Origin of the sequence: Thermodesulfobacterium thermophilum DSM 1276 (assembly GCF_000421605.1) — a bacterium.
In the GTDB taxonomy this organism is placed as follows: Bacteria; Desulfobacterota; Thermodesulfobacteria; order Thermodesulfobacteriales; family Thermodesulfobacteriaceae; genus Thermodesulfobacterium; species Thermodesulfobacterium thermophilum.
Window position 1 is genome coordinate 57672 of the sequence record NZ_ATXI01000004.1, and the last position, 57671, is coordinate 115342.

The 57671-nt window shown below is 35.4% G+C and carries 54 protein-coding genes and 1 tRNA gene (2 of these 55 cut by a window edge); 12 read left to right on the plus strand and 43 right to left on the minus strand.

The window, feature by feature from the left end:
- The 3 genes in view from pabB to uvrC are tightly spaced (at most 36 nt apart) and all read left to right on the plus strand, a layout consistent with a single transcriptional unit that may run on beyond the window.
- Positions 1-166 carry the 3' end of an aminodeoxychorismate synthase component I gene (pabB, locus tag H529_RS09890; protein ID WP_022855015.1) on the plus strand. The gene continues 1610 nt to the left of window position 1, outside the view, so 166 of the gene's 1776 nt are visible here — the last part of the coding sequence; its start codon lies off the left edge, out of view; the stop codon is at positions 164-166.
- A 36-nt stretch (positions 167-202) separates the two neighbouring features.
- Positions 203-1339: a 3-isopropylmalate dehydrogenase gene (locus H529_RS0102635; RefSeq protein WP_022855016.1), complete on the plus strand. Its 1137-nt coding sequence runs from the start codon at positions 203-205 to the stop codon at positions 1337-1339.
- Between the two features lie 8 nt (positions 1340-1347).
- A complete protein-coding gene (gene uvrC, locus H529_RS0102640; protein ID WP_022855017.1) occupies positions 1348-3150 on the plus strand; it encodes an excinuclease ABC subunit UvrC in 1803 nt (600 codons plus the stop codon).
- Positions 3151-3222: 72 nt separating this feature from the next.
- On the opposite strand, the gene H529_RS0102645 is transcribed toward uvrC, so the two are convergent.
- The 7 genes from H529_RS0102645 to recN all read right to left on the minus strand — a co-directional run bounded on the left by H529_RS0102645 (position 3223) and on the right by recN (position 11288).
- Positions 3223-3993, minus strand: a complete 771-nt coding sequence (locus H529_RS0102645) for a sulfide-dependent adenosine diphosphate thiazole synthase (RefSeq protein ID WP_022855018.1) — start codon at positions 3991-3993, stop codon at positions 3223-3225.
- 97 nt (positions 3994-4090) lie between these two features.
- Positions 4091-5488, minus strand: coding sequence for a sigma-54-dependent transcriptional regulator (locus H529_RS0102650; RefSeq protein ID WP_022855019.1), 1398 nt, complete (start codon positions 5486-5488; stop codon positions 4091-4093).
- Positions 5478-6515: a sensor histidine kinase gene (locus H529_RS09895; protein WP_022855020.1), complete on the minus strand. Its 1038-nt coding sequence runs from the start codon at positions 6513-6515 to the stop codon at positions 5478-5480. The genes H529_RS0102650 and H529_RS09895 overlap by 11 nt, the downstream gene beginning before the upstream one ends.
- Positions 6515-7924: a UDP-N-acetylmuramate--L-alanine ligase gene (locus tag H529_RS09900; RefSeq protein WP_022855021.1), complete on the minus strand. Its 1410-nt coding sequence runs from the start codon at positions 7922-7924 to the stop codon at positions 6515-6517. The genes H529_RS09895 and H529_RS09900 overlap by 1 nt, the downstream gene beginning before the upstream one ends.
- Before the next feature lie 2 nt (positions 7925-7926).
- A complete protein-coding gene (locus tag H529_RS0102665; RefSeq protein ID WP_022855022.1) occupies positions 7927-8733 on the minus strand; it encodes an SAM hydrolase/SAM-dependent halogenase family protein in 807 nt (268 codons plus the stop codon).
- Entirely contained in the window at positions 8718-9647 is a 930-nt protein-coding gene (locus tag H529_RS09905) for a hypothetical protein (protein WP_022855023.1), read from the minus strand. Before H529_RS09905 ends, H529_RS0102665 begins: the two co-directional genes overlap by 16 nt.
- Positions 9648-11288: a DNA repair protein RecN gene (gene recN / locus H529_RS0102675; RefSeq protein ID WP_022855024.1), complete on the minus strand. Its 1641-nt coding sequence runs from the start codon at positions 11286-11288 to the stop codon at positions 9648-9650.
- A gap of 109 nt (positions 11289-11397) precedes the next feature.
- On the opposite strand from recN, the gene H529_RS0102680 reads away from it, so the two are divergent.
- Positions 11398-11483: transfer RNA gene (locus H529_RS0102680), tRNA-Leu, on the plus strand.
- Positions 11484-12524: 1041 nt separating this feature from the next.
- On the opposite strand, the gene trmB is transcribed toward H529_RS0102680, so the two are convergent.
- The 6 genes from trmB to H529_RS0102710 all read right to left on the minus strand — a co-directional run bounded on the left by trmB (position 12525) and on the right by H529_RS0102710 (position 21534).
- Complete coding sequence (gene trmB / locus H529_RS09910; protein WP_022855025.1) at positions 12525-13574, minus strand: tRNA (guanosine(46)-N7)-methyltransferase TrmB; 1050 nt, start codon at positions 13572-13574, stop codon at positions 12525-12527.
- Positions 13564-14976 carry an efflux transporter outer membrane subunit gene (locus tag H529_RS0102690; RefSeq protein ID WP_022855026.1) on the minus strand — a complete coding sequence of 471 codons (1413 nt, stop codon included), beginning with the start codon at positions 14974-14976 and terminating at the stop codon, positions 13564-13566. Before H529_RS0102690 ends, trmB begins: the two co-directional genes overlap by 11 nt.
- Positions 14973-18092, minus strand: a complete 3120-nt coding sequence (locus H529_RS0102695) for an efflux RND transporter permease subunit (RefSeq protein ID WP_022855027.1) — start codon at positions 18090-18092, stop codon at positions 14973-14975. The genes H529_RS0102690 and H529_RS0102695 overlap by 4 nt, the downstream gene beginning before the upstream one ends.
- Positions 18093-18094: 2 nt before the next feature.
- On the minus strand, positions 18095-19204 hold the full coding sequence (locus H529_RS0102700) for an efflux RND transporter periplasmic adaptor subunit (protein WP_028843009.1): 1110 nt from the start codon (positions 19202-19204) through the stop codon (positions 18095-18097).
- Positions 19205-19209: 5 nt separating this feature from the next.
- Positions 19210-19812 carry a TetR/AcrR family transcriptional regulator gene (locus H529_RS0102705; protein WP_022855029.1) on the minus strand — a complete coding sequence of 201 codons (603 nt, stop codon included), beginning with the start codon at positions 19810-19812 and terminating at the stop codon, positions 19210-19212.
- Between the two features lie 210 nt (positions 19813-20022).
- On the minus strand, positions 20023-21534 hold the full coding sequence (locus tag H529_RS0102710) for a flagellin N-terminal helical domain-containing protein (RefSeq protein ID WP_022855030.1): 1512 nt from the start codon (positions 21532-21534) through the stop codon (positions 20023-20025).
- A 165-nt stretch (positions 21535-21699) separates the two neighbouring features.
- Between H529_RS0102710 and H529_RS0102715 the strand changes: the two genes are divergently transcribed.
- From H529_RS0102715 to yajC, 4 genes are read left to right on the plus strand one after another with little or no spacing between them, the layout of a single operon-like run.
- A complete protein-coding gene (locus H529_RS0102715) occupies positions 21700-22368 on the plus strand; it encodes a hypothetical protein (RefSeq protein ID WP_022855031.1) in 669 nt (222 codons plus the stop codon).
- A gap of 20 nt (positions 22369-22388) precedes the next feature.
- A complete protein-coding gene (locus H529_RS0102720) occupies positions 22389-23573 on the plus strand; it encodes a pyridoxal phosphate-dependent aminotransferase (RefSeq protein WP_022855032.1) in 1185 nt (394 codons plus the stop codon).
- Between the two features lie 5 nt (positions 23574-23578).
- Entirely contained in the window at positions 23579-24724 is a 1146-nt protein-coding gene (gene tgt, locus H529_RS0102725; protein ID WP_022855033.1) for a tRNA guanosine(34) transglycosylase Tgt, read from the plus strand.
- Positions 24715-25047 (plus strand): preprotein translocase subunit YajC, encoded by a 333-nt coding sequence (yajC, locus tag H529_RS0102730; RefSeq protein WP_022855034.1) that lies wholly within the window; start codon positions 24715-24717, stop codon positions 25045-25047. Before tgt ends, yajC begins: the two co-directional genes overlap by 10 nt.
- A 2-nt stretch (positions 25048-25049) precedes the next feature.
- Here yajC and trmFO read toward each other — a convergent pair whose 3' ends face one another.
- The 10 genes from trmFO to H529_RS0102780 are packed head-to-tail and all read right to left on the minus strand — an operon-like array spanning position 25050 to position 35744.
- Entirely contained in the window at positions 25050-26360 is a 1311-nt protein-coding gene (gene trmFO / locus H529_RS0102735; protein WP_022855035.1) for a methylenetetrahydrofolate--tRNA-(uracil(54)-C(5))-methyltransferase (FADH(2)-oxidizing) TrmFO, read from the minus strand.
- Between the two features lie 10 nt (positions 26361-26370).
- Positions 26371-28299 (minus strand): secretin N-terminal domain-containing protein, encoded by a 1929-nt coding sequence (locus H529_RS0102740; protein ID WP_022855036.1) that lies wholly within the window; start codon positions 28297-28299, stop codon positions 26371-26373.
- A 3-nt stretch (positions 28300-28302) separates the two neighbouring features.
- The gene (locus tag H529_RS0102745; RefSeq protein ID WP_022855037.1) at positions 28303-28761 is read right to left on the minus strand and encodes a pilus assembly protein PilP; all 459 of its coding nucleotides are present in this window, start codon (positions 28759-28761) and stop codon (positions 28303-28305) included.
- Entirely contained in the window at positions 28758-29357 is a 600-nt protein-coding gene (locus tag H529_RS0102750) for a type IV pilus inner membrane component PilO (protein WP_022855038.1), read from the minus strand. The genes H529_RS0102745 and H529_RS0102750 overlap by 4 nt, the downstream gene beginning before the upstream one ends.
- A complete protein-coding gene (locus H529_RS0102755) occupies positions 29357-29899 on the minus strand; it encodes a PilN domain-containing protein (RefSeq protein WP_022855039.1) in 543 nt (180 codons plus the stop codon). Before H529_RS0102755 ends, H529_RS0102750 begins: the two co-directional genes overlap by 1 nt.
- Positions 29896-30957, minus strand: coding sequence for a pilus assembly protein PilM (pilM, locus tag H529_RS0102760; protein WP_022855040.1), 1062 nt, complete (start codon positions 30955-30957; stop codon positions 29896-29898). The genes H529_RS0102755 and pilM overlap by 4 nt, the downstream gene beginning before the upstream one ends.
- Positions 30958-30995: 38 nt before the next feature.
- Positions 30996-31658, minus strand: coding sequence for a hypothetical protein (locus H529_RS0102765; protein WP_022855041.1), 663 nt, complete (start codon positions 31656-31658; stop codon positions 30996-30998).
- Positions 31652-33655, minus strand: a complete 2004-nt coding sequence (locus tag H529_RS09915; RefSeq protein WP_022855042.1) for a dynamin family protein — start codon at positions 33653-33655, stop codon at positions 31652-31654. Before H529_RS09915 ends, H529_RS0102765 begins: the two co-directional genes overlap by 7 nt.
- A gap of 19 nt (positions 33656-33674) precedes the next feature.
- Entirely contained in the window at positions 33675-35330 is a 1656-nt protein-coding gene (locus tag H529_RS0102775) for a hypothetical protein (RefSeq protein ID WP_022855043.1), read from the minus strand.
- Between the two features lie 15 nt (positions 35331-35345).
- Positions 35346-35744, minus strand: coding sequence for a bacteriohemerythrin (locus H529_RS0102780; RefSeq protein WP_022855044.1), 399 nt, complete (start codon positions 35742-35744; stop codon positions 35346-35348).
- A 170-nt stretch (positions 35745-35914) separates the two neighbouring features.
- Between H529_RS0102780 and H529_RS0102785 the strand changes: the two genes are divergently transcribed.
- Positions 35915-37354, plus strand: coding sequence for a hypothetical protein (locus H529_RS0102785; RefSeq protein WP_022855045.1), 1440 nt, complete (start codon positions 35915-35917; stop codon positions 37352-37354).
- Between the two features lie 37 nt (positions 37355-37391).
- Positions 37392-37895: a pantetheine-phosphate adenylyltransferase gene (gene coaD, locus H529_RS0102790; protein WP_022855046.1), complete on the plus strand. Its 504-nt coding sequence runs from the start codon at positions 37392-37394 to the stop codon at positions 37893-37895.
- Between the two features lie 28 nt (positions 37896-37923).
- Here the strand turns inward: coaD and H529_RS0102795 are convergent, their stop codons facing one another.
- The 15 genes from H529_RS0102795 to rplU all read right to left on the minus strand — a co-directional run bounded on the left by H529_RS0102795 (position 37924) and on the right by rplU (position 51716).
- A complete protein-coding gene (locus tag H529_RS0102795; RefSeq protein ID WP_022855047.1) occupies positions 37924-38112 on the minus strand; it encodes a 4Fe-4S dicluster domain-containing protein in 189 nt (62 codons plus the stop codon).
- A gap of 13 nt (positions 38113-38125) precedes the next feature.
- On the minus strand, positions 38126-39529 hold the full coding sequence (locus H529_RS0102800; RefSeq protein WP_022855048.1) for a cobyrinic acid a,c-diamide synthase CobB: 1404 nt from the start codon (positions 39527-39529) through the stop codon (positions 38126-38128).
- A gap of 90 nt (positions 39530-39619) precedes the next feature.
- Positions 39620-40810: a sulfate reduction electron transfer complex DsrMKJOP subunit DsrP gene (gene dsrP, locus H529_RS0102805; RefSeq protein ID WP_022855049.1), complete on the minus strand. Its 1191-nt coding sequence runs from the start codon at positions 40808-40810 to the stop codon at positions 39620-39622.
- A 28-nt stretch (positions 40811-40838) separates the two neighbouring features.
- Positions 40839-41603, minus strand: coding sequence for a sulfate reduction electron transfer complex DsrMKJOP subunit DsrO (dsrO, locus tag H529_RS0102810; RefSeq protein WP_022855050.1), 765 nt, complete (start codon positions 41601-41603; stop codon positions 40839-40841).
- Positions 41594-41980, minus strand: a complete 387-nt coding sequence (dsrJ, locus tag H529_RS0102815; RefSeq protein WP_022855051.1) for a sulfate reduction electron transfer complex DsrMKJOP subunit DsrJ — start codon at positions 41978-41980, stop codon at positions 41594-41596. The genes dsrO and dsrJ overlap by 10 nt, the downstream gene beginning before the upstream one ends.
- Positions 41981-42002: 22 nt before the next feature.
- On the minus strand, positions 42003-43625 hold the full coding sequence (gene dsrK / locus H529_RS0102820) for a sulfate reduction electron transfer complex DsrMKJOP subunit DsrK (RefSeq protein ID WP_022855052.1): 1623 nt from the start codon (positions 43623-43625) through the stop codon (positions 42003-42005).
- A gap of 16 nt (positions 43626-43641) precedes the next feature.
- The gene (dsrM, locus tag H529_RS0102825; protein ID WP_022855053.1) at positions 43642-44697 is read right to left on the minus strand and encodes a sulfate reduction electron transfer complex DsrMKJOP subunit DsrM; all 1056 of its coding nucleotides are present in this window, start codon (positions 44695-44697) and stop codon (positions 43642-43644) included.
- A 15-nt stretch (positions 44698-44712) separates the two neighbouring features.
- Positions 44713-45270: an RsbRD N-terminal domain-containing protein gene (locus H529_RS0102830; protein WP_022855054.1), complete on the minus strand. Its 558-nt coding sequence runs from the start codon at positions 45268-45270 to the stop codon at positions 44713-44715.
- Between the two features lie 210 nt (positions 45271-45480).
- Positions 45481-46896, minus strand: a complete 1416-nt coding sequence (locus tag H529_RS0102835) for a DUF342 domain-containing protein (protein WP_022855055.1) — start codon at positions 46894-46896, stop codon at positions 45481-45483.
- On the minus strand, positions 46893-48260 hold the full coding sequence (gene tilS, locus H529_RS0102840; RefSeq protein ID WP_022855056.1) for a tRNA lysidine(34) synthetase TilS: 1368 nt from the start codon (positions 48258-48260) through the stop codon (positions 46893-46895). Before tilS ends, H529_RS0102835 begins: the two co-directional genes overlap by 4 nt.
- A complete protein-coding gene (locus H529_RS0102845) occupies positions 48250-49011 on the minus strand; it encodes a hypothetical protein (RefSeq protein ID WP_022855057.1) in 762 nt (253 codons plus the stop codon). Before H529_RS0102845 ends, tilS begins: the two co-directional genes overlap by 11 nt.
- 6 nt (positions 49012-49017) lie before the next feature.
- The gene (locus H529_RS0102850) at positions 49018-50436 is read right to left on the minus strand and encodes a FapA family protein (RefSeq protein ID WP_022855058.1); all 1419 of its coding nucleotides are present in this window, start codon (positions 50434-50436) and stop codon (positions 49018-49020) included.
- The gene (gene plsY / locus H529_RS0102855) at positions 50429-51040 is read right to left on the minus strand and encodes a glycerol-3-phosphate 1-O-acyltransferase PlsY (protein WP_022855059.1); all 612 of its coding nucleotides are present in this window, start codon (positions 51038-51040) and stop codon (positions 50429-50431) included. The genes H529_RS0102850 and plsY overlap by 8 nt, the downstream gene beginning before the upstream one ends.
- Positions 51041-51137: 97 nt before the next feature.
- Complete coding sequence (gene rpmA, locus H529_RS0102860) at positions 51138-51392, minus strand: 50S ribosomal protein L27 (protein ID WP_022855060.1); 255 nt, start codon at positions 51390-51392, stop codon at positions 51138-51140.
- 15 nt (positions 51393-51407) lie between these two features.
- Positions 51408-51716 (minus strand): 50S ribosomal protein L21, encoded by a 309-nt coding sequence (rplU, locus tag H529_RS0102865; protein ID WP_022855061.1) that lies wholly within the window; start codon positions 51714-51716, stop codon positions 51408-51410.
- Between the two features lie 290 nt (positions 51717-52006).
- Between rplU and H529_RS0102870 the strand changes: the two genes are divergently transcribed.
- A complete protein-coding gene (locus H529_RS0102870) occupies positions 52007-52636 on the plus strand; it encodes a CDP-alcohol phosphatidyltransferase family protein (RefSeq protein WP_022855062.1) in 630 nt (209 codons plus the stop codon).
- Positions 52629-53291 (plus strand): 2,5-diamino-6-(ribosylamino)-4(3H)-pyrimidinone 5'-phosphate reductase, encoded by a 663-nt coding sequence (locus tag H529_RS0102875; protein WP_022855063.1) that lies wholly within the window; start codon positions 52629-52631, stop codon positions 53289-53291. The genes H529_RS0102870 and H529_RS0102875 overlap by 8 nt, the downstream gene beginning before the upstream one ends.
- On the opposite strand, the gene H529_RS10950 is transcribed toward H529_RS0102875, so the two are convergent.
- The 5 genes from H529_RS10950 to H529_RS09930 form a co-directional block, all read right to left on the minus strand.
- Positions 53282-54157, minus strand: a complete 876-nt coding sequence (locus H529_RS10950) for an NAD(P)-dependent oxidoreductase (RefSeq protein WP_211209638.1) — start codon at positions 54155-54157, stop codon at positions 53282-53284. The two genes, H529_RS0102875 and H529_RS10950, sit on opposite strands and share 10 nt — an antisense overlap.
- Before the next feature lie 8 nt (positions 54158-54165).
- Positions 54166-54321 (minus strand): hypothetical protein, encoded by a 156-nt coding sequence (locus H529_RS11555; protein WP_155984461.1) that lies wholly within the window; start codon positions 54319-54321, stop codon positions 54166-54168.
- On the minus strand, positions 54318-55493 hold the full coding sequence (locus H529_RS09925) for an iron-containing alcohol dehydrogenase (protein WP_022855064.1): 1176 nt from the start codon (positions 55491-55493) through the stop codon (positions 54318-54320). The genes H529_RS11555 and H529_RS09925 overlap by 4 nt, the downstream gene beginning before the upstream one ends.
- 88 nt (positions 55494-55581) lie before the next feature.
- The gene (gene acs / locus H529_RS0102890; protein ID WP_022855065.1) at positions 55582-57558 is read right to left on the minus strand and encodes an acetate--CoA ligase; all 1977 of its coding nucleotides are present in this window, start codon (positions 57556-57558) and stop codon (positions 55582-55584) included.
- A gap of 49 nt (positions 57559-57607) precedes the next feature.
- Positions 57608-57671: the end of a CBS domain-containing protein gene (locus tag H529_RS09930; RefSeq protein WP_022855066.1), read on the minus strand. Its footprint extends 329 nt past the window's final position; the window shows 64 of its 393 coding nt (coding positions 330-393); its start codon lies off the right edge, out of view — the gene reads right to left on this strand; the stop codon is at positions 57608-57610.

The window sequence follows — 57671 nt, forward strand, 5'->3', positions numbered from 1 at the left end:
AAAATTAAAACTTCTTGATGGAGTACTTAGACAATTTTTGGTTAAAAGGAAAATAGCTTTAGAACAAGAACTCTCTCTTGAAACCCTAAAAAACTTTTCAGAAATTTATGTAGGGAATTCAGTGCGTGGACTTGGTAAAGTAGAAGATTGGTTTATACTAAAGTAAAATTATTCAAAAGCGCATAGTAAGGAGGGAGTTAAAATGGCTAAAAAAGGTGGAACTTGTAAAAGGAAAAAACGAGCTTCTCAAGAAGTACAAGAAGTAAAAAAGATTTACAAAATAGCCGTCATTCCTGGAGATGGAACAGGGCCTGAGGTCATAAGAGAAGGAATAAAAGTTTTAGAAGCTGCAGGCAGAAGGTTTAACCTAAAATTTGACTGGAACTTCTTTGACTGGGGAGGAGAAAGATATCTTAAAACCGGAGAGACTATCCCAGAGGGGGGTATTGAGGAGCTTAAAAAACATGATGCCATATACTTAGGAGCAATAGGGCATCCTGAGGTAAAACCTGGAATTCTTGAAAAAGAAATATTATTAAGGATCAGGTTTGAGCTTGACCAGTATGTTAACCTTAGGCCGATAAAACTTTATCCAGGGGTTTGGACTCCTATCAAAGATAAAGGTCCAGAAGACATAGATTTCGTGGTAGTTAGAGAAAACACAGAGGGACTTTATGCAGGAGGAGGTGGCTTTTTAAGAAAAGGGACTCCCTATGAAGTAGCTATACAGGAATCCATAAACACCAGATACGGTGTAGAAAGGTGCATCAGGTTTGCCTTTGAATACTGCAGAAAAAGAAATAAAAAGAAAAAGGTTACTTTAGTGGGAAAGACCAATGTTCTAACCTATGCCTTTGACCTGTGGTATAGAGTATTTCAAGAGGTAGGACAAGAATATCCTGACATAGAAAAAGACTATGCCCATGTCGATGCCACCTGTATGTGGTTTGTAAAAAATCCTGAATGGTTTGACGTAATCGTTACAGACAACATGTTTGGTGATATCATCACCGACCTTGGAGCCATGATACAAGGTGGCATGGGTATTGCTGCTGGAGGAAACATTAACCCCAACGGAGTTTCTATGTTTGAGCCCATCGGTGGTTCTGCCCCTAAATATACAGGAAAAAACGTAATTAACCCCTTGGCTGCCATTTGTGCAGGTATGATGATGTTAGAACACCTTGGAGAAGAAGAAGCGGCCAAAGCCATAGAAAATGCAGTTATTAAGGTGTGTAGGGACCATTTAAAAAGTATGGCTGCTGGACAGATGGGTTATTCTACTACTGAGGTTGGAGATTTAGTGGCTAAGTATACCGAAGAAGGAGTAGAACTTTAACATGAAAGATGTTAACGATAAACCTGAAAGAAATCCCGGAATCTCCAGGGGTTTATCTTTTTAAAGGTGAAAAAGGAGAGGTCCTTTACGTAGGAAAAGCTAAAAACCTAAAAAACAGGTTGTCTTACTATGTAAAAGGACCTCTTCTTTCTCCTAAAATTCAAAGGTTAGTAGAAACTGCCGAAGATTTAGAATACTTTCTTACTCAAACAGAAAAGGAAGCTCTTTTACTTGAAGCTAATTTTATCAAAAAATACCGCCCTAAATATAACGTCCTTTTAAAGGATGATAAAAATTATCCCCTTTTAAGGTTGGGTTTACAAGAAGAATATCCCTCTTTACAGATTGTTCGGAGGAGAAAAAAGGGAGATAAAGCCCTGTATTTTGGACCCTTTACCTCTACTCGTGGGCTAAGAGAGGTATTAAAGCTTCTTTCTAATATCTTTCCCCTAAGAAAATGCAGTCTCTCAGAAATGAAAAGGAGAAAAACTCCCTGTGTGTACTATCAAATCAAAAAATGTTTGGCTCCTTGTGTTAAACCTATTTCTAGGGAAGAATATCAAAAATTAGTAAACGGAGTGATAGAATTCTTTCAAGGGGGAGGGAAAAAGCTAGCTATAAAGATACGGGAAGAAATAGAAAGACTTGCCGAAAACTTAGAATTTGAAAGAGCAGCCTTTTTAAGAGATAGATTAAAAGACCTTGAAAACATCCTGGAAAAGCAAGCAGTAGTTTTTCAAGAAACGGCAGACTTGGACTTCTGGTTAAACCAAAAAACAGAAAACAAAGAATACTTTATCGTCCTTTTTATCAGACATGGTTATCTATATGGCTTTCAGACCTTTGAGGTTAAAACCCCTCTTGAAGGTTCAGCCCTAAAAGAGGTTTTAATCCAGTTTTATCTTGACGGAAAGATTATTCCTCCAGAAATTTATCTCCCGCAGGAAATAGAAGAGAAAGAAGACTTAGAAGAAGTCTTCACAGAAAGCACAGGACATAAAATAAAACTGTTGATACATCCTAACTCAGAAGAATTTATCGTTTTAAAGCAAATCGCCTTAAAAAACTTGCAAGAATATATCCTTTCAGAAAAAAGAAGAGAGAAACCCTGGTATGCAGGCCTTTCAGAAGAGATTAAAAAAGTTCTAAAGCTTTCTAAGGAACCTCAACGGGTAGAAGCCATCGACCTTTCGCAGTTTTATGGAGAAGCTAAGGTTGGTGCAACCGTATGTTTTTTTGAAGGAGAACCAGATAAAAGTTTTTATCGAAGGTATAATATCAAAGAAGCAGGTAGAGATGACTATTCGATGCTTTATGAAGTTTTATACAGAAGATTAAGACGAGGATTAGAAGAAGGAACCCTACCAGACTTATTCTTGATAGATGGAGGAAAAGGACATTTAGAAACTGCCTTAAGGGTACTCGAAGACCTTAACATAACAGACTTAGAAGTAAGGGCTGTAGCTAAAAACGAAAAGAGACAACCAGAAAAGATTTATATCCCTGGGAGAAAAAATCCTGTGTTTTTACCTAAGTATAAAGAGGTTTTTCATTTTATCGGAAGGGTAATGGAAGAAGCCCACAGGTTTGCCCAAACCTTTGCTGAAAAGAAAAAACGAGAACAAGATTTATCAGGCTATTTAGATAAAATCAAAGGGGTAGGACCTAAACGTAAAGAAATTCTCCTTTCTCATTTTAAAAATTTAGAAGAGTTAATACAAGCCCCTTTAGAAAAAATCGCCAAACTTCCTGGCTTTAACCTAAAAATAGCTAAAACCTTAAAAGAAAGCTTAACTCAACAATCAAATTGATAAAAACTTAGGGGGCATCGAACCCCCTATGTATATTTATCGTATATTTTGTATTTGTATCTCCTTGAAATTTTATGCTTTTTTAGAAAGGTCGGCTGCTATAACCTCTGCGATTTTTTTACCGCTCATAAGCATACCGCCAAAAATCGGTCCCATCCTTGGTAAACCAAAAATTTCACAAACAGCAATCCCTGTAACATATAGACCCTCTGCTACCTTCCCTGTATGTTCTACCACCAATCTTTCAGAGACTTCGCTCCAGTTTGACCTTTCTCCTTTGATAAAAATGTTTAGATCTGGGTTTTTCTCAGCAGCAATCTGGACTATTTCTGCCCCATGACCAGAGGCATCAACCAGAGCTTTTGAAGCAGTAAAAAGTGGGTCTACATGTAATCCTGCCATTTCTATAGCTGTCCATTTCCACAAAACCCCACAAACCTTAGGTGGATTATCTCTAACGATTACGTCTTCTACATAAACCCCAAGAAAACATTTGGCGCCTGCATCTAAAGCCCCTGTAGCCAGTTTAGCTATAAGTTCTGCAGGATCAACTACATATAAGCCTTTATCTGCTTTTTGACATTTTATCTTAAAATCTTCTACTATAGGTAATACCTCCTCCTGAACCACTATCTTAGGTATCATGTTACCTCCACCACCTATCCCCCCACCAAAAGACAACCTTTTTTCATAAACCGCTACCTTGTAGCCCTTTTCAGCTAAATATTTAGCACAAGTAAGACCTGAAGGCCCTGCCCCTACTATTAGTGCGTCTACCTCACTATACTCGTAAAGGTCCTCCATTCCATACTTTACAATAGCTCTCTGAATCTCAAGCTCCATAAATCTCCTCCCTATTTTAAAAATTTAAATAATAACTAAAATAGTTTAAAAATAAATATTTTTAAGGTTAAGAGAAATATTTCACATAACCAATGACCTAAAACAGTTGTTTATCATATCCCCATTTTTTAAGCTTAAGGGTTAGGGTTTTTCTGTCTATCCCTAATTTTTTAGCGGCTAAACTTTTGTTCCAGTTAAGCTGCTTAAGAACTTTAATTATATACTGCTTTTCTATCTCTTCTACAGGAACGATCTCTTCCCCATTTGAAGTAACCAATTCTTTTGTTAATTCTTCTGTCCTTTTTTCTTTAACCAGAGGCTCAAATTCTGCTAAAAGCAAATCTTTTTCTGTGATTTCCTCTTTGGTAGAAAAAATAACCAATCTTTCTATTAAGTTTTTAAGTTCCCTTATGTTTCCTGGCCAGTGATAATCCATAAAAAGCGATAAAACTTTAGGAGAGAAAATTTTCATAGGCTTTTTATATTTTTCACAAAAGTATTTTAAGAAATAGTTAGCCAAAAGTAATATATCTCCTTTTCGTTCCCTTAAAGGAGGCAAGTGAAGGTTTACCACGTTTAAACGATAGTAAAGGTCTTCTCTAAAAGTTCCCTTTTTAACCTCTTCTTTTAGGTCTTTGTTGGTTGCGGCTATGATTCTTACGTTGGCTTTTATCACCTTTAAACTACCTACAGGAGAAAATTCCTTTTCCTCTACCACTTTTAGAAGTTTGGCTTGAAGGTCTAAAGGAATATTGGCTATTTCGTCAAGAAAAAGCACTCCACCTTGAGCAAACTCTATTTTTCCTATCTTAGCTTGCTGAGCTCCGGTAAAAGCGCCTTTAGCATGTCCAAAAAGCTCACTTTCAAAAAGAGTTGGCACTACCGCCCCGCAGTCTACGCATACAAAAGGGCCCTTATAAACTAAATCCATTTCGTGAATTTTTTTGGCTAAAAGCCCTTTACCTGTACCTGACTCACCAGTAATAAGAACGGTGCAGTCGGTAGAAGCGATAATTTTAGCCTTTTCAAGAATTTGTTTTATCTTTGGGTCTTCTCCTACAAAGTTTATCTTTTCTTCTTTTTCTTTCAGGCTTAGTTTAAGATAAAGGTTTTCTAAGAGAAGCTTTTTTTTCTCTATAGCTTTTTCAACCGCTACCTTAGCCTGATAGACTGAAAAGGGCTTTTCTAAAAAATCAAAAGCCCCCATCTTGATAGCAGAAACAGCTGTCTCTATGTTACCATAGGCAGAAATAACGATAATCTGGCTTTCATAGTTTATCTCTAAAAACTCTTTTAAAAGGTCCAAACCATTTCCATCGGGAAGTTTTAGGTCCAAAAAAACTACATCGTATTCTTTCTTAGAAAAATGTTCCAGAGCTTCTTTCTTATTTTCAGCGTTATCTACCTGATAACCTTCTTTTTGAAAAAAGATAGACAATCCTTCTCTTATATCTATTTCATCGTCTACCACTAAAATCCTTCCTTTATATCGCATCTTCTCTCAAGGTCTCCCTGGTTGGTAAGGGAAAAAGGATCTCAAAACAAGCCCCTCCTTCTTTCAGGTTATAAACATTGATCCTACCTCCATGATTTTTAATGATACCATAACAAATAGAAAGGCCTAGACCTGTAGCCTCACCTTTTTCTTTAGTAGTAAAAAAGGGATCAAAAATAAAAGGCATAATTTCTGGAGGTATACCTGGACCGGTGTCTTTTACCTTTATGATAACCGTATCATATTTGACAGAGGTTTCTACAATAATTTCTCCCTTTCCTTTCATCGCCTGGGCTGCGTTGATAAAAAGATTAAAAAACACCTGTTCTATCTGCTTTTGACTAACATATACCTTAGGTAGGTTTTTTTGTAGTTTAAACGTAAAAGTTACGTTTTTAAACATAGGATACTCAGAAAGTAGTTCATACACTTTTTTAACACTAAGGTTTAAGTCTACCCATTCTCTCTTTTCTTCCTCTGGCCTACCAAAAGCTAAAAGTCCGTTGATAATGTTTCTACATCGTTCGGTCAGATTAATAATCCTATCGATCCAGGTTTGATAAGTAGGAACCTCTCCTATTTCCTCTTTTAACATGCTGGCATACAAAAGAATACCACTTAAAGGATTCTTAAGCTCATGAGAAATCTCTCCTGCCATCCTTCCTAAACTGGCAAGCCTTTCAGTATTAATCCAGTATGGGAACCTAAACCAGTCTTTTTCCTGAATAAATACGTGTATCGTATAGTTAGGATTGATAGGTAGGTTGAACAGGTAATAAAAGTTATTTTCAAAAGTAAAAAAAGTCAACCCAAACGTGTCAAAAACCGGACCAAAAAGTTCTTCTAAAAAGACTATTTCGTCATCTTTAAGAAGATAGATAAATTCTTTTAGAAATCTTGAATTGTAATAAACTACTTTGTGCTTAAACTCAAAATCTACTCTCTCACATTCAGACACAACGGTAGGATGTCTAATTTTTTCGATACTATCTTTGGTAAAAAATATAGAAACTTCTGCTAGAGTCATCAAGAGAGTTGGGCTAAAAAACCTTTTATTTCTCTTTCCATGTAAGCACTAGACATAAATATTACCAGCTTTTTTCCCAGATAGTTTAGCCATTCAAACCGTGGATAGGAGAAAAATTCCTCAGTAAGCTTAAAAGCCTTTTTACCTTTAAGTTTAATCTCTTCTACCATCCTATCAAGGTCTATTCTATCCTCTGAAGGAACGTTTTCTATACCTGCAGGTGTTTTAAGGTAAACCACATCTGCTATACTTAAACTTTCTACATAATCCTGTTGAAAAATTTTGCGCTTACTTGAGTTGGTCCTGGGTTCAAAAAATATTACAGTAAGCTCAGGCTTTATCGCTTTTTTAAGCTCACCTACAGTTAATCTTACAGCTGTAGGATGATGAGCAAAATCATCTACTACCACAAGGTCTTTATCCCTATAGATTATCTCTTGTCTTCTTTTTATCCCTGGGAAGGTTTTTAATCCCTCTTCTATGTCCTCGTTAAAAAGGTCTAACCCTTTTAGCAAGGCTATCACCCCTAAGGTGTTTAACACGTTATATTCTCCTACCAAGCTTACTTGAAAAGCCTCTTTTTTATAAGCCTGACTAAACTCAAAAATAGACATAAACCCTTGATTATCTAAAAAACTATCAACTTTAAGCAACCTAAAATCATTTGCCTCTCCTTTCCCATAACTGACGGCTTTAGCTTTAAGGTTTGCTTTGCTAACAACCTCATTAAGGTTTATATCATCCCCGTTATACACCAACAAACCATCTTCAGGTAAAAGCTCTATCATATCTATAAAAACCTTTTTTAAAGCCTCCAGATTAGAATATACGTCTGCATGGTCATATTCTAAGCTTGTCAAAATAACTGCATAGGGCTTATAATGAAAAAACTTAGGCACTCTATCAAAAGAGGCAGAGGGATATTCATCTCCTTCTATCACCATCCATTCCCCTTCACCATAACCGAAATTTTTCTCTTCATCCCTCAACACCCCTCCTACCAAAAAAGAAGGAGAATAGCCACCTCTTTTCATTAAATAACTTAGAAGCGCGGTGGTGGTTGATTTCCCATGGGTTCCTGCACACACCAATACTTTTTTCCCATTAAACCAATTCTTTTCGAGAAATTGAGGGAAAGAGTACAACGGAAGGTTTAACTTCTGGGCTTTCAAAAGCTCTGGATGGTTAGCCTTTACCGAATTTCCTACGATCACACAGTCAGGTTTTATTTTAACTATGTTTTCTGGATCAAAAGGTAGAACCTTTATTCCTAAATTTTTTAAAATGTCTGAAGCAGGAGGATAAATTTCTCCTTTTTCTGAACCAAAAACTTCATACCCAGACTGTTTTAAAAGTCCAGCTACTCCACACATCCCTATACCACCAATTCCTATAAAATACACCTTCATAATTAAACTCCCTCGTTTTCAAAAATAATTTCTATTTCAGGTTCCCCTAAAACCTCTTTTGCTGACCCTTGATTTATAGCTATTTCCAACAATCCTTCACTCCCAAACAAAGCTACCAACTCCCCTTTCTTGGCCCCACCATAGGTCTTGACCAAAGGAACTTCCCGATGGTTAACCAAAATTTTAAAAGGCTTGTTCTTTGCCTTAAGTAGCTCTTGACTAAGGTTAGTAATCAAGTTGCCAAACTGATCCACATACCAAATAGCTAATTTTAATCCCTTTTCGGTTTTTTGAGGAGGTTTAAACTCAAGCTTAACTAAAGTATCCATAGAGATTTTTTGGCTAAAACTCTCTAACGGTTCCTCTGCTAACAAAAAAGATACAACCGGAGCAAAGAGATCTCTTCCATGAAAAGTCTTGCTATAAGGAGGACGTAAAACTTTAGAAACCTCTATCTCATAGGGAATACACTTTTCTGTCTGATAGATTAATGAAAAAATCCCGTTATCAGGCCCTACAAAAAAATATTTATCGGTTTTAACCACTAAAGCCTTTCTTTCTGTACCTACCCCTGGGTCAACCACACAGAGGAAAACAGTGCCTTCAGGAAAATAACGATAAGAAAAAAACAACGTAAGAGCTGCTCGTCTTACATCTTGAGGGGATACTTCATGACAAAGGTCTATAAACTGAAGACTTGTTATGTTCACTCCTTTTCTATTAAGTTCTTGTAATATTTTTCCCTTAACTACCCCTACATAATGGTCTTTGATACCAAAATCCGTAAGTAGCACTACAGTTTTATACATTCTACGGCTTCTCCCTCAGCCAACCTTTTTCTTGCTTTAGGTGCATATTTTAATAGAAGTTCTCTAATAAACTCTACAGGAGGATTTCCTTCAACCACACAGGCAACAGGAGAACTTTGACTAAGCATATAAAGAGGAAACTCTTTTTCGACTATCTCCTGGATTGTCTGATTTTCCTCTTGGTTTCTACCAAGGATAACCCAAAGGTTTTCCTCTAAAAAATGTCTTCCCAAGCAAAGAAGTTGAGCGGTTTTATAGGTGAGAAGTCTTTTTTCTTTCAAAACTTTCAACACCCTTGAGCCTATCTGAGGGTCTGTCAATAAACACCCTCCAGCAGGTGTTGGTATCTCCTTTATCCCCCATTTTTTAGCCAGCTCAAGCTGTGGTTTTCTTTGTCTACCTTGAAGGTCTAAAAGTTTTTCCCTGTCTACTAAACCTTCCCTTTCAGGGATAGTAGGTTCCAAAAGTTTAGCAGATAAAGGTCTAAGCAGTATTCCCTTTACCTCTGCATCTCTTTCTATAGTCTCTAAGGCCTGTCGATTCTGGCTCATAGGCCTTTGTCCTACTACCTCTCCAGTGGCTATAAAATCAGCCCCAAGTTCAGAAAGTAAGGTTTTAGCAAGTCTAACCATCAAAATTTTACAGTCTAAACAAGGGTTAGCAAAATCTCCATACCCATATCTTGGTTTTTTTAAAATCTGAAGATATTCTTCCGTAATGTCTAAAACCAATCCTTTTTCAAACCCCAGCTCTAAACTCTTTTGATAAAAAATCTCAGGATTTTTTTTGTATTTCCAACCAAAAAAAGGGGTAATAAATTTAACAGGTATAACCTTTATCCCTTGAGTCTTCAAGACAAGGCCAGCAAGAAGGCTGTCAAGCCCGTCTGAAAATAACAAAAGAGCCTTTCCCATCTAAGAACTTTCCCTTAAAAACTGCTGAGCTAACTCAAGGTTTTCAGGATGACCTAACATTCTTGCGATCTCTTTAAGCCTTTCTTCTTTCTCAAGAGGTCTAACCACCGCTTTGGTTTCTCCAAGATCTGAGTACTTTTCTACTAAAAAATGATGATCTGCCATGGCTGCTATTTGAGGAAGATGGGTAATACAAACTACCTGCGTATTTTCCGAAAGTTTTTTAAGTTTTTCACCTACTTTTTTCGCGGTAATCCCACCTATACCTACGTCTACCTCGTCAAAAATTACTGTTTTAGGTGTCTGTTTGGTCTGGATGATTGATTGAATAGCCAGAAAAATACGAGAAAGTTCTCCTCCTGAAGCTACCTTTTCAAGAGGTTTTGGAGGGATCCCTGGATTAGATGAAAAAAGAAATCTCACCTCATCAAGCCCATAAGAACCAAGGTTACTTCCTTCAGGTGCTTTAGAGTTAACTTCTATCAAAAACTCAACCTTTTCCATCCCAAGTTCTTTTAGCTCTTCTTTTAATAATTTAGTTAGGGCTAAAGATCCCTCTTTTCTTTTCAACGACAAATCTTTAGCTAAGCTTAAGACTTCTTCTAAAACTATTTCTTGCTTTTTCTTTAAATCCTCATAATCCTCTCTCCCAAACTCAAGAAGGTTTAACTCACCTCTCAGTTCCTCTAATAACTTTTGCAAGCCTCTGGTGTCTCGCTGATATTTCTTTTTTAATTTTTCGTATTGAGAAAGCCTTGTTTCTATTTGGTCTAAAAGGGAACTATCTTCAGGAAGCCCTCTGGAATAGGTGTATATTTCTCTTAAAATCTCTTTAATTTCATAATAAAACCCTGAGGTTTTTTCAGCATAAATCTTAAAAACTCTATCCAAACTACTTATTTTTTCTAAAGAAGATAAAGCCTGATAAAGGTTTGAGGTAGTCTCTTCTAAACTTTTTGATGTCAAGTCTAACTGTTCTTTTAAAAACGTAAGGTTTTTAAGTTTTTCTCTTTCCTCTCTAAGTTGTTCTTCTTCCTCAGGATCGGGTTTTAGGTCTTCAAGCTCTTTTATCTGGAAAAGTAAAAAATCTTTTTTAACGGAGAGATCCTCAAGTTTTTTTTCTAAAGCCAAAACTTGAGAAGAAATTTCTTTATAACGAGCTAAGGCCTCTCTATAAGCCTTCAAAAGACTAAATGAATCAGCAAACTCATCTAAAAGCTCTAACTGTTTTTCGGGATCAATAAGGGTGTAAAATTCGTGCTGACTGGTAAGAAGGATTAAATCTTTGGTTAGGTAGCTAAGGTCTGTTAAAGAAGCTGGTTCTCCGTTAATAAAAACTCTTTGTTTTTTTGGAGAAAAAACCCTGAGGATGTGTATCTCATCTGTTTCTTGATATCCTAAGTCTTTTAATCTTTGGTATAGAAAATCGCCTCCCCAGATAAGGGCTTCTACCTCTCCTTCTTTAGCCCCTGGTTTCAGATAGTCTTGACTAAACCTATCTCCTAAAAGGAGCCTTATTGCCTTTATCACCAAAGATTTTCCTGCCCCTGTTTCTCCGGTAAAAACAATAAATCCTTTATCAAAGTTAAGCGAGATTTCGTCTATCAACACCAAATTTCTAATACTAAGTTCTTTTAACATGGCTTAAGTACGATAAAATTTTAAAACATTTTCTGGCAAAAAACAAGGTGAGAACCTCTTGATAAACCAGATTTTTAGAGTAATATTTACAAAAGTATACAGGTTTTTCGCCCGGGTGGCGGAATTGGTAGACGCTGTGGACTTAAAATCCACTGGGGTTTCCGCCCCGTGCCGGTTCGAGTCCGGCCCCGGGCATTTTTCCTTAGTCTCAAGGGAATTATTTTTTCACATTTTTATTTAACCACGCGGGCTCATCACAACCATTACAAATTAGACTCTAAACCCCTCCCTACTTTTCAAAATTATATTTTTAAACTATTTATCTTGTAAAAATTTTGTTTTATATTATAATTTTTAATATATCTTAGGTCTTTGACAAGAGAATAGGCTACAGGGCAGGGGCAATCTTGAGCTTTAAGGGGCTAGCATAACTTTTTCAAGGGTGTGTGTAAGTATATTTGGTAAACAAATAAACATTTTTTGCCCTTCCCTACAAATAAGATTTTATGCGACATAAAGAAGGGTGTTTTTAGAAGTATTTTATTGAGTCTCATTTGCAATTAAAGTAGCTAAAAAGTATCTTTATAAGTTATTGATTTTATGTAAAAATTTTTTGTTATCCCTGACTCTCAAACATAGATTTTATCAGCATTTCAAAGGGCTATTTTTTAAAATTTAGTTTTATACTAAACTTTAAAAAGTTAGATTTTATCAGGGTTCCACGGGGTAAGAGTAGAAACCTGCCCTACTTAAAAAGGGATTGCGACCTTACATTCCTTATTCAACACATACTGAGTGTATTTCGTAGAAACCTGCCCTACTTAAAAAGGGATTGCGACACTATATCCCCGTTCTCTAATTGGATAAAATATTTGTAGAAACCTGCCCTACTTAAAAAGGGATTGCGACCAATTACCTCAACCCTCTCCATCAGCCTCTATTTTTGTAGAAACCTGCCCTACTTAAAAAGGGATTGCGACGCGTTTGAATAAAAACGGAAAGTATAGTTTGTTTGCTTCTACTGAATGTAGAAATCTTCCTTATTTAAAAATAATCTGGTGATTGGTAAGTGGTCTGAGTTGCTTAAAATATCTGCAATTATAAACGAACAGGGGAAAACCTCTAAATTCGGTGGCTATTCCATTTTTAGTGAGAAGAAAAATAAAGAATAGCTTTAATCTTACTCCATTAACGCAATTGTTTGATAGAGCGTACTCATAAAATTAATTTGTAAGGCTATACTAAAGTTTTGCTTAGGTTAAAAAGTTTAGTTTTACAGGTAGTTTTTATTAGCTCAGCCTCAGGTAAAAAAGACCAGATTTTGTGAGTTATCAAAGAGATAGCAAGGTGGACTCCATCTGTTGGGTCAGGATGGTCTGAACTATGAACAGAAATAAGAATCCCTCTGGTTTCATAAGGATTTACAGCTACAAAAAACCGTTGTTGCAGACTCTTTTCTAACACTATGAGGTCTATAAGTAACCCATCTTCTTTGGTATAAACATCTAAAACCTTTATCAAATCTCCTTCGCTTTGGTATAAAATGTCCTTAGGTATTGCTTTAACCAAAGTTCGAAAATCTGGCAATTGTTTTACCTTCAACACACTTATTATGGGCACATAATCCTCCTTCGTTAATCTTAATAACGGATATTTTTCTTTTACCCAATCAGGCAACCTAACCTTTTTTATCTTTTTAAACCCGGTAAAATATAAAGGAAGGCCCTGAGAGAGCCATTTTTTTGCATATTTAGTAGGATAAAAATCTTCTATCTCAGTTCTTATAAGTTCTCCCCAAAGAGGGGAAAAAGCCTCATTACTGGTAAATAATTTTACTACCTCTTCAATATAAGGTCTATGGTCTGTTGCCATCCGAAAAAATCCACCTTCTTTAAGCCGGTCTGCAAGCAACCATACAAACGCTTCATTAACTAACCTGTTTCGTCTTTTCTTACGTTTATCCCAAGGATCTGGAAAATTAAGATAAAGTCCAGAGATACTTTCTGAAGTAAACCCTTTAATAAGAAGTTTGGTCCCTTCCATCGGTAAGAGTCTTAAATTTGAAAGACCTTCTCCTTCTGCCCTTTTTAAAGCCTTTCTTAAAACCTCCCGGCAAAACTCGGTGCCAACAAAGTTAAAATGAGGGTAAGTTTTGGCTAAATGAACGATAAACTCTCCGTTTCCTATACCTATCTCTACATAAATAGGGTTTAAATTGTTAAAAATCTCAGACCACTTAGGTTGAAAGCCTAAATCTTCTTCTTTTAAGTAGACTTTATTTTCCATTAAAGTTGAAGTTTTCTTTATAAGAGTAACCGCCTCCAAGGGCTTTGTAAAGATTAACATAGGCATTAAGAAGGTCTGTTTGTAGTTGGATTAGGTTAAGCTTAGCGTTGAGATAGTTTCTCTGAGCATCAATTACCACCAAATAATCAATCAACCCTTGTTCAAACTTTTTTTCTGAAAGGGAAAGAACCTTTTCTAAAGAGGCTAATCGCTCCTTTTGAACTTCCAACTTTTTCTCTGCTGTTTCTATGGCTACCAAAGCATCATATACTTCTTTAAAAGCAGTTTTTACGGTTTTTACATAGGTATACAAAGCCTCCCTCTTTTGAGCCTCTTTTAGTTCTACCTGGCTTTTAGTTCTACCAAAATCAAGTATCGGTCCTGCTAAAGAAAGTCCCAGATTCCAAAAAGAGGCTGAATGTGTAATAAGGTTTGACAACTCATTACTTTTATACCCTAAAGCACCTGTTAAAGAAATACTCGGAAAATAGGCTGATTTGGCTACACCTATCTCAAAGTTAGCGGCTTTAAGGGTCTCTTCTGCCGCGATGATATCAGGCCTGCGCACCAAAACTTCAGAAGGTAAAACTGAGGGAGGTTTTAAAGGCTGAGGTAAATCCTGCCTTACCAAAAAATTTTTTTCAAAAATCTCCTTAGGACTTCTTCCTAAAAGGACGGACAAAACAGTTTTCAAAACTTCTCTTTGATTTTTCAAAGTTTCTACCGTTAATTTGGCAGATTCATACTCTGCCTTAGCCTGTTCTACAACTATTTTGCTAACCAAACCTTTTTGAAACTGAGTTTTTCTATATTCGTAAGTTTCTCTAAGCTTTTCGGCGTAATCTTCGGCGGTTTTAAGTTGCAAGGTGGTTGAAGTTAGGTTTAAATAGGTAGAGACTACGTTTGCAATCAGGCTGATTTTTAAAGCTTCTTGGTTAGCTTTAGCAGATAAAAGCCTTGCAAGACCTGCCTTTTCTTGATTTCTAAGTTTACCCCAAAGGTCTATCTCATAAGACACCAAACCAGAGAGAGAAAAGGAATAATCTGTTTTACCTCCAAGAGGACCAGTATATTCAGAATTTCTACCTCTTTCAGCCTGACCTTGATAACCAAAATAAGGATAAAGCTGAGCCCTTAGGTTGCCAAGCATAGCTAAGGCTTGTTCCACACGAGACTGCGCGATCATAAGATCATCGTTTGCTTTTAGGGCCTCTTCTACCAGCTGGTTTAAGTAAGGATCATCAAAGTTTTTCCACCAGTTATCTGTTAAACTAATGGGTCCATTTTCTAACCTAATACTCTGAGGTAAAGGTAGATCAGGCTTCTTAAGCTCTGGGGCTAAAGAGCAACCAAAAACCAAAAATATGCTTAACACTAAAATTGCTAAATTAGATCTTTTCATTTTCTTCCCGTTATTTTAGAAAATCTCTCTCTTAATTTTACCACCACGTAATAAAAAAGAGGTATAAAGAAAACCCCAAACAACGTTGCAAAGGTCATTCCCATAACCACGGTGGTTCCGATGATCATTCTGCTGTTAGCTCCGGCTCCACTTGCAAACATAAGAGGTATAGCCCCGGCAATAAAAGCAAAGGAGGTCATCATAATCGGTCTATACCTGAGATAAGCGGCCTCTATCGTTGCTTCAACCAACCCCATACCACGTTTTAATCTTTCTTCTGCAAACTCAACGATCAAAATAGCATTTTTGGCAGAAAGTCCGATCAAAACCAGAAGCCCTGCTTGGAAATATATGTCATTCTGTAAACCAAAAAGATTTAATCCCAAGGCTGCCCCAAAAAGGGCAAAAGGTGCACTTAAGAGGATGGCAAGAGGAGCACTCCAGCTTTCATAAAGCGCAACCAAGATAAGATAAATAAAAATTAAGGCATATATAAGGGCTAAATTACCCTTAGTTTGTACCTTGACCTCCTGATAAGACGTTCCTGCCCAGGCTATCGTATATCCTGGAGGTAAAACTTCTTTAGCTACCTCAGAAATAGCCTTGATAGCATCACCTGAAGTATATCCAGGCTTAGGAGTTCCCAAAACTTTAGCGCTTACAAACATATTAAATTTTTCTAAAATAGGAGAGTCTGGGATAAACTCCACTTTGATCAAACTACTGATAGGGATTAAGTTTCCATTTTTTGAGCGAACATAGACATAACTATAATCTCTTAAATCATCACGATATTCACCTTCTGCACCTAAGTTAACATGAAAAATTCTACCGTAAAGGTTAAAATCATTAACATAGTATTTACCAAACACGATGTTTAAAGTACGATAAACTTCATCTACATCTACCTCATAGGCCTTAGCTTTTTCTCTGTCAACTGTAACCTTATAAGTAGGAACATTAGGAACAAAAGTAGTTCTAACTGCGGTAAGTTCAGGCCTTTGATTAGCTTTAGCCACTATCTCTTGAACATATTTATAAAGGTCAGAAAGAGGTCTTCCTGACCTATCCTGGATATACATTTCAAAACCACCTACCAAACTCATGCCTCTAATAGGAGGTAGATTTACTACAAAGATTAAAGCCTCCCGGTTTTTCGCAAATTGTTGATTTAATCTCTGAACCAAAGCAAATGAAGAATGTTCTCTACCCTTCCTTTCTTTCCAATCCTTTAGACGAATAAAAGTAGTCAAAGAATCGCTTTTAAAACCAAAAGTTTGCAAATCGAAACCTGCTATGTTTATCCACTCCTCTATTTCTTTGGTTTTGGCTAAGGTATCTCTTATTTCGTTGGCAACATTTATCGTTCTTTTTAATGAAGATCCTGGAGGTAGGTTAGTAAAGATATTAAGAAGACCATTATCTTCAAAAGGCACTAGTCCTGTAGGTAGACGTTTGATAAAAAATATAGTTCCTATTACCACAAAAATAAATACCGCTATTCCTATCGGTACAAATCTAAGAAAATTTTTAACTGTGTTTACAAACCACTTTCTACTTTTAAAAAAGAATAGATTAAACAATCTAATAGGTAAAGGCATCTTTTTATGCTCTTCCTCTAAAAATCTTGCACAAAGGGCTGGGGTCAGTGTGAGAGCTACAATTCCAGAGAGGATCATAGAAATAGCGATGGTTACGGCAAACTGACGATAAAAAGCACCGGTAAAACCTCCTAAAAAGGCTGCAGGGATAAAAGCCGCAGAAAGAACAAGGACTATAGCTATGATAGGCCCTGTTATCTCTTGCATAGCCTCGATGGTTGCTTCTTTAGAAGGAAGCCTTTTGACCCTTTTTATTCTCTCTGCATTTTCTATAACGATGATGGCATCATCTACCACAAGCCCTATGGCTAATACCAGACCAAAAAGAGTAAGAAGGTTGATAGAAAAACCTAAGGCATACATGCCAGCAAATGTTCCGATGATGGAAACAGGTATGGCAAGTACAGGGATGATGGTAGCCTTTAAACTCCCTAAGAAAAGATAGATAACAAACACTACCAAAACTAAAGCTATCACAAAAGTAAGGATAACCTCTTTGATAGCTTCCTTAACATAAGGAGCTGGGTCATAAGGATAATAAAATTTTATATCCTCTGGAAAGTTATGCGAAAGTTCTTTTAACGTCTCTTTTACCTTTTTATTTACTTCTAAAAGGTTAGCATTGGGTGCTAAAAAAATACCTACTGGGATAGCAGGATCTTTCTTATAAAAAGACTGTCTGTTAAAGTTCTCTGAACTTAACTCTACGGTTGCTACGTCCTTTAAAAGGAGCTTAGACCCATCAGGATTTGACCTCAAGATGATGTTTTCAAACTGAGAAACCTTTTCAAACCTTGGATCTCCTTTTACGGTGTAAGAAAAACTATAAGCCTTATCTGTAGGTTCTTGAGCTATACCTCCTGCAGAAAACTGTTGATTTTGAGACGCAATAGCTTGGGCTACTTCTATCGGGGTTAAACCATATTTAGCAAGTTTATCTGGTTTTAACCAAACCCTGATAGAATAACTTTTATCATCAAAAATTACAACGTCTCCAACCCCAGGTATACGCTTTAACTCTTCTACCACGTTTATCAAAACGAAGTTAGAAATTTCTACCGGGCTTCTTACTCCCCCCTGAGAGATAAACGCTACTGCTAGAGCAATATCAGGGGAAAGTTCTTTCACCTGAACTCCTTGTCTTCTTACCTCTTCAGGAAGTTTACTCAAGGCCATTTGTACCCTGTTGTTTACATCCATCTTCGCAACGTTAACATCAGTCCCAACCTCAAAATAAACACTTATGTTAACATCACCGCTTGAAGAAGCAGTGCTTGACATATAAATCATTTTAGGGACACCATTTATACTTTCTTCTAAAGGAGTAACTACTGTTTTTAAAACAGTTTCGGCGTCTGCCCCAGGATAAACAGTTCTAACCATTATTTGAGGAGGGGTAAGGGCTGGATATTCTTGGATAGGAAGTACTTGTATAGCTAAAATCCCAAGCAAAACAAAAAAGATAGAAACTACTGCCGCAAACCTCGGCCTTTCTATAAAAAACTTTGAAATCATACCTATTCTCCAACCACCTTTTCCACCTTTACAGGCACATCTGGCTTGAGCTTAAGTAAGTTGTCTAAAGCTATAATATCTCCTGGTTTAAGGCCTTCTTCTATCACTACATACTCGTCTGAAGTTTCTCCAAGTTTTACTGGCTGAGGCTGAACTTTGTTGTCCTTTATCAGCCAAACCACCGGACCAGTAGGTGTCTGAAACACAGCCTTTTGAGGTACTAAGATTACGTTCTTTCTTGTGATACCTTTTACTACAACCTGCACAAACTGTCCGGGAAGTAAAATCCTTTCAGGATTTTTAAAAAGTCCCCTGGCTTTAACAGACGCGGTCTTTTCATCGATGATGGTATCTATAAAATCTATCACCCCTGAATAAGGATAAGATTTACCTTCAAGGATTAAATTAAGTTTTAGACCTTTTAGTCCCATAAGTCCCTTTTTGGTAATCTCAAACCCTAATTTTACTAAATCTCTATCAGGAAAAGAAAAATCTACATAAATAGGGTCTATCTGGTTTATCGTTACCAAAGGCGTACCAGGATTTACCAGATTACCTACGTCTACCATTCTCTGTCCTACAATACCAGAAACCGGGGCGACGACTTTGGTGTAGCCTAAGTTTATCTCTGCTTGTCTTAACTGAGCCCTAGCATATTCGACGTTTGCCTTGGCGGTTTTGTAAGCAGAAAGGGCAAAATCTCTTTCCTGCTCACTTACTACCTTTGCTTTAAAGGATGCCTCTATCCTTCTCCAGTCTTTTTCTGCTTTCTCATACTCAGCAAGGGCTCTTTCTAAGTTAGCCTTTGCGCTTTTATAATTAGCTTCATACAAATCAGGTTCTATCAAAAAAAGTACCTGACCCTTTTTAACAAAATCCCCTTCCTTAAAATACTGCTTTTGTAATACCCCTGTAATTCTTGCTGATACCGTTACGAAAGAAATACTTTTAGTCTTGCCAGGATAGACCAATTCAACCTTATGGTCTTTAGGTTGAGGAACCTGATAGGCAGTTACAGGTACTATCGTAGCCTTAGGTTGTTCTGCATCTTTTTTAGCACAACCAGAAAGGCTTAACATTATAGCGAATATAAAACTTAATATCCTCAACATATAGCCTATGCCTCCGACTCTGGTTTAAGTTCAATTCCTTTTATAAAAAGGTCGACATAACAGTTTATAATTTCTTCCAAATCATTTTTTCTGATGTTTAAAAACTCTTTGATTTTTTTAGCATAAAAGTAAGAAAAAAACATCCCTAAAAAGGCTCTCGCTGCAAACTGTGTATTTACTCTTCTAAAAATACCCCTTTCTATTAACTCGTTAAAATATGAAGATATAAGTTCTATGATGCTTTCTACGATGGATTCGTGAATCTTTTTTATATAATCAGGATATCGGTAAAAATCTGTATACATGATCCGTATCAAGTTTTTCTTAGACTCAAGAACGTTTAAAAACTCTCGAGCTATTTTCTTTAAAGCAATGTCTGGAGGTTCAGTTTTTATCTCAGGCAAGATCTCTTTTAGTTTAGGTAAAAAAGAATACTGATTTATGGTTTCTGCAAAAAGATTTTCCTTAGAACCGAAATGCCTAAAAAGAGTTACCTCAGCTACCCCAGCCTGTTTAGCGATCTCTTTGGTGGTTGCACCTAAAAACCCTTTCTCTGAAAAAACCTTTAAAGCAGCTTCGAGAAGTCTTTTTTTTGTATTTTTGCCCATCTTATCATCCTTTTTAGTAAGTACTTACATTAATTTTTGATTATAGCACGATTTTTTTATTTATCAAGAGAAAAACAAAACGATTGATTTATAAACTTTTTGACAGAAAAGGACAGAAAAAAATAAAAAAGGGCGGGTTTAGACCCGCCCCTTTCTTAAGTTTAAACAAGGGCAGAGGCAGGAATTATCCTGCCTCCACCCTAAATCTTACTACCTCAACAACTGAAGCACCTGTTGAGGTAAAGTATTAGCCTGAGCAAGCATTGCAATTGTTGCCTGCATACGAATCTGATAGGTCGTAAACTCTGCCATCTCCTTTGCATAGTCTGTATTTCTAATCACTGACTCAGCTTCCTTGGTGTTGTCATAAGCAACCTTTTGACTGTCAAAAATAGACTGAAGGTTGTTCATAGTTGCACCAATCTGGGCCCTTATGGTATCAACCTTCCTCAACGCTACCTCAGCAATAAGCATCGATGCCTCTGCTCCCTCATTTGAAATCACATCTATAGAATAAAGATTCTTAAACTGGGATCCTGTGTCTGAGCCAATTTCAAAATCTCCTAAGGCGGTGTTAGGTACTGATCCTAAATCCAAGGTAAAATCCTTGTCATTAGCAATATAAAGGTCTCCAACCTTTACTGCAGAAGCGGTTGCACTAGTTTGAGCTTGAATGGTTCCTGCAGAAGCATTTTCTAAGTCATTAACAATCTGATTGATATTAATAGTACCTGTTGTTCCGCTTGCAAGGCTAATTTCAACACCAATAGTATAACCTTTAGAAGAGGTAAGAACAAGTCTTCCTGCATCGGTTGAGGCAGTAAGGTCTGCGCCAGCAGTTGCTGCTTCACGGTTTATCGTCTCTACAAGTTCATCAAGAGATATTGTGGTCTCTGCATTAAAACTAAAAGACTTATCTCCTACATAAAAAGTTAGAGTAGCTGTGTCTGAAACATCAGCTATCGCTGTATATTTTTCACCAATACTAACATTTATGGCCTTTGCCTTAAAACCTATGTCGCTGAGATTAGAATTAATCTGTTCTGCCATATACCCTGCATCTAAAATATAATTAGTACCACTTTGTATAGTTGCATCAATTACTCTACCACCAACTGTTATGGTTCGATTACTTCCAGATACTACATCAGTAAGAGTTGTTAAAACGTCACTAGCTGCAACTTTATTTCCGCTGGTCTTTATCATATGAGCACCTAAACTTTGTGCCCTAACATCATCTACTGACAGATATACTGTCTGTTCAAGTCTTGCACCGTAGTGAATATATTTGTCTTTAAATGTGCCATCCAAAAGTTTTATTCCGTTATACTCTGTATCAGCACCTATCTTTTGAATAGCATCCACAAAGTTTCTGATTTCTTGTTGTAAAGCCTGCCTTGCCGTAGGATCGTTAATGTCGTTTGCTGCATTCTGCGCTCTTACATAAATCTCCTGAAGTTTGTCAAAGATCTGTCCTGCTGAAGCTTCCGCAATCTGCAAAGCGGAAATACCTGTCTGAATGTTACGGTTACCCTGGTCATATCCCTTTGCAACTGTTCCAAGCATGTCCGCAATAAAAAGTCCTGCCGAGTCGTCTGCCGCATTCAAAATCCTGACTCCTGTAGACAACCTCAGTAAGGATTTGTTCATAGCACGCTCGTTTCTTAATAAAGCTGTGTGGGTCTGAGCAGCTGCTTCGTTAAAGTTAATTTTAACTGCCATATCTGGCACCTCCTTTTTTGTTTTTTTCTTTTTGTATATTCTTATCGGACAGATAAAAAAAAACTTTAGCTATGTAAACTCTAAAAATTCATGGACAACCCTTTTTCTTTTTATATAAGATGTTAAAATTTTTATTTAAAAATTAAATTCGGAGGGTTTTAACAGGTGTATCAAAAATTAGAGGCTTTAAGATACTTAAAATCTCGTCAAAAAACCAAAGATCAGTCTATTTTTCTTTCACCTGACTTTAACTTTTTAATTTTTAAAGCCAAAGATGAACATGACGAACCACCTCCAGACCTTCCTTTTCATTTTTCTCACTTTCTTTCTTTGTATGATAGAGTTAAGCATAAAGCGCCTCCCGTAAGGTTATACCTTACCAAACCTGCTTGGGTAGAAATTCTCTCGACTGAAGGAGGAGCAACTAAGGAATACTTTTTATATTTAGGAGAAGGAAACAAACATCTTATAGACAATCGAGCAACCCAACCTATATCTTATGAAATTTTAAATCAACTAAAAAACCTGCCTTTTGAAAAGGCTAGCTTTTCTCCCCCTAACCAACCTAATGTATATGTGTACACCCATCTATGGACGGTTGAGTGGTTTGATCCAACTCTTATGACCCTCACCTTTCAGGAAGGATTTGTCCATCAACACTTGGTTTTGCAGTTTGACTGGATGGAAGGGCAAGTGCTTATTCCTTCGGTAAACTCAGCCTGCTTTGGGTATAGATTTTATATAGATGACCCGTTGATTTTAAAAGCTTTTGAAACCCTATGGGAAATATCCCAAACCTCAGGGTTTACGCCAGAAATTTTTAAAAATCTATAAGGATCTCAAGGAGAAAACCTATGGTTTCACAGCAAATTAAAGACTATCTGGAAAGAAGTTCCTGGATAAGAAAGATGTTTGAAGAAGGAATAAAACTAAAGAAGACTCATGGAGAGGACCGGGTTTTAGACCTAACCTTAGGGAATCCAGACCTTCCCCCTCCACCTAAAGTAAAAGAAACTTTGCAAAAAATTATAGAAAATTATGAACCATCGTTTCATCGTTACATGCCTAATGCTGGATTTCCTTTTGTAAGAGAGGTAATGGCTAAAAAGGTGAGTATAGAACAAGGGGTCACGCTTACCTCCGAAGACATAATCATGACCTGTGGTGCAGCCGGTGCTTTAAACGTCATCTTTAAAACCCTCCTTAACCCAGGAGAAGAGGTGATTTTTCCTTCTCCCTTTTTTGTAGAGTATCTTTTTTATACAGAAAACCATCAAGGAATACCTAAACCTGTGTCTACCAATCCGGATTTTTCTCTTAACCTTGAAGCTTTAGACCAAAATATTACTGAAAAGACCAAAATAGTCCTGATAAACTCTCCTAACAATCCCACAGGACAAATCTATACCGAAGAAGAAATAAAAAGTCTTGCTAAACTTCTGTCAGAAAAAAGTAAAATCTTTGGACACCCTATATATTTAGTTTCTGACGAACCATACAGAAATTTAGTTTTCGATAACCATCAGGTACCCTCTATTTTTAAACACTATCCAAACAGTCTTATTGCCTATTCCTTTTCTAAAGAACTTTCCCTTGCAGGAGAAAGGATAGGTTTTGTAGCCGTGCATCCTGAAATACAACCCAAGAAACTCATCTTAGAGGGATTAATTCTTTGTAATAGAATTTTAGGGTTTGTAAACGCACCGGCTTTAGCCCAAAGGTTGGCTGCAGAGTGTGCTTTTGCAAAGGTAGAAACTATTATCTATCAAAGAAGAAGAGACCTTATCTGTGAGATGCTACAAGAGGCAGGGCTTGAGTTTGTTAAACCTAAGGGTGGACTTTTTATCTTCCCTAAAGTCCCGATGGATGATGTTACCTTTTGTCAAAAACTAAAAGAACACTTGATATTGGCTGTCCCAGGGCGTGGTTTTGGTGTATCAAACCATATAAGACTCTCTTTTTGCGTAGATGAAGAAACCCTAAAAAGGCATAAAAGCTCTTTTATCGAAGCAGTGAAAACTATCCTTAATCAAGCTTAACGGTTATGTTTAAGTTTCATGTTTTATACGAAAGCCAGACCACCCAAGCCAGAATTGGGATGTTAATAACCCACCGAGGGGTGGTAGAAACCCCAGTCTTTATGCCGGTAGGTACCCAGGCTACCATCAAGGCTGTTCCTCCTGAAAAAATAGCCTCCTTAGGTTATAGAATAGTTTTAGCCAATACTTATCATCTTTACCTAAGACCTGGGGCTGAGGTTATCAAAAATTTGGGCGGACTTCATCGATTTATGAGTTGGCCAAGACTTATCCTCACTGATAGTGGAGGATTCCAGGTCTACAGTCTATCGCAGTTTAGAACGATAAAGGAGGAGGGAATTCTTTTTAAGTCTCACCTCGATGGGTCAGAGCATTTTATAACCCCGGTTGAGGCTTTGGAAATTCAAACAAAGCTTGGTTCTGATATAGCGATGGTCCTTGACACATGTATTCCTTATCCGCTATCTTATGAAGAAACTAAAGCCCTTACCGAACTTACCCACCGATGGGCCTTAGAATCTTTTAAATATAGACAAAGACATAAAAACACCAAACAAGCCGTTTTTGGTATCATTCAAGGAGGTATGTTTGTAGACCTTAGACAAAAAAGTGCCTCTTTTATTACCTCTCTTGAGTTTGATGGCTATGCGATAGGAGGCCTTTCAGTAGGAGAACCTTTAGAACTAAGAAACGAAATGATCGAAGTTTCAACCAGTTTTATGCCTAAGTATAAACCAAGATATCTTATGGGGGTAGGAACTCCGGTGGATATTGCTGAGGCAGTAGCCAGAGGGGTTGATATGTTTGATTGTGTACTTCCAACCCGTAATGCCAGAAGAGGAAGTCTTTTTACCTCTCAAGGACCTTTATCGATAAAATCTTCCAGATTCAAAACCGACTCTGAACCGATAGACCCAAATTGCACCTGTTATACCTGCCGGAACTTTTCTAGGGGATATCTAAGACATCTCTTTCATACCAAAGAACTTTTGGTCTATCAACTATTAACTCTTCACAATTTATTTTATTATGCTAAACTTATAGAAAAAATAAAACAAAGTATCAAACAAGAAACCTTGCTGAACCTAATTCAAGAACTTAAAGAGTTATATTTAAAAAATACCCAGAAGGAGGCAGTTTTATGGACTTAAACTTAGTTTCTAATCTTTGGGCTATGGGTGCACCTCAAGGCCAACCCCCTCAAGGAGGGTTGGTAGGTTTTATCATCTCCCTTCTACCTCTTATCATCATCTTTGTAATCTTCTATTTCCTTCTTATCAGACCTCAACAAAAAAGAATGAAAGAACATCAAAAATTTCTTTCTGAACTAAGACCAGGACAAAAAGTTTTTACCACCGGTGGTATTGTTGGAAAGATCGTAAAGATTGAAGGAGATATCGTCTGGTTAGAGGTGGACAAAGATACTAATATTCCTGTAGTAAAAGGCTATATCGCTGGTCCTATCAACTTTTAACTTTATAATACCTGATTTTTGCTAATCCATTCAGAAAGGGCCTTTAGTGCCCTTTCTACCATTAACTGATATTTTTGATTTTTGTGAACCTTTTTATCCAACTGAGGAAAAAGCCCCCAGTTAATGTTCATAGGTTGAAAATACTTTGGATTTGCTTCAACCAAATAGTGTACTAAAGCCCCGATAGCCGTTTCCTTAGGAGGAACTAATAAGGGCTTCCCCTTAATCAACCTTTCTGCGTTAATTCCTGCTAAAAAACCCATGGCAGTAGATTCTACATACCCTTCAACACCTGTAAGTTGTCCTGCTAAAAAAACATTAGGGCTCTTTTTAAGCTGGAGGGTAGAAGTTAAGACCAACGGGGCATTAACGAAGGTATTTCTATGGATAGAACCTAACCTTGCAAACTCTGCATGCTCAAGCCCTGGAATAAGCCTAAAAACCCTTTTTTGTTCCTCATATTTAAGCTTGGTTTGAAACCCTACCATGTTGTATAAGGTCTTTTCCCGATTTTCAGGCCTTAGTTGTATTACTGCATAAGGCTGTTTACCTGTTTTTGGATCTACCAATCCTACAGGTTTCATCGGACCATAAAGCAGGGTTTCTTTTCCTCTTTCAGCCATCACCTCTATAGGAAGGCATCCTTCAAAATACTTTGGGTCTTCAAAAGAATGCAAAGGAACCTTCTCTGCTTTTATCAAAGCCTCCCAAAACCTTTCGTACTCCTCTTTGGTAAGAGGACAGTTTACATAAGCTCCTTCTTCTTTTCCATAACGGTCTGCCACAAACACCTTATCCCAATCTATAGTTTCTGCATACACCACAGGAGAGATGGCATCATAAAAATGTAAATAAGGTACCTCTATCAGGGTTGCCAAAGCTTTAGCCATGGCTTCACTGGTAAGAGGTCCTGTAGCTAAAATAACTATTCTATCCTTGGGAATCTCCGTTAACTCTTCTCTGATAATTTTTATGTTAGGATGAGACGAAAGTTTTTGGGTTATATATTCAGAAAAAAGCTTTCTATCTACCGCTAAAGCTTTGCCTGAAGGAACTTCAGAAATTAAAGCTGACTCAAGTATCAAAGATTTTAAAAGCCTTAATTCTTCCTTTAAAAGTCCTACAGCCTTGGTAAGCTCTTTAGAACGAAGGGAGTTTGAACAGACAAGTTCAGCTAATAAATCTGTTTTATGGGCTGGGGTAAGTTTAGTAGGGCGCATCTCAAACAGGACAACCTTAACCCCCCTAACCGCAAGCTGCCAGGCAGCCTCAGACCCAGCAAGCCCTCCCCCTACTACCCAAACTTCAGACATTTTTTAATGGTTAATAGTCTATCCCTTCTATAGGAATATAGGCTATTTTGGGAGTTATAAAAATCATAAGTTCGCTGGTAGACAACATTTTTTCTTTTCTTTTAAAAAATTCTCCTGCTCCAGGAATGCTGCCAAGCCCAGGAACCTTATCTATGTTATCAGAAATGTTATTTATTTTAACACCTCCTATTACTAAAGTTTCTCCGTTATCAAGTAAAGCCGAGGTAGAAATGTTACTGGTATTAATAGTTGGTTCACCTTGAACTGTACGCCCCCAATCAGGTTCTGACTTTTCCATAACCACATCTACAAAAATTTTACCCTCTGGGGTAACAGAAGGGGTTACCAAAAGTTTTAACCCAGCATCTATAAAATTTACGGTTGCTTGGTTAATGTTAGCTGCATAACTCAAATAAGGAATTCTGTAACCCTGCTGTATTATAGCTTGTTCTTTGTCAAGGGTTAAAATTTGAGGTTTTGAAAGAACCCTTGCAACCCCTGATTCTTCAAGAGCAGAAAGAGTTACATCTAGCACAGCCGTGGTATCACCAAAATACCCTAAAGCAACCCCTAAATTTGCTATGCTATTGGCCACTCCTAAATCAAAGATGGTTGTGTTAGGAATGTTAATACTAGGTGTTTTTGTAGTCATGGTATCATTTGTGGTAATAGAATGACCAGGAGCAATATTCCAAATACTATGTTCTGTTCTTTTCCAAGCAGCTCCCCCCCACTTAATACCCAATTTATGGGCATACTCATCTCTCATTTCGACTATTCTTGCCTCTATCATTATCTGAGGCCTTGGTTTATCTATAGCTTTAATGATCGCCTCAATCTCATCTAAAATTTTGGGAGTTGCCTTAACTATAATGGTGTTGGTTAGAGGTTCAAAGGTTATTTTGTTGGGATCCTTAAGTAGCTCCTGAAGCTTATCCGGAAAACGATGGCTCTTTAGAAGGTCTATAACCTTGCTTGCTCTTAAATACTTAAGCGTAAAAATTTTGGTAATAAGCAGGTTTTTTTCTTCTTGAACCTTTTGCAAAGCATCAAAAATATCTCGCTGAGCTTCTATTTCTGCTTTAATACCCTCTTTACCCTGAGCTACTGCCTTTAAGTAATCTTTATACTGTTCTGCATATTTTTTGACCTCATCTAACGTAGCAATCACAATCAAATTTTCTGTTTTCAACTTCGCTAAACCAAAGTTAGAGATTATCGCATCTAATAACAGATCCCACGGAACATTTTGGGATTTAAGGGTAACTGTACCAGTGACCTTATCACTTACTAAAATATTAATACCCCCTACCTCTGAAAGAAGTCTTAAAACGGCATGTAGGTCTGCCCCTTGAAAATCAACCGTTATAGGAATCCCTTTATATTTAAGCTCAGAAAGCGGAAGACTCACCCTTCTTTCATTTAAAAGAATCTCGTACGGTTGGGTACTTATCTTATTTTCTAAAATATCTCTTAATTCCTTTAAAGTTTTTTCCTCTAAGGTTTCTACTTTTTTATCTTTAATAACCACGTTGACCGGTTTTAAAGGTTTTTCCCATAAAAATTCAACCAAAATCTTATTTTCTAAATCTCTTACTTGAACGTTAAACTTTTTGGTCAAGATTAAATTTAATCTAATCCCATTCTTTTCTAAAGAAACATCTACTTCTTTAATCAAATCCTTGGGTAAAGTTTTTACCCAGTTTGATTTTAAAGGAACCACGTTTTGTAAAAATAGAATTAATTTAGTCCCGTCAACATTTAAGGTATATTGAGGTTTTCCGTCAAATTCAAAAATCAAAGTATCAACCGGTTGTTTCAGGTAAAACACCTCTCTTAGATTGGTCTTAGCCTTTGCCTCACCCTTTCCAAAACTTAGAATAAACATAAAAGCTAAAATAAATATAAGCATGTTAAAAATAAATATTTTTATCTTCATACCTCACTCCTTGATCAAACTTAAAACCCTTTGCACCTTCTTACGATTACCATAAAGGTCGGTTATCTCTTCTTCTACCAAAACCTGGTTCTTTTCTATCTTTAAGATCCTGTAATTTCCTATCTTACTTCCTGATTTAACCAGATAACCCATCTTGCTTTCGTCCTGAATAAGAGCCCACTTTTTTCCTTGTTTATCAACTATACCTACTAAACGTATAGAAAGGACATTTTCATAACTTATGGTTTTACCTACTACAGGGGCAACAAAAGGATTTTTAACTTCTTTAGAGTTTATTATATAAGGTTCTTTAGCAAGCTCAACCTTCCAGGTTTCGAGCTCCTTATCGATTAAGGTCGCATTTTTCCCTATCTTGGGAGAAATAGGTTCTTCTTTCTTTTTATTACATCCTATTAAAAAACCAATCAACACCAAACTTATCACCCAAACCTTAGATTTCATTTCTTTTCCTTATTCTCTTTAGTTTCTAAAGGTTTACCTGTATACTGAAAAGTACTTAAGTTTAATCCAAGGGTAAGTCTCTTATCCTTAACTTTAAATTCAAGTTCGTTTATTACCACTAAACGAGGAAGCTTTTGAATCTCGTTTAGAAAATTTATCATGTTGCTAAAATCTCCTACGAGTTCAACAGTAATAGGAATGATCTTATAGTAATCTTTTAGCTCTTCCTTCTCTGGTTTAAACAAGGTTAAGTCTAAGTTGTTCTTTTTAGCAAGCTCTGCTATCTTTTTCAGGATAACAGGTATCTCCTTTTCATCAGGAAAGATAGTCTTTACCACTTCCAAAAATTCTTTTCTTGCTGCCATTTGTTTATTAAGGAATTCAAGCTTGTTAACAACCTGGGAGTATTTAACTATTTGCAAGTCTAACTTTTTAACATCTTCTTTTAAAACATTTATAGTCTCTTTACTGGGCTGATAATAAAACTGATAAAATAACGCAAGGGGACCTATCACTAAAACAATCAAAAGAAGTATTTTTGTTCTTTTAGGGGTAACTTCATCCCAAGCTTTAAGTCTTTCGATCAAAGCCTTCATCAAAAAACAACCTCAGCCTGGAATTCTACCAGCTTATCTTGTTTTTTAACCTGGGTAATGTTTACCTGTCTTACTATATCCTTTTTTTCCTCTAAAGTTTTTAAATATTCACCTACTTCTTTCATATCAGTACTTATACCTTCTATCTTGGTTTGCTTAGAGCCTATCTTTAATAAACTAAAATAAACCTGAGTTTTACCAAGATTACTAAGGACAACATCTAATCTTTTTAAAACCTTTTCTCTATCCTTTTTAAGAGATAAAATAGTTTCTATTCTTGTTTTAACCTCCTCGTTTTCCTTTTCAAGTTGTTCCACCTTTTGAGCTACCATTTTATATTCCTTAAGCTTAGTTTCTTTAGTTGTTTTTTCTTTAATCAGGTCTTTCTTCTGTTTTTCCAGAGAAATAACACCACTTAACATCACAGATAATACAAAAATAACTAAGGTTATGATAAGTTTATAAAACCTAAAAGGTTCTTTATGAATTTCCTCCTTTACCGTTTCCTTAGGTTTAGGTAAAAGGTTAAACTTAATGATCATATAAATTCCCTCAAAGCTGCAGCTACAGCATTCGCCCCTTGAGTGTTTATAATCTTAAGATAAGTTGGGTCAACATTAGAGTCTATCTCAATCCTATCTTGGAGGTTGATTTTTTTGGTTTCAAGTTTAAGTTTTGAAGTAAAAATCTTTTCTATATCTAAAATTCTTGCTCCTCCTCCTACCAGATATACTGCTTCTAAGGTTAAATTAAACTTACCTTGTACAAACTCGATGGTGTACTGAATTTCTTTTATGATTTCGTTGATATAGTTTTTGTAAATTTCCTTTACCTCTTGAAATTTCTCAAAATTAGAAGGATTAACCATGACCATCTCTACCATATCCTTATCCGAAACCAGTTTTCTTATTTCTTTTTTAAGTTTTTTCAAACCAAGATTAAAAAGTTCTCTATTGTATACAGGAATATCTTTGTTAGAAAAAAGAAGTCTAACCTTACTTTCTCCCCAATCGACGATTAACTTGGCCTTTTCTTCCCCTTCTAAAAACTCTACAAGGTTGTGAATATTTATAAAATCTGCATCCATGTTTTTTACGCTAAAATTAAGGCCTTTCAAAAGATTTTCAAACTGTTGAGCTATATCCTTCTTTATAACCAAATAAAGAATTTTATAACTATTTTGCATAGGGAAGATAAAATAACTGTAATAAACATCATCTAAATTATAGGGAACGTCTTCATTAAGTTTATTTCTTATTTCTTCTTCAGAAGGTATATATTGAGATTGAAAAGAATCATATATAAGTACATCATACGAAAGCGAAAGATTAACTTGATTAGAAATTGGTTGAAAAACTTCAAAAATATTTTTTAAATTAGTGCTTAGATATTGAAAATCGTTGATTATTCCGTTTACGATAACATTCGGATAGGTTTTTCCCTGGATGAAATTAGTAAGGATTATATCGTTTTTATTTAAAACCACCTCTGCTATTTTGATAGAGTATGTCCCTATATCTACACCTATATAAGCATCTTTTTGAGGTTTTTTAAAAGTTAACAAACTTTTAAGGTTTTTTAAGTCAAAAATTTTATTCATATCCTTATTATAATATTTTTTTTAAACATAAAGTCAAGTTATAATGCCAATTTTTTACAAAAATCATTCAGTTCTTTTTCAAACTTTTCGATCACTTTTATCAACCAAAATTTCAACTCTTTTTTAGCCTTTTCTAAATAACTGTTTATTTCTTTTTTCCATATTTTTTTTAATCTCTTGTTTTTTTCTTTTATTTTTTTAAAGATATAAATCGGACCTGCTAAAGTAGAGACCGCAGGAATAGCTTTTAAAACTAAAGTTTCAGGGACTGAGGCTATGGCAATTATCCCTCCAGCACTAACAACTACACCTGGGGCTACAGTAATAGTTTTTTCTACTATGGTCTCCTCCTCTTTCAATTTAAGTAGAGAAGGATTATACCTGTTTTCTTTAGCTAAAGCCCAATCCTTTATTTTTTCTCTTAGGTTTTCTTTAGAAAAGGCATACTGAACGTCTGAGCCTTTTGTTCTAATTTGTTCTAACACCTCTTTCATAAGATAATTAAGTACTGTATCCAGTAAAACCTCAGACCTTTCTCGCAGAAGTTTTCTCGGATAGTGTTTGATAAACTCTTTTAAAAAAAACATGTCTAAATCTTTATCTAAAAAATAAAAAAGTTCATTTTTAATCAACTCAACTTCTTTATCTATGTCTTTATTAAGCTGACTTTCTATGTTTTTTAAAGTCTCTTTCTTTAACATATAAACGCACTCTGTAAATTATCGATTTTTTTAAGCTCACCTTCGATCAAGTTAATGTTCTTTTCTAACATAAGAATTTCATAATCTATAAGTTCGTTTGATTTTAACTCTTGTCTTAATTTTTCCAAACCCCTTCTTTTTTCTTCTAAAATTAAAGTAATCCTTTTTTTGTAAAAATCAAAAGCACTGTAAAACTCTTCTCTCAATTTTTCGATGATTTCCACAAAATTTTCTATCAGATTGTTTTTTAAAGTCTTAAAAAACATATTTTCATCTAACACCTCTTTAGTACCGATAACCGTCTTTTTTGTACGCCCAGATTTAAACCATTTCCAAGGCTTAAGAAAATTCCAATTCTCAAACAGTTCTTCTATCCTTTCCTCTACGATTTCTTCCCTTTTTACCACCCTCTTTTTACAGCTCTCTTCTATGGCCTTAAAATCTATTTTGGGTAAATTTATGTTATATTCCTCTTTAAACTGTTCTCCTATTTGTTTTAGCTTTTCTTTAAAAAATTCAGTAATTTTTTGCAGGTTTTCTCTCACTATCTGGTCTAAATCGTTTTCAGCATCTCGATAATACTTCCTTAATTCTTCTAAATCGGAACTTTTTAAAAAAAGTTCATAATAATTAAACTTAAACTCATTTAAGGTAGTCTCTACAGGAGAATGAACTCCCCTAAAAATGGTCATGGCTTCTTCCAAAACTAAATAACAGTAAGATTCTAACTTCTTCAAGCCCTCCTGTCGTCTTTCTATCTCTTTTAAAAACTCTTCTCGATCCTTTTTCTGACTCTGAAGTAAAGCGATCGTTTCTTGATAATGGTTTATCTGTTCTTTATAACCCTCTTTAATAGTCTCTAAAACCTCAGTTAAAATAGAAAAAGGTGCTTCAACCAAAAATCTTTCAAGGTTAGGAAGGAGTTGTTTAAAACCAGAAAACTCTAAAAAAGCCTCTTTTTCATCTAATCCTTCTTCGTCTGCCAAATCCTGAAAATAAACTACCCATTTTCTTTTACTCTTATCTTTTTTTATTTCAGCTAAAGGTTTCCCCTTATTTAGCTCTTCATAAATAAGTTTCAGAACACTATCTACCGCAAAAATCCTGTCAGGCGAAATAATAGAACCATAAATACGCTTAGCCTCATCTAACAATCTCTCTTTTTCTTCATAAAAAACCGCCGCATGGGTTAAAACTAAAAACAATACATCTTTACTTTTCTTAGTAATAACCGAAGAAACAAACCTTTTGAAAGATTCAGATTCCACCGGTTTAATAGGGTGGATAAAAAGGACAGCGTTAGCTTTATCTAAAAAGGAAAAAGAAATATCGTATACCCCTCCTACCGCGTTAACCCCTGGCATGTCAACAAAACGTAACTCGTCAAACTCCCAATCAAAGGGATATCCAAGCTCTATTCTTATCGGAATTTTATCTTTACTACGATCCATAGCATATTGTTCCAGTTTATACTTGACCTCTTTAAGTCTTTCCATTCCTGACTTTTCTTCTAAGTACTTTATAAAGTCATCGTCTATCAGAGGGACTTTATCATGTTCTAAAATATAAAGATCTATCAAGGTTACCGGAATATCCCTGTATTCTTCAGGAATAGAGGCAATTGACTTAAGTCTCTCTCTAAAAATTTCTTTTGATTCTTCTTCAAAAAGTTCTACCCTACCTGAGGCGTAAGTAACTCTTAAAAAAGGTTTTTTAGCATAAAAAATTTCGATAAGTGCACTGGTAGCCTGCAAAACATCGGTAGGAAGTATCTCTTCTTTTATTAAACTATTTATAAAACTTGATTTTCCTGCCTTTACCTCACCGGCTACCGCCACCAAAAATTGACTGTTCTCTAAGTTTTGCACCTTTTTAGAAAGACTTTCAAGATCTACTCCATCGTTAACCTCTCCCCTTAAAGACTTGTAGATCTCAAAAGCTTCTATAACCTGTTGTTTATAAAATTTATAATCTGTAAAACCTAAACGAGTAAACATCTTTCATTACCTCTTTATTCTATAAAGTTTTTATTTTAGAGTAATGTTCTCTCAACTCATCTAAAAGAAGCTTTATTCTTCTTGCTATACCTCTAAGCTGAACCTGCAATTTTTCTACCTTTATAGAATCTTCCTGATTGTGAGCAACAATAAGGTCTTTACCTACATTATGAAAGTTTTTCAAAAGACTTTCAAACTCATCAAAGTCAAAATCTTGCACCATCTGTCTTAACCTTTGACCTTCTTCAGAATAATACCACTTTCCGATAGGAAAGGCCTGATAATCTCCCCATCTTTCTGGGTCAAGTCTATCTATACCTTTTACATGAGCCTGCAAACGTAACATATAACGGTCTATATCCTTTTCAAAAAGTTCAAACAACATCTCTTCCATCTTCTTGGTTTTTACGGTAGAAGCTATGGTTTTCATATAAGAAGAAATAAGCAAGGTTTCATAAGCATTCTCGCTCATCTTATCCATAAGTTGACTGATCTCATTTGAAACTTGAGTAATTTCTTCAAAAGCCTCGTTAATACTTTCAGAGGTTTTAAGACCTTTGTCTAAATCTTCTGCTATTTCTAATACTTTAGCATTTAAACCTTCAAGCAACCCTAATATCTTTACCAAAATCTCTGATTGTTCTTGACTTTCTACCTGTTTTAACTTTTCTATATGGGTTAATATTTCTTTAGCAATGTTATTTATAGCACTGGTGTTCCTTGAAATAGAACCCACAGTCAAAGCAAAATCCTCAGATATTATAGAGGTCTGTGCTACCTGCAAATTCTGGAACTTGATTTTCACGTTAACACTATCTACCAATCTAAAAACGTTATCCACCTGGTCTACCAATTTTACTGAATAATCAAGGGTTTTAGAAGTAAAGTTTTTCATATATTCTAACACTTTTTCTACTGCTTTAGCCAATCTTCCTATCATATCTTCTCTTTCTTTGAAACCTGTTGGAACTTCAACCGTAAGGTCTCCCTCTGCTATTTTATCCAAAACTTTTACTACAGACTCCAAAGGTTGATGGGCTATTTTTATATAGGTAAAATATACAGCTAATGCCGCAGTTATAATACCTCCTAAACCTAAAAATATATAAACCAATGTTATCAGTTTAGTCTCAGAAAATATATACTCTACAGGAACAACGATACTTATAGCTCCTATTACCTCTTTCTCTCCTACATTATAATGACATCTTAAACATTCTATGTTAGGCTTAATAGGAAAAACTCCTCTCAACTCAAAACCTTCCCTTACTATTACCTCATTTCCTTCTTTTAAGACCTTTTTTTCTAACTCATCTTTCGCATAGTATTGAGGAGATTCTTTACCATATAATTCGTCTATTTTTTCGTTTCTTATAATCCTAACATTAGGTTGTTGTCTTAAAAATTCTTCTCTAATAATTTTATAGTTTTGCCTTTTATCCCCTACCATTTTGTCAAGAAGAGGTCCATGTTTAATGATTGCATTAGATACTATTTCATATTTTTCTTTTAAAAATTGTTTAGCGTGTTTTAAACCAAAAAAATAGTTAGCATAAGAAGTAACGATGATGGTTAAAACTATCAACACAGAAAAACAAACTACAATAATAGGGATAATCTTTTGATGTAACTCTAATTTTTTATTTAATTTACTGAACCAACCTTGAGAAGACATGTTAAACCTCCCCCTTTATTGACTATTTATCTTTCCAGCTAAAAAAATTCCATATTTTTTATCATGAACCAAAAGATGGCTAACCCACCAATTTTTCAAATGTTTTAAAACCTCAGAAAAATTAACTTCTTCCTGATCGATTAACTCTTTAAAAGATCTTTTAAAACCTTCGTGTTCCTCTTTATGCTTCTCTATTTCAGGATAACCATACCTTTCTAAAAGTTCTTCCTCAAATTTAAAATGAGTTTCAAAATAGTTCTTAAGCGTATTTATCGAGTTTATCAGAAATTTTTTGTCTACCTTAAGTCTTACCGCCTCATATAAAGCATTAACCATGTTAAACATCTTTTTATGTTGTTGATCAATCTCTTTAATACCTGTGAGAAAATTGTCGTTCCATTCTAAAAACGGCACAGTTTTGCCTCCAATTAATATCTAAAGATTATTTTAATACTTAATGTTAACAATTTTGTCAAATACAAAAAAAAAATAAAAAATTGCATTTTACTAGAATTGAATAGCTTTATCTAAAAATTATTGACATTTTTCAAAAATTTTTTTATAATTTTAAAATCATGTTTAAAATGTTAAAGACATTAAATTTTTTAATACTTATTTTTTTGTCTATATATTCTCATCTTTATGCCTATGAAGACTTACAGGAAAAACGGTTTAATCTTTGGCCGATTTTCTTCTTTTCTCAAAATTATGAACTTAATTCTACCAGGGTTGAAGCCTTAGGTCCCTTATATCAAAAAACATCTTTTTCTAAAGAAAATGCTACTTCTATAAGGCCTATTACTTCTAAAGTTGTCACTCCTGAAGCAAAAAAAATCTTTTTTATATCTCCTTTAGGGATTTATCAGTCTGATTCCCAAAGTTCTACCTTAAAAATAGTTCCTATAATCAACAAAACTTGGTATAAACACTCTCCTGAAGAGCCTGAAGAAAAACAATTTACTTTTTTCCCTTTTTTTACAGGTAAAACCTCTTCAAACGAAACCTATGGAGGTTTTTTTCCTTTTTATGGAAAGATCAAAAATCGGTTTGGTGCTGAAGAAATAACCTTTTTTCTATGGCCTCTTTACAGTAAAACTAAATACGAAGAATATACGGCCTACAACATCCTATGGCCTTTTATTAGAACTATATCTGCTAACCAAGAAAAAAACCGATCTCTTTACCAAGGATTTAAAATCTGGCCTTTTTATGGAAACTTCAGAGAAGAGGAACAGGAACGTAAATTTATCCTATGGCCTTTTTACATAAAAGAAATTATTCATTCTTCAGAAGGAGATTCTTCAGAAAAACTGATAATCTTTCCTTTCTATATTCGTGAAAAAAACGAGGACTTTGAAAAAAAGATAATACTTTGGCCATTTTTTCAAAAAATCACCACCCCAGACAACTCATACTATCAGTTAGATGCACCATGGCCATTTTTCAGAAAAATTCAAGGTAAAGAAATAGAGGGTAAACGTTTTTGGCCTTTGTACGGTTATGTCAAAAAAGAAGACACCTTTGATTCTTTTGTTTTATGGCCTCTCTATTTTTATCAAAAAACTTACATATCTTATAAAGGAAAAAACTATCAGGAAGAAATACATCGTTTCTTAATTCTTTCTAAAGCTCAAAAAACGTGGGAAGGTAACCAAACAGTTGCCAGGGAGTTTAAATTCTGGCCTCTTTTTCATACTATTTCTCAAGGTTCATCTGAGGTCAAAATCTGGTATTTTCCAGCAATTTTACCTATTTTTGACGAAGGGTTAGAAAGAAACTATGGTCCACTTTTAAAACTGATGGAATACTACAAAAAAGAAGAATATGTTATGTTTAAGATACTATGGGGTCTTTATAGATATGAAAGATATAAAACCAGAAAAGTACAGGAAATAGGCCCTATCTTAAGGATAGTAGATGGTGAGAAGACAGGTTATGTAGAAATTTTAGAAGGACTTTTTGGAATAGGTCAAAAAGACGGTTCAGCTGTTCTCAAAATATTTTATATTCCAATTAAAGAATAACCACCAAACATCTGAAAGTCAAAAAAAGGAGGCATTGATGAGTTGTCCTAAGGTAGTTATTTATCCTGGAACTTTTGATCCTATCACCAATGGACACTTAGACATAATAAACAGGGCTTTAAAACTTTTTGACAAGGTAATTGTGGCTATAGGTGAAAATCCAGCCAAAAAACCACTATTTTCTATAGAAGAAAGGTTAATGATGGTAGAGGAAGCAGTCAAAGAACTTCCAGAAGGACATCGAGTAGAGGTGGAAACCTTTTCTGGATTGTTGGTAGAGTTTGCTAAAGCTAAAAATGCATGTGCCATTATCAGAGGTCTAAGGGCAGTTTCTGATTTTGAATATGAAATGCAATTAGCCTTAATGAACAGGAAACTTTCTAACAGCATTGACACCATTTTCCTTTTACCAAGCCTTAAATGGATCTTTTTAAGCTCTTCTATAGTAAAGGAGGCTGCAAGATTAGGTGGAAAAGTAGAAGATTTAGTTCCTAAGATAGTTTTTGAAAAGTTAAAAGAAAAGTTCCCTCTGGGGCTTTAAAGCCCTCAGAGGGTAACATCTAAAACAACTAAATTTCTTTAACAGTGATAGAACCTGTTGGGCATACCTCCACACAGGTCATGCAACCAAGACAATCTTCTGCTCTTGAAATGACAGGTTTTTCATCATCCCCTTTGTCGTAAACCTGAGCAGGACAAGATTCAATGCAGGTCCCACAAGCATCACAGGTGTCATAATTCACGGTAATTTCAAACATGTTGCACCTCCTTTTATGATGATTTTTGTAGGTTAAACTCTTTGGCTTTTTTTAAAAACTTCTCTGTCCAACATTTTACACTAAAAACATGAATATGTGTATAGGCTGCCAGTAAATTTTTAAATAAAATACCATCTTTTTTTTCTTTAAATCCTACTCCTTTTTCAAGCTCAAAGACTAACTTAATGTCTTGGTTAAGTTCAAAATCTACAGGTTTTGAATAATGAAATTCATGACCCTTTATAGAAAGTCCTACGTCAAAATAAGGATTTTTCTCTTTTACCTTGGCAACTACATATCCATGTCCTTGAGGGGTCGGTTCTACCTTAAAAATAATAGGTAATATCTCAGACATTGGATATTCTTTATTTTTCCAAATTATCTTTTTTCCTAAATACATCAAGCCACCACACTCAGCATAAACCGGCATCCCTTCTAAAACTGCCTCTTTCACCTCCTTCATCAAGGCTTTATTCTCCGAAAGAGCTTCTGCCTGAACCTCAGGGAACCCTCCTCCTAAATAAAGCCCGTCTATATCTTCAAGGGTTTTATCTTCAAAAGCGTTTATCAACTTAATTTCAGCACCAAAGTGTTGGAAACTTTCTAAATTTTCTGGGTAATAAAATTGAAAAGCCTTATCCCAAAAAACACCGATTTTAATTCCATTTAATTTATCTTTATTTTCTGTTGAATCTTGAGATGAAAGGAATAAATCAAGAGAAGGAACATCCTTAGCTATGGTCAAAAAGCCTTCTAAATCAAAATTCTGCTTAATCGCTTGAGAAAGTTCATTCAAAAACAGTTCCTGTTGATATTCAAAAGAGGTAACCAACCCTAAATGTCTTTCAGGAGGTAAATTTTTAAGCTTAGGTAAAGCTCCTAAAACTTTTACTCCTGTATAATACTCTATAGATTTTCTTATGATATCTTCGTGCCTGGGTCTGGCTATCTTGTTTAAAACAACCCCCTTAATTTCCACACCTTGTTCAAAGTTTAAAAATCCCTTAACCAACGGGGCTAAACTTCTGGTAACCTTGGTACAATCAAGCACTAAAACTACAGGAGTTTTTAAAACTTGAGCTAACTTAGCAGTACTATAACTTCCATAAACGTCTAATCCGTCAAAAAGCCCTCTATTCCCCTCTATTATCACAAGGTCACTTTGTTTAGCTCCCTGATAAAAAGACTTTAAAACATCTTCTTCTTTAAACAAAAAAGGGTCTAAATTTCTACAGACCACTCCAGAGACTTTAGACAACCAACCTGCATCGATGTAGTCAGGACCTTTTTTAAACCCTACTACCTTTAATCCTAAATCTCGGAAAACATAGATAAGACCAATGGTTAACAACGTTTTACCAGAACCACCTTTATGAGAAGAAACTAAAAACCTAGGGACATTAAACTCTTTATTCATACAGGGAATATATCATGAATTAAAAAAAATAAAAGGGAAGAAGTCTTACTAAACTTCTTCCCTTTTATAAATTTTAAATCTCATTTCTTTCTACTTTTTAATTAATACCCCTTGATATTTAACCCTTAACTCCTTAGATTCTTTGACTCCTAAGGCTATTTTATAAAGAATGGTTAAAACAAAAAACCCTAAGGCCCAAATACCGATAGCAATACCTATTTCAGGTAATGTAGGACGATAAGGAGTTATGGTTTCAAATGGAGTAGGAGTATATCCTCCGGTAATCAGACCAATACCTTTGTCTATCCAAGCTGCTATAAACACACTTAAACAAGCAACAGCTAATGTAGTTTCATTCTTTCTTGTAGCTGGAATCACTAAAAGGATTAATGCTATAAAGGCAAGAATATAAGAGGCCCACATAAAAGGTACCCATTCGGCATGTCCATGTAATCCGGCAAATAAGTATTTAATAGGAGCTTGATGAGACTGGATACCACTGTAAAAAGCTGTAAAGACTTCAAAGAAGAAGAAGAGTAAGTTTAAAACAAAAGCATAGGTTACTATCTTAGCCAAAGTCTGTATTGCCTTCTGCCCTGCGTCAAAATTAGCAACTCTTTTTAGCAACAAAGCTAAGATAATAATTAACGCTGGACCGGCAGAAAACGCAGAAGCTAAAAATCTTGGAGCCATGATAGCTGTTAACCAAAAGTGTCTTCCAGGTATACCCTGGTATATAAAAGCCGTTACGATATGGATACTTGGAGCCCAAAGAATAGCTAAGTAAATAAAAGGCTTTAACCAGGAAGGATATTTTGTTCCTTTATATTCAGCATGCAAAACCGTCCATCCACAGAGAAGGTTTAAAAGAAGATATCCAGAGAGAACACAAGCGTCAAAGAAGAATACCGAGTTAGGAGTAGGATATCTTAAAACATTTAAAACTCTATTTGGTTGACCAAGGTCTACAAAAATAAAAAGCATACACATCAAAACCGCTGAAATAGCCAAAAACTCTCCTAAAACTGTAATCTTCCCAAAATCTTTATAGTTATGCCAATAGTAGGGAAGAACTACCATAACAGCTGAAGCAGCTACACCAACTAAAAAAGTAAAGTTGGCAATATAAAATCCCCAGGAAACATCTCTGCTCATACCAGTGATACCTAAACCGATCTTCCACTGGAGTAGATAGCATAAAAACCCTATAAAAATAAGGGTGCCTAAAAAGGCAAGCCATAACCAATACTTTTTACTTCCTGTTAATGCCTTTTCTATCATATTTCTACCCCTCTCTGTTTAAAATTTTCTATCCGATCAAATAAAAAACCGAAGGATAGGTAGTCAATTCTTCCTTTCTTCTAACAGCTAAACGTTCTTTTAATATCTTGTTAATCTCGTCGTTTGGATTTCTAAGGTCTCCAAAAACGATTGCCTTGGCAGGACAGGCTTCTACGCAAGCAGGTATTTTACCTTCAGCTATTCTTTCATAACAAAGAGTACATTTTTCTACTACACCTTTCATACGACTAGGATATTCAGGATTTACCTTAGCAATAAAAGGTCTTGGGTCTATCCAGTTAAACGACCTTGCCCCATAAGGACATGCTGCCATACAAAAACGACAACCTATACATCTGTGATAGTCCATCATTACAATACCGTCTTCTCTCTTAAAAGTTGCCTTGGTAGGACAAACCCTAACACATGGTGGATTATCACAATGGTTACATAAAAGTAAGAAAGGTGTATCGTGCAGTTTTTCGTTTAAATAATGATTAGCTTCATGCTCAGGAAAAGCATGTTCAAACTTCTCTTCCCAGATCCACTTAATTTCTTTTTTCTTATCAGGGATGCTGGGAACATTATGTAAAGAATGACATACCTCTACACATTTCAAACCACAGGTAGCTCGGTTTTCCTTACATTTAACCACATCAATAGCTAAAGCCCATCTACTACCTTTCAAAGCCTCTTGAGGCTTTGTATAAACACCTCCGACAGCAGCTGAAGCTGCTGTACCTATTAAAGTTAAACCACCTAATTTTAAAAGGTCTCTTCTTTTTATTGCCATTTTTCTGCCACCTCCGGTGCAATGTGACAACTCCAACAATCTTGGTGTGTTACTACAAAATTATGACAACTATCGCAAAACTTTTCTTTGTTATTATGGCATTTCATACAAGTTTTTTGTAAACTAATAAAATATTTTTCTCCATCCTTAGCCACGTATACATGTTTATTTTCACGAATGGCCTGTTTCCTCCAATCATCTAAAAGTTTCATATGATAAGCTCTCATGTATTCCTTAGATTCAATACATTTAGCCTTGTCTTTAGGTAGCTCTGGTTTAGGAATAGCCTCTACCCTCCCCAAATTTAACCACATAGGTATCGTAAAAAATAAGATAAGAACCACTATAAAAATTATCACCTTTCCAGCATTATACATACCATGGCCTCCTTAGGAAGATTTAATCTACACCTTTTACAGGAGTTTTTAAAGGTCTTCTTCTCAAATCTACATCCCTTGACCTCTCTCCTTCAAACACTAAAGCATTGGCAACCAACTCATGAAGGCCTCCTACCTCAACACCAGGAACCCAGTACTGGAAAAGGGTGGGTAAAGCAGCTCTATCTATAGCACAGATACAAGCAAGATGATTGACCCCATATTCTTTATGGACATATTCTACCGCATTAGCTCTTGGGAAGCCCCCTCTCATCCTGATTTCCATGTTTTCTCCGGCATTAAGTCCGGATCCACTTCCACAACAGAAGGTCTTTTCACGGATGGTATTTTCTGGCATTTCTACAAAATTATTACATACATGTTTCAGAATAAATCTAGGTTCCTCAAAAATTCCCATTCCTCTTGAAGTGTTACAAGAGTCGTGGAAAGTAACTACTAAGTGGTCGTTTCTTGATGGATCTAATTTTAATTTTCCGTGAGCAATCAAGTCAGCGGTAAACTCAACTATGTGAATGATTTTGTTAGATTTAGCATGCTCAAAAACTGTGCCAGTAATAGGTGATTTAGGAACTTCTAAGAAGTCGATCGGACCGAAGAAAGTATTATGGTATTGATGCCAGACCCTCCACATGTGTCCACATTCTCCACCCATTATCCACTTAACTTTAAGTCTTTTTGCTTCATCATATATTTTTGAATGAAGTCTTTTGGCCATTTCTAAAGAATTGAAAAAGCCGAAGTTTCCACCTTCGGTAGCAAAAGGACTCATCGTAACGTCTAAGTCTAAATAATGGAAAAGAACAAGATAACCTAACATAGTATAGATACCTGGCTCAGCAAAATAGTCCCCTGATAGGGGAACAAACATAATTTCAGCGCCTTTTCTGTTTATATACTTATCTAAATCGATCTTAATTCCTGTAATCTCTTCAAACTCCCAAACTAAAAACTCCAAGTTTTCTTTAAAAGATTGAGGAGGTACACCTACATGGTTACCTATATAATAACTGTTATGAACAGGCTTAATTCCCCAGTCTGTGCCAATTCCAAGCTCAAGCAAAATCTCTCTCATCATCATGGTTATCTCTGCGGTATCAATCCCATAAGGGCAGAAAACCGAACATCTTCTACATTCTGTACACTGATAAAAATAATAAAACCATTCTTTTATTATATCTTCATCTAATTTTCTAGCTCCAGCTAACCTTCCAAATAACTTTCCAAAAGTACTAAACTCACCTTTTATAACAGACCTTACCAGCTCAGCCCTTAAAACCGGCATGTTCTTAGGGTCACCTGTACCAAGGAAAAAGTGACATTTATCGGCACAAGCTCCACATCTTACGCATATATCCATAAACAACTTAAAACCTCTGTTTATTCTAAGCCTCCTTTGAAGTTCCTCTTTAACCTTTTCTCGCCAATCATCAGGAAGAGGCCATTTCTCATCATAAGGTTGCCATTTCCCCATGTGGGGAAGGTCTAATTCCTCTAAATATTTAGGCTCTACAATACTTAGATAATAACCCTTCTTTAATTCAGGTTTTATCTCCATCCAATCTTTAGCTGGAGTACTGTGCAATTTTACATCAGATATCAATTCGTCAGGCTTGGGAAGGCTCATTCTTACCTCCTTTAATTTATAAGTTTAAATTTTTATTAGGACCGTAAATGGTATACCATTCATGTTCTTCTTTTTCTGCTTCTTCATCTATAGGAATTCCGGCGTTTTCCATAGCTTCTCTAAACCTTTCCTGCCATTCTGCATAGGTTAAATGTTTAACAGGATAATTCCAAGGATTAACATGCATATCAGCACGGTTGTTATTGGGCATATTACGTGTGGGGCTAAAGAACACCCCTACCATATGGGCAAGCTTACTAAATGGGAAGTACGCAGCTAAAACTGACACCAAGAAAAGATGCACATAAAAGATCGTTCCTATCTTTGCCTCAGGCACAACTGGTTTAAAAGTAGCCAACCCTAAGGTTAACTGTTTGATGGCATATACATCAACCTTTAAGTTATATCTCATCAAAACACCGGTTATTACTATACCTAAAATAAGAAATAAAGGAAAATAATCTGAGCCATGAGAAATATAAGAAACCTTCGCATCTACCAATCTTCTAAGAAGCAAAAAAGAAAGACCTGCGATAATTAAAATATCGGTAATATAAACTGGAGGAACACCAAAACTATGGATAAAGCTATCCATATAATCCAAAAATTGAATTACCGAAGGAACAGGGTTTGTAAACAATCTGAGATGTCTTATAAGAATGATCAAAAAAGACCAATGGAAAAGAATAGCCCCTAACCACAACCACTTAGCAGAACCATAAATAAGCTTTTTTCCCTGTAGGTCAGCCCTAAGATTTCTAAACAAACTTCTAAAGAACAATACCTCTAAAACCATTCTTAAAACTACCTCAAAGGTGTTAAAAGGAGATTCTAAGCGGCTATGCTTTATCCAGGGTAAACTCTTTTGTTGACCACAAGTAGTAGGAATTTTAAATGGCTGAGGAGACTTGGCCCAGTTTAATATCCTGTAAACGAGTCCTACGATGAAAATCAAAAAACATACATAAGGGATTACTGTAACAAACAATCCTTGCAAACCTAAAACCCCTACTCCAACCCAGGGGATAAGAAGCAAGACTAAAAAAATCAAAAAACTCCAGCCTACGTTCATACCTCTCTCCCTCTCTTATTGGTTTATTTTGTCTTCTGCCTCAACTTGAGGCATTCCTTCCATAGGGTCGTAAACTAGCCCTGCCCTCTTTAACAATAAAAAATGATTCCTTTTCCATTCATCATATCTGATCTGATTTAACCTTTCTCTATATTCATAAAAATAGTCAAATCCTTTAATAAGAAGAGCATTTATCTTATCTTCTAACCTTAAAAATTCTTCTATACCAAACCTTTTTAAAAATTCTTCTCCAATTTCTTCTCTTATAATCCCCTTGAGCTGAATAAATAAATTTAAAGCTTTTGAAGGAACTTGTTCTTGGACAGCCAGCAATTGAACGAGCCTTTTTAAATAATAATTAGCTTCTTCCCAGTTAAACTCACCCAACACAAGCCTTACCAAGCCTTGAAAGGTTTCTTCTATCCTATGACCAAAAGGATTTTGAAAAGGATCAACCTCTCTGTTAAAAAACTTCTGAGCCTCCTCTCCTAAAGAACTCAAAAAAACAGATTTCCACTTTTTAAAAACCTTCTCCTGGTTATCTTCTAAAAACCTCGTTAGCTCTTCAGACAATCTAAGGCCCTCTAAAAGGAATTTTAAACTAAATTTATACCTTTATCTTAAGAAAAGTCAATCCTTGTTTTAAAAAGTAAAACTTCCTTTTAGCCTTCTTTTCCGGTTTAAAAAAGAATTTTTTTTATTTTTTTTAATTTTTTCAACTTTTTTATTTGAAACTATAGCTTAAAAACATAAACTTAAATTTTTAAAACACCTTTTTATCTTTTAGATTTTTTTACAATTGACACCACTTTCTTCATAAAAGAAAACTAAAGGACCTTTTATTTCTTCTGTGACGATTTTTTGTTGGTCAGATATACCGATGATAACCCCTGGATAGACCTTTTCTAAAACTTTTACGGTTTTTTGTTTAAATAAACCAAGATTTTTTTTCAGTTCTTTTAACCTTTCTAATAGTTTTTTCAATTCTCTGTCGTAAAGCTCATACTGTTCAAAAAGTCTTTTGATTATTTTTTCTTTTTCAGGAGTAACCCTACCCTCCTTTATAAGCTTCTTCCCCATCTCAATTCCTGTTTGTAATTTATTTAAGGTTTCTTCATAAATAATACTTTTTTGGAGTACCTCAAAATACTCAGTGATCAAATCTGTCTTATATCCTGCATAAACCTTAGTAAGAGTCTGGCTTTCGTTGCCTAAAATTTTAACCTCTACGTTACCACCACACTTTATTTCTGTACCATAAATTAGACCTTTACCTATAGTAGCTAAACAATCTCCTGAAACTATAGCCTTAACAAAAATCATGTAATTTTTAATCAAAAGATCTCCGTCTACTTCTAAACTTGCATGCTCAATCCCTTTAACCTCAGCTCTACCTTTTACCTTAACCTTAGTTTCTTCCCCTCTTAGGATCCCATCACACAGAAAATTCCCTTCTACCTCTATCAAAACTTTGTTTTCTGTCCCTCCGTAAAGTTCTAAGTCTCCCTTGACCCTAACCTTAAATCCAAACTTTATGTCTCCTTTAATAGTTAATTTTTTACCTACAAACATTATGTTACCTACAGAAAAATCTACATCACCTTCGATGGTATACTCTGGCAAAATTTCAAGTTTATTACCCTGTAAACCCACCACTCCGCTTGTTTTAGCCTTAACCCATCCTTCTTCGTCTATAAAAAAATTTTTCCCTAAGATTATCTTTGCAGATTCCCTTACCTCAGGAGAAGGTATAGGTTCCCCTAAAACATTCATACCTGGTATACCTGGAATAGGAGGAATCCATTTTGCTATAATTTCGTTTGGTTCAACACAAATAAGTCTTTTAGGTGCTTCTCTCAAATCTTGAGTATCTAATTCGAGTTTTTCGGTCTTAGGCTCTGACAATAAAGGGGCAAACTTTTCTAAAAATTCTAACTTTTCCGGAATAGGTGGTTTGGGAGGTGTTCCTTTTGCTACTATCAGTTTATTGTCTACAAGCTCTGGCTCCTCTAAAACTCCAAAAATGTTTGCTTTTTTCAATTCTTCTTTTATTGTTTCCCAGTTTTTGATAAAATCTTTAAGAAGAACCCATTCTGAAGGTTTTACAGGCAAATATACTAACATTTCATCTTGACTTAGATATAAAAGAAAATCTCCAAACCACAACCCCTCTTTTTTAAACTTTAACTTGTCTATCATCTTAAAGAATAGACCTCCAACACCAATGCCTCTTGATTTTCTCTTATCTTATATTCTGGGTCAACATATATCTTCCATATAGCTACGATTTTTCCTTTATGTTCTATGATTAAAACCTGATCTCTAAGATGATGGGCTACACCCTTTTCTTGGAAAAACTTTTTTATCTTTTTATGTCCTAACCCAGGGATAAAAACTCTATCTCCAGGCTTTCTGTTCCTAACCTTAAAAGGAAAAGTAAGTTGCTCAGCTGAAAAACACATCATCAAAGGTGTTTCCTTTACTTCCTTTAAAGATTTCATCTTATAAACTTTTAAAATCTCTTGAGTTGGAAGTAAATATTCCCCTTCTGCCGTTACTTCTAGTTCAAAATAAGGGAGAGCAGGGCTTTTCTTAGAAAAAGCTAAATAACCTGGACCACGATAGGCTATATAGTCTCCAGGAAGGCTTACAGGACCTTTTATATTCTGGGTAACCAAACGTTCTAAACTTTCAAGATGAGTAAAAGTAATCCTAAACAAAGGTAGACCTATCTCTTGAAAAACCAGAAAGTATATTCTTTTTCTTAAAGTAGGAGAAAGATTTTTAAGTTCATAAAATTTTAAACGCAGTGTGTTTCCCTCAAACACTTTTAATTTTTCATAATGCTCTTTAGCAAGATCTTCGATAAGCTCCTCTTCTTCTGCTATGATTAACGCAACTTTTTTAAGATTTTGTTTAATGTTTTTGTTAAAGGTTTGTTCTAAGTATGGAATTAAAAGATGTCTTACTCGGTTTCTTAAAAACCTTAAATCATCGTTGGTTGGGTCTTCAACCCATCTAAGTCCTCTCTCTTGAGCAAAGTTTTTTATTTCTTCTTTACTTACAAATAAAATAGGTCTTATGATAAGGTCCTCTCGTTTAATAGGTATTCCTGCAAGACCTCTTTTACCAGTACCTTTTATAATTTTTAAAAAAATTTCTTCTGCCAGGTCATCTAAATGATGAGCCAGGGCAACTTTTTGAAAATCATACTTTTTGGCTAAAAAATACCACAATCTGTATCTTAATTCTCTTCCTGCCATTTCTAAACTAAGTTTTTCGCGCTTGGCATAAAGAGGCACAGGAGAAGCTGTATAAAAAAAAGGAATTCCCTTTTGTTTGCAAAGTTGATACACAAACATCGCATCTTGATAGGAATTCTTTCTTATTTTGTGGTCATAATGAGACACAAAAAGGGAAAGTTGGTACTCCTTTTTTAAGAGACAAAAAACTTCTAAAAGGGCTACAGAATCAAGCCCACCAGAGATAGCAAGAAGCACCCGGTCTCCTTTTTGTAAAAGCTTAAACTTTTCGATAGCCTGTCTAATGGTGTTAATAAACATGCCTAAGGATATCTTTAGTGTTTTCAGGATAAAGCTCGTAGGCCCTTTTAGCAAGTAATGAAAGTTGTTGATAAACCTTGCCCAAATCGGGAAGAGGTTTAAATTCTTTAAAAATTAAATCCGGGGGCGGAGGTGTCTCTATTTTTAAAGCCTCAGAAAGAGAAGACCAAACTTTTTCTTTGTCTTCTATAGCACCAATTTCTAATCCTTCTCCAGAAAGTCTGTTAAAAAAACTTAAAATATAACTTAAATCAAATTTTTTATAAAAGTTTTTGGTTTCTTCTTCTAACTCTTGATAAAACTTTTTAAGGTTCTCTAATCTAGATAAATATTCCTCTAAAATCCTACTAAACCTTTTATACACAGTAAAAAAAAGTTTTACGAACTTACTTTTGGTAGTTAGAGCAAAGGAAGAAGTTACATTAGCAAAAAGCTTTTTTTTTAGAGTCTCTTCAGGCTGAGTAAATTCTTTAGAAAAAATTTCTTTACTTAAAATACAAACTTCTCTTAAAGGAAAATCGGTAGCTTTTTCAAATGCAGAAATTAAATCCTCATCTTTATTTAGTAGAAAAAAAATCCGCCAACTGTTGTTAAACACTCTCTTATATAATTTTTTTAGTTGGTCGCATTCCTCTTTGAAAAGGTTCCATTTTTCTTCTAAATAGACTTTTTCTCTAAAATAGTTTTCAGCTATTTCTTTTTTGATTTCTATGCTTAAACTTTCTGAAAACTCATCCCAGTCTTTTATCATTTTGCTTTAACTTTTCTGGATATTGATCTTATCATTTTCTAAACTAAAAACTATCGGTCCAGGTATCTCCTCAACAACTGTATAAAACACATCAGCAATCCCTACCATAACCCCTGGATAAATCTTTTCTTGAACTTTGATAAACTTAGACTGATACAAAGAAAGTTCTTTTTTAATGGTTTTTAGTTGTTGTAAAAGCTCTTCTAACTCTTTAGAATAAAGTTCATATTGTTTTTGGATCTTTTCGAGAATCTTTTGCTTTTCCGGGGATAAATTTTTTTCTTTTTTAAGCCTTTCTCCTAACTCAATGCCCCCTTTCAGTTTGTTTAAAGTCTCTTCTAAAAGTATTGAATGTTGGAGCTTTTTTAGATAGGTATCTATCAAATCAGGTTGGTATCCGGCTAAAATTTTGGTAGAAGTATGGTTTTCATTTCCTAAAACTTTAGCTTCTATAACATCAGAAGCTTTAACCACCCCTCCATAAATGATCCCCTTACCTACATTAGCCTCTATCTTTCCAGACACAAAGGTTTCCGAAAAAATAAGATAATTTTTTACTACTAAATCTCCCAAAACTTCTAATTTAGCATGCTCAACCCCTTTAATCTCTGCCTTACCTTTAACTTTAACCTTAGTTTGTTCTCCTCTTATGATCCCATCACACACCAAATTTCCTTCTACCTCTATTAAAACCTTGTTTTCTGTTCCTCCATAAATTTCTAAGTCCCCTTTGGCCTTCACCTTAAAACCAAACTTTACATCTCCTTTGATAATCAACTTTTTACCTATAAAATCTATATTTCCTACAGAAAAATCCACATCTCCCTTTATTTCATATTCAGGAAAAATATCGATTATATTTTGCTGACAAACCACAACCCCTGCCTGTTTAGCTTTAATAGATTTTTCTTCATCTATGAATAAATTTTTTCCTAACTGGATCTGAGATTGAGAGGAAGGTTGAGGAGCCTGAAGTGTTTCTCCAAACACATTAACCCCATCTAAACCAGGAATAGGAGGATACCATTTTCCAACTACTTCGTTTTCTTCGGCACATACTATTTTTCTATGAATCTCTCTTATATCTTTTCTCTCTTCTTTATCCTGTAAATCCACAGGCTCATCTTGAAAAGAGACACACTTAGCAAATTTTTCCAAAAGTTCTATTTTTTCTGGTACAAAAGGAGTGATAGGTACTCCCTTTGCCACAACCAATCTATTATCTAAAATCTCTGGTTCTTCAAGCACCCCAAAGATACCTTCTTCTATAAGTCTTGATTTAACTTGAGGCCAAACTTCTTTAAATTTTTTAAGATTTTCTTCAGTAGGTATTTCATCCCAGAAAAACATCAATTCATCTTCAGATACTTTAAACCCAAACCCTTCCAAATTAAGCCCTTCTTTTTTTAATTTATCCTTATCCATGAGGCTCTTTTTTCCAAGATTTTTCTTCTCCTCTTAAAAGCCTTTTTATGTTCTCTTTATGCTTATACCAGATTAAAATACCTAAAAAGGTTGCACATATTATATATTCGGTAGGATAGTTAAAAATAAAAAGGTTTATAGGCAAGAAAAAAGTTGCTATTAAGGATCCTACAGAAACAAAACCTGTCAAAGCTACACCTGCTAAAAAGGTTAACAAACTTACTAAAATAGCTTTAGGTGCAAGAAATAGAAAAACACCTATGGTAGTAGCAACTCCTTTTCCACCTTTAAAACCCAAGAAAACAGAAAAAAGATGGCCTAATACAGCGAAAAAACCGGCTAAAGAAAGGATTAATTCTTGAGAATACGGTGTTTTTGAGCTTAAAAAAAAGGCTATTAAAAGAGCTAAAACACCCTTAGAGGCATCTCCTAAAAAGGTTATAAAACCCCACTTTTTGCCCAGAAGTCTGGCAACGTTAGTAGCCCCAGGATTTTTACTGCCTTCTTTTCTTGGGTCTACTCCAAAGGGCAAACAGACCACTAAGGCAAAAGGAATAGACCCTAAAATATAGCTTAATATAGAGATAAAAATTAAATAAACCACAAAGAAATTTTAAACGAATTTTTAAAATTGACAAGAAACAAGCAGGTAAAAATGAAAGGTCAGTACTAAAAATAGCACTGACCTTTAAAATTTTGGGCTATAAACTGGGATAAACGCTGACTACTTTTCTTCCGTTTTTGGTTTCAAACTTAACAAATCCACTTATCTTTGCAAAAATAGTATAGTCTTTGCCAACACCCACGTTAAAACCAGGATGAACCTTGGTACCTCTTTGTCTAACGATGATTTCACCTGCTTTTACAAACTGACCACCATACCTTTTAACCCCTAAACGTTTAGAGTTAGAATCTCTTCCGTTTCTTGAAGATCCTCCTGCCTTCTTATGAGCCATTTATCCTTCCCCCTATTACAAAATTTCCTTAATTTCTAACGTAGTTATAAGCTGTCTATGCCCTCTTTTTCTTTTATAACCTTTTTTGGGTTTTTTCTTAAAGACTATTACTTTCGGTCCTTTAGAATGTTCTACCACAGAAGCAATGACCTTCACTCCTTCGACTAAAGGGGTCCCCAGTTTTATTTCTCCATCTTTATTAACTAAAAGAACCTCTGAAATTTCTACAGTATCTCCTACATTAGCTTCGACTTTTTCTACTTTGATTTTATCACCAGGTTTTACTACATATTGCTTTCCACCAGTCTTGATCACGGCAAACACGAAAATCCCTCCTTCCTGAAATTTTTCACCTTAAAAGATATCTTAAAAACAGGTTTTGTCAATATTGTTTATCCGTTGTTTTAAAATTTGTTTTCTGTCAAGAATAACCCTGACATTTTAAATCATCTATTCATTTTTTAAATACCACATGATTTTTTATATAAAATGTTAATTTTTGAAAAAGAGAGACTTTTCAAGAAAGAGTTTATCCTCGGTAGAACAATCTATTTTTAGCCTCCAAATGCTGTTATTTTATTGACTTTTAAACAAATACTAATAAAATATTTATCATGAACCTTACTTCAAAACGGGCTTATTTTAAAAGATTTTATTTCCCTTTAAGTTTTTTACTCTACAAAAGTAATCTTTCTCCTAATTTTATTACTTCTCTTTCTTTAGTATCAGGAACGATAGCTGGTGTTTGTTTTTATTATGAATATTTATTGACAGCTGCCTTTTTGTTACTTTTATCAGGTCTTTTAGACCTTATGGATGGAGAAATAGCAAGAATCTCCGGCAATACCACTAAGTTTGGAGCAGTTTTTGATTGGATAGCAGATAAGTGGGTAGATGGTATAGTTTTAGGTACTATTGCCTATATCTATACTGATGCCTTTTGGACGATATTAGCTATAGTATCTTCTATGCTCCACTCCTTTCTCAAGCCTGTGGTATATGCTGAAATAGGATATCAGGTAAAACTAAAAGGAAAAATCCAAGATCCTTTAGAAAACGTCGGTTTTTTTGGTCGTCCTGAAACTCATCTAAGCATCTTAATCTTTACCTTTTTAGAAAAATTTACCCCTTATGAAATCGGACTTGAGTTTGGCATAAAATTTATTACTGTTTTTACTTTATCTTCTCTTATTACAAGGCTGGTATATCTATATCAAAACTTTAGAGGGATAAAAGATGAATAGACCTTATGTGATAATAGTATCTGAGGTTACGATAGACGGAAAGCTTACGTTATATAGAGGAGCTTCAAGTAAAGAACTAATGAGTTTGATGACCAAAGAAGTTTACTGCTATTTACATGGCATAAGGGCTGAGGTAGACGGGATCATGGTAGGTTGTGAAACAGTAAGAACAGATGATCCAAGTTTGACCGTAAGGTATGTAGAAGGTAAAAACCCGGTGCGAATCATTCCTTGTTCTACGGCTAACGTGCCTTATAACGCTAACATCTTTTCTAAAGATGCTCCTACCATCATTGCTACTACTAAAAGAGCTCCTAAAGAAAAAATCGAAAAACTTAAAGAGCTTGGGGCTGAGGTTATCGTTGCCGGAGAAGAGTTGGTAGACTTTGAGGTACTTTTACCAGAGCTTTATCAAAGAGGAATTAAAAAACTGATGGTAGAAGGAGGGTCTTCTATTAACTGGGAGTTTGTGAAAAATAGATATGTAGATGAAATAAAGATCATTCATCTTCCAGTGATAGTAGGTGGAGAAAACGTACCTACCTTTGTAGGTGGAGAAGGGTTTAAGTCGCTTACCAAGGTATTAAAACTAAAAATCCAAAAATTCTTTCAGATAGACGATTTTTTGATTTCTGAGTGGAAAGTTCAAAAATAAAAAGAATAAGTGGTTAAAAGGCATTTGTTTTTCACAAATTGAGTTATGGTTTGTGCTACCCAATGTATGTTTCTTCGTAGAGCATCTTTAGTGTAGTGTGCGGTATGGGGGGTAAAAATAACATTAGGATAACTCAAAAGATGAAGGGTTTTCAAAGCTTTCTCATAATCTTGAGGTGAAAATCTATTCTTTAAAATTTTTTCCATTTCAAGTAATAGCCTTTCTCCTTCAAATACATCAAGAGCAATCCCTCCTTGTAGTTTTCGATTTTGTAAAGCCCATATTAAGGCCTCTGTCTCTACTATAGGCCCACGAGCGGTATTAATTAACATAGCTTCATCCTTTACTAACTTTATATTCTCAAGATTTATCATATGATGAGTTTTAGAATAATATGGAACCATAACTACTATTATATCAGAATGTTTTAACAACTCCTCTAAAGAGACATAACTTACCCCAAATTTTTCTTTTAACTGAAGGTCAGGCTTTATGTCATGCGCTAAAATTTTCATACCTATTCCGTAAGCTATCCTTGCAACTTCTTTCCCTATGTTACCTGTACCTATAATCCCTATGGTTTTACCAAATAAGTCAAACCCCAAAAGTCCTTCTCTTGAAAAATCTAAGTTTTTAACCTTTGAGATGGCCGTAGAAATCCTTTTTGCCAAAGTAAAAATAAGACTGATAGTATGTTCTGCTACGGTGGTAAAAGCAAAATAAGGAGAATTGACTACTACGACACCTCTTTTTTGACAGGACAAAATATCTATATGGTCTGTACCCGTAGTTCTTGTGATAAGAAGTTTTAAGTTAGAAAGTTGATCTAGCACTTTTTCGTCAACCAAAGAACGAAGGTAAATCACTGCCACATTTAGATTTGAATAAGCATTACCCGTAAACTATCCAAAGGTTCTGAGGTGAAAATAACATCTAAATTACTTAATGATTCTCCTAAGTTTTGTTTTAAAGTTTCTAAATAAACTTCCTTTTCCCAGTCTCTTTCGATTTCAAAGATACCTATTTTCATGGTTTAGACTCTCCAAAATAAGCTGTATAAAATACTTTACTTACCTCTTCTTTAGAGTACTCATCGGCTACTTGCCATATCGTTAGGATATGATAAGCCTTGTCTATCAAGTACTCTAAATCTTCTTGAGGGAGTTTTAAATCTTTTAAAGTATAAAGAAGTCTCAGGTCCCTTAACCAGTTTTCAAAGACTTCTATCCCCATCTCTACAGAGATTTTATCTTCTACTTTTATGTTGAGAACCTTTTCAAAAAATTTATGAAGAAGTTTGTTTTTTTTATAAACCTTCATCCAAGCATAAGTTATGACCGCTAAACCCAGTCCATGAGGAAGGTCATATACTCCGCTTAAGGTATGTTCTAAGGCATGGATAAAAAACCTATATTTTCCCATACCTGCCTTAGATAATCCGCATAAAGCTAAGGAAGAAGCCCACATAAGATTAGCCCTGGCTTCATAATTAGTAGGGTCATACATAGCAGCTTTAGACCACTTCATAAGGTTTTTCATCAAAGCTACCATGAGGTCTTCTGTAAGGCAGTCTTTCTTATATTCTCTACTTATAAAAACCTCAAAAACATGAGAAAAGGCATCAAAAGCTCCATAAGCGGTATAATCAGGAGGTACAGTAAAAGTAAAGGTAGGGTCTAAAAAAGTAAATTTAGGGAAAATCCAGGGAGAGTTCATAGAAAGTTTAACCTTTGTTTCATCGTTTACTATAACGCTTATGTTGTTTAGCTCTGAACCAGTACCAGCGATAGTAGGCACTGCTATTATAGGGAGAGCTTGTTTAGGAAAATCCTTTCTTTCATAAAAATCCCATATCTTTTCCTCTGCAAAAACCCCACAGGCTATAGCCTTGGCGGTGTCTATTACACTTCCACCTCCAGTAGCCAAAATGAAATCAACCTTTTCTTCTTTGGCTACCTTGATACCCTCTAAAACCTTAGATAAAAGAGGGTTAGCCTTTACTCCTCCAAATTCTATATATTCTATCTTAGCTTTTTTTAAAATCTCTTTAACTTGGTCATAAACCCCGTTTCTCATTATGGATCCTCTTCCAAAAACCCAAAGAGCCTTTTTTCCTATACCAGAAACTTCTTTAGGAAATTGTCTCAAAACTTTTTTACCGAAAAAAACTTTTGTAGGAAGATAAAACTCAAAATTCTTCATCAATTAACCCCCTTCTAAAATAAAAATAGACCTATAGGGCTACCCCTATAGGTCTATTTTTAATCAAAAACAGAAATAAATCAACCGGTTATTTTAAATTTTTTCTCGACTCTACCAGTTTCTCTACCACCTCAGGTTCTGCTAATGTGGTGGTATCTCCCAAGTCTTCAAACTGTTGTGCTGCTATCTTTCTTAAGATCCTTCTCATGATTTTTCCGCTTCGAGTTTTAGGTAACCCAGGTGCAAAAAGTATGAAGTCAGGGGTTGCTATAGGACCTATAGCTTTTCTAATATGAGAGACCAACTCTTTCTTAAGTTCTGAAGTAGGCTCAAACCCTTCTTTAAGTACAATGTAAGCAAAGATTCCTTCTCCTTTGATATCATGAGGGAATCCAACCACTGCAGCCTCTGCTACCGCAGGGTGTTCTACAAAAGCAGACTCTAACTCCATCGTACCAAGCCTGTGTCCAGAAACGTTGATAACATCGTCAAGTCTTCCCATAATCCAGAGATAGCCGTCCTCGTCTTTTCTGGCACCATCTCCTGTGTAATAATATCCTGGAAACCTACTAAAATAAACCTCTTTAAACCGTTTTTCATCTCCCCAAATCCCTCTTGCCATACCAGGCCAGGCTCTTTTGATACAAAGATGACCTCCCTCGTTGATGTCTGCCTCTGTTCCGTCAGCTCTTAGGATAACAGGCTCTATTCCAGGTAAAGGATAAGTAGCTGAACCAGGTTTCTGAGGTACTGCAAAGGGTATGGGGGCTATCATGTGTCCACCGGTCTCGGTTTGCCACCAAGTATCTACTACAGGACAGCGTTTACGTCCTACATTAACATAAAACCAAACCCAAGCCTCTGGGTTTATAGGTTCTCCCACCGTTCCTAAAATCCTTAAGCTCGAAAGATTGTATTTCTTAGGCCACTGATCTCCCTCTCTCATCAACGCCCTTATCGCTGTAGGAGCTGTATAGAGAACAGTTACACCATAACGGTCTACCAACTCCCACCATCTTCCTGGATCTGGATAAGTTGGAACCCCCTCATACATAAAAACCGTAGCTCCTAAAGCTAAAGGACCATAAACTACATAAGAATGCCCGGTAATCCAACCTATATCAGCAGTACACCAATAGATATCGTCTGGTTTTAGGTCAAAAACCCACTGGGTGGTATGAGCGGCATATACCAAGTATCCACCTGTGGTATGGTAAACCCCTTTAGGTTTTCCTGTAGTACCTGAGGTATATAAAATAAAAAGAGGGTCTTCAGCATCCATTACTTCATATTCACAATACTCAGCTACACTTAAATCTTTTTTTAAGTCATCGTATAAGATACAACGGTTATCTTTTAGTTCTATAGGATCACCAAAACGGTTTAACACAATACAATATTCTACACAATCACAATCTCTTATAGCCTCTTCTGCCCTATCTAAAAGAGTTATTCTTCTTCCAGCTCTATAAGTGCCATCACAAGTGATAACTACCTTAGCCTGAGCATCAAGGATACGAACTTTAAGGGCCTCTGAAGAAAAACCCCCAAACACTACACTATGGATAGCCCCTATTCTGGCACAAGCCAACATCGCTGCCACAGCCTCTGGCATAGTAGGAAGATAAATGGTTACCCTATCACCTTTTTCTACACCTAAATTTTTTAAAATCTTAGCAAACTTACATACCTCACTATGTAGCATATTATAGGTATAAACCTTGGTGTCTCTGTCAGGTTCTCCTTGCCAAATGATAGCAGCCTTATTTTTTATAGCTGGATTGTCTAAATGTCTGTCTACACAGTTAAAACAGGCATTTAACTTACCACCTTCAAAAAACTTGATCTCTGGCTTGTAAAAATCCCAATAACAAGTCCTATCCCAGTACTTAAACCAAGTAATCAACTCTTTAGCCCTTTCAGCCCAAAATTCATCAGGGTCGTCTAAAGAATACTGATAAATTTGTTTATATTTATAACGAGAAGAAATGTAAGCCTGGTCTTTACCTTCTTGAGGGGGATAGAAAATCCTCCCCTCTTTTAACAAAGATGTCAACTCCGCCATGTCTACCTCCTTTTTAAAGTTTTTTTCAAAATATTAAAATTTTTTTCTGTTATACATGAGGTTTTATGATATCTCTTAAGGTTATCATACCTACCAATTTTTCTCCTGAAGTA

What these genes read in the sequence shown, in the direction of transcription:
- H529_RS09905 (WP_022855023.1), bottom strand. Translation starts at nt 9,647, where the DNA reads ATGGGAAAGGCTCTTTTGTTATTTTCAGACGGGCTTGACAGCCTTCTT.
- dsrO (WP_022855050.1), bottom strand. Translation starts at nt 41,603, where the DNA reads ATGGCAATAAAAAGAAGAGACCTTTTAAAATTAGGTGGTTTAACTTTA.
- H529_RS0102755 (WP_022855039.1), bottom strand. Translation starts at nt 29,899, where the DNA reads ATGATCATTAAGTTTAACCTTTTACCTAAACCTAAGGAAACGGTAAAG.
- dsrK (WP_022855052.1), bottom strand. Translation starts at nt 43,625, where the DNA reads ATGAGCCTTCCCAAGCCTGACGAATTGATATCTGATGTAAAATTGCAC.
- H529_RS0102765 (WP_022855041.1), bottom strand. Translation starts at nt 31,658, where the DNA reads ATGTTAAAGAAAGAGACTTTAAAAAACATAGAAAGTCAGCTTAATAAA.
- H529_RS0102845 (WP_022855057.1), bottom strand. Translation starts at nt 49,011, where the DNA reads ATGATAAAAGACTGGGATGAGTTTTCAGAAAGTTTAAGCATAGAAATC.
- H529_RS0102740 (WP_022855036.1), bottom strand. Translation starts at nt 28,299, where the DNA reads ATGAAGATAAAAATATTTATTTTTAACATGCTTATATTTATTTTAGCT.
- H529_RS0102800 (WP_022855048.1), bottom strand. Translation starts at nt 39,529, where the DNA reads ATGAATAAAGAGTTTAATGTCCCTAGGTTTTTAGTTTCTTCTCATAAA.
- H529_RS0102875 (WP_022855063.1), top strand. Translation starts at nt 52,629, where the DNA reads ATGAATAGACCTTATGTGATAATAGTATCTGAGGTTACGATAGACGGA.
- yajC (WP_022855034.1), top strand. Translation starts at nt 24,715, where the DNA reads ATGGACTTAAACTTAGTTTCTAATCTTTGGGCTATGGGTGCACCTCAA.
- dsrJ (WP_022855051.1), bottom strand. Translation starts at nt 41,980, where the DNA reads ATGTATAATGCTGGAAAGGTGATAATTTTTATAGTGGTTCTTATCTTA.
- H529_RS0102850 (WP_022855058.1), bottom strand. Translation starts at nt 50,436, where the DNA reads ATGGATAAGGATAAATTAAAAAAAGAAGGGCTTAATTTGGAAGGGTTT.
- H529_RS0102705 (WP_022855029.1), bottom strand. Translation starts at nt 19,812, where the DNA reads ATGGGCAAAAATACAAAAAAAAGACTTCTCGAAGCTGCTTTAAAGGTT.
- H529_RS11555 (WP_155984461.1), bottom strand. Translation starts at nt 54,321, where the DNA reads ATGAAAATAGGTATCTTTGAAATCGAAAGAGACTGGGAAAAGGAAGTT.
- H529_RS0102695 (WP_022855027.1), bottom strand. Translation starts at nt 18,092, where the DNA reads ATGATTTCAAAGTTTTTTATAGAAAGGCCGAGGTTTGCGGCAGTAGTT.
- H529_RS0102795 (WP_022855047.1), bottom strand. Translation starts at nt 38,112, where the DNA reads ATGTTTGAAATTACCGTGAATTATGACACCTGTGATGCTTGTGGGACC.
- rpmA (WP_022855060.1), bottom strand. Translation starts at nt 51,392, where the DNA reads ATGGCTCATAAGAAGGCAGGAGGATCTTCAAGAAACGGAAGAGATTCT.
- H529_RS0102690 (WP_022855026.1), bottom strand. Translation starts at nt 14,976, where the DNA reads ATGAAAAGATCTAATTTAGCAATTTTAGTGTTAAGCATATTTTTGGTT.
- tilS (WP_022855056.1), bottom strand. Translation starts at nt 48,260, where the DNA reads ATGTTTATTAACACCATTAGACAGGCTATCGAAAAGTTTAAGCTTTTA.
- acs (WP_022855065.1), bottom strand. Translation starts at nt 57,558, where the DNA reads ATGGCGGAGTTGACATCTTTGTTAAAAGAGGGGAGGATTTTCTATCCC.
- tgt (WP_022855033.1), top strand. Translation starts at nt 23,579, where the DNA reads ATGTTTAAGTTTCATGTTTTATACGAAAGCCAGACCACCCAAGCCAGA.
- H529_RS09900 (WP_022855021.1), bottom strand. Translation starts at nt 7,924, where the DNA reads ATGAAGGTGTATTTTATAGGAATTGGTGGTATAGGGATGTGTGGAGTA.
- coaD (WP_022855046.1), top strand. Translation starts at nt 37,392, where the DNA reads ATGAGTTGTCCTAAGGTAGTTATTTATCCTGGAACTTTTGATCCTATC.
- dsrP (WP_022855049.1), bottom strand. Translation starts at nt 40,810, where the DNA reads ATGATAGAAAAGGCATTAACAGGAAGTAAAAAGTATTGGTTATGGCTT.
- trmFO (WP_022855035.1), bottom strand. Translation starts at nt 26,360, where the DNA reads ATGTCTGAAGTTTGGGTAGTAGGGGGAGGGCTTGCTGGGTCTGAGGCT.
- H529_RS0102745 (WP_022855037.1), bottom strand. Translation starts at nt 28,761, where the DNA reads ATGAAATCTAAGGTTTGGGTGATAAGTTTGGTGTTGATTGGTTTTTTA.
- H529_RS0102700 (WP_028843009.1), bottom strand. Translation starts at nt 19,204, where the DNA reads ATGTTGAGGATATTAAGTTTTATATTCGCTATAATGTTAAGCCTTTCT.
- H529_RS0102835 (WP_022855055.1), bottom strand. Translation starts at nt 46,896, where the DNA reads ATGATAGACAAGTTAAAGTTTAAAAAAGAGGGGTTGTGGTTTGGAGAT.
- H529_RS0102785 (WP_022855045.1), top strand. Translation starts at nt 35,915, where the DNA reads ATGTTAAAGACATTAAATTTTTTAATACTTATTTTTTTGTCTATATAT.
- trmB (WP_022855025.1), bottom strand. Translation starts at nt 13,574, where the DNA reads ATGGAAAATAAAGTCTACTTAAAAGAAGAAGATTTAGGCTTTCAACCT.
- H529_RS0102775 (WP_022855043.1), bottom strand. Translation starts at nt 35,330, where the DNA reads ATGTCTTCTCAAGGTTGGTTCAGTAAATTAAATAAAAAATTAGAGTTA.
- H529_RS0102750 (WP_022855038.1), bottom strand. Translation starts at nt 29,357, where the DNA reads ATGAAGGCTTTGATCGAAAGACTTAAAGCTTGGGATGAAGTTACCCCT.
- H529_RS09895 (WP_022855020.1), bottom strand. Translation starts at nt 6,515, where the DNA reads ATGACTCTAGCAGAAGTTTCTATATTTTTTACCAAAGATAGTATCGAA.
- H529_RS0102650 (WP_022855019.1), bottom strand. Translation starts at nt 5,488, where the DNA reads ATGCGATATAAAGGAAGGATTTTAGTGGTAGACGATGAAATAGATATA.
- H529_RS0102720 (WP_022855032.1), top strand. Translation starts at nt 22,389, where the DNA reads ATGGTTTCACAGCAAATTAAAGACTATCTGGAAAGAAGTTCCTGGATA.
- H529_RS0102665 (WP_022855022.1), bottom strand. Translation starts at nt 8,733, where the DNA reads ATGTATAAAACTGTAGTGCTACTTACGGATTTTGGTATCAAAGACCAT.
- dsrM (WP_022855053.1), bottom strand. Translation starts at nt 44,697, where the DNA reads ATGAACGTAGGCTGGAGTTTTTTGATTTTTTTAGTCTTGCTTCTTATC.
- H529_RS0102645 (WP_022855018.1), bottom strand. Translation starts at nt 3,993, where the DNA reads ATGGAGCTTGAGATTCAGAGAGCTATTGTAAAGTATGGAATGGAGGAC.
- H529_RS0102710 (WP_022855030.1), bottom strand. Translation starts at nt 21,534, where the DNA reads ATGGCAGTTAAAATTAACTTTAACGAAGCAGCTGCTCAGACCCACACA.
- uvrC (WP_022855017.1), top strand. Translation starts at nt 1,348, where the DNA reads ATGTTAACGATAAACCTGAAAGAAATCCCGGAATCTCCAGGGGTTTAT.
- H529_RS0102635 (WP_022855016.1), top strand. Translation starts at nt 203, where the DNA reads ATGGCTAAAAAAGGTGGAACTTGTAAAAGGAAAAAACGAGCTTCTCAA.
- H529_RS0102870 (WP_022855062.1), top strand. Translation starts at nt 52,007, where the DNA reads ATGAACCTTACTTCAAAACGGGCTTATTTTAAAAGATTTTATTTCCCT.
- pilM (WP_022855040.1), bottom strand. Translation starts at nt 30,957, where the DNA reads ATGAATAAAATTTTTGACTTAAAAAACCTTAAAAGTTTGTTAACTTTT.
- H529_RS09925 (WP_022855064.1), bottom strand. Translation starts at nt 55,493, where the DNA reads ATGAAGAATTTTGAGTTTTATCTTCCTACAAAAGTTTTTTTCGGTAAA.
- H529_RS09915 (WP_022855042.1), bottom strand. Translation starts at nt 33,655, where the DNA reads ATGTTTACTCGTTTAGGTTTTACAGATTATAAATTTTATAAACAACAG.
- recN (WP_022855024.1), bottom strand. Translation starts at nt 11,288, where the DNA reads ATGTTAAAAGAACTTAGTATTAGAAATTTGGTGTTGATAGACGAAATC.